Genomic DNA, 57671 nt, shown 5'->3' with positions numbered 1-57671 from the left:
CGGGGGCTACGGGTACGGATGGGACAAGCTGCCGCAAAAGCGTCGAAAGCGTACGCGCCTGAATTAGTGATGCCTTTGTGGGAGAACCTATTCCGAACGTTGCAGGCGGGCGGGCAGGTGACCCGCACCCCCTGGCCCCCTCACTGACGGATCCGGAAAAGATTTACCTGCAGATTTCCCCGGCGCTACCGGGGTTTCCCCACACCCTGTCATCAAAATTCGGTTATTTCGGGAAAAGCAGCCCAAAAGGGACGGCAACCTTGGGGCATGCGTATACCCAAAGCTCGCCTTACCGCCGTGGCAGGTGCCCTCGCCCTGGCCACGGGGCTTGCCGCGCCCGCGTACGCCCAGGCGTCCACCTCCACCGCCATCCCCGCCCCCGCCTCCGTCCGCTACGACACCCCCGCCGTGCACGCCACCGCGGCGTACCTGATGGACGCATCGACCGGGAAGGTGCTGTTCACCAAGGACGCCGACAACCGCCTGCCCATCGCCAGCATCACCAAGACGATGACCGCGTACGTCGTGCTGAAGACCGCCAAGCCCACGGACCTGGTGGAGATCCGGCGTGAGGACGTCCAGTACGCCGAGGACGGTGGCGGCACCACCGCCGACCTGCGGCCCGGCGACCGCATCCCCGTCGGGGAACTCCTGTACGGCCTGATGCTGCCCTCCGGCGCCGACGCCGCCCACGCGCTGGCCCGCACGTACGGACCGGGCGTCAAGGGCTTCGTCGCGAAGATGAACGCGACGGCGCGCGAGCTCGGCATGAACGACACCAAGTACGTCAACGCCGACGGCCTGCCCATGCCGGGCGGCGACGGCTACTCCACCGCCCACGACCAGACCGTACTGGCGGCCAAGGCGCTGCAGGTGCCGCTGATCAAGCAGGTCGCCGGGACGCGCTTCCACACGCTGGACGCCGACGACGAGCACCGCTCGTACAGCTGGCGCAACACCAACCGGCTGCTCGGCTCGCCGGGCGTGATCGGCCTCAAGACCGGCTTCACCCGGGCGGCGGGATACACGCTGGCGTTCGCGGGCGAGCGCGACGGGCGCACGCTGGTGGGCGTGCTGCTCGGCGAGTCCAACTCGGCCCGCCGCTTCGACACGGCCGACGCCCTCCTCTCCTGGGGCGCCGCCCGCGCCGCCGCCTGACCCGCGCCCGCCCCCGCGTGCAACCCTCCGCGGCGCCTGCCTGCGACTGGTGGCGATCTCGGCTTTGGACTGCTGCCTCCGGAGCGCCCTCCTCCCCGCTCCATCTCGATCTTGGTGGGCGGGAGCCGCTGTTCGGAGGTCGCGGTGACGACGACCACATGGCCGGCGTAAGTCACCCGGTCGGTGGCGGGGATGCTGGGCACGCCACGTCATCGAGAGCCACGAGCGATCCTCGCTCGTTCATGGCCGAGAAGATGCGCAAGTTGTTCCGTCGTGGAGAAGGTCCCGGCGGCGACCACCGGAGCGTCGTAACTGACGCCCCGTAGCCGGTCCGGGATGATGGCGGCGGCGTAGGAAAGGCAGCGATCGGCGATGCCGTTGGGGGCGTCGCTCGGCTGACCTGTCGCGACGGCAAGGTCCCAACCGTGCACGATCGTCTCGACGGTGAAACCGCGCGCCGCCTCCAACGCCGTGCACGGTCCCCAGGGCGGGATGACCGCGTCGTCACCCGCCAGCGGTGCACCAGGCCTCTCGAATCGAGGTCGACAACGTTGCGTACGTGGGGGCGAGTTCCGCATCGGGAACGCTGCTGATCACGTGAGGGATGTCCCGTGTCGGGACACGCCGGGCGGTGGCGAGTCCACGGTGCGCGGTGCCGATGAGATGACCCATCAGGCTCCGAACATCGAAGTCCTCGCAGGGAGTGCGAGTGTCGAGGTGCCTCGTAGGCACCGCCGCCATCAACCGCGTTACCCAGCCCAGGGCATCGAAGTAGTCCTGCCGTTGCCGCGCCATAGTCACGCGATCATGGTAGCCGTTGGACGCCGATGGCCCGAGGCGTCTGGCCCTCAGCGGACGTCGCGGGGGCGGAACTGGATGCTGATGCGCGGCCCCGCCGACCGGGCCGTCTTCGGGATGGCGTGCTCCCACGTGCGCTGGCAGCTCCCGCCCATCACGATGAGATCCCCGTGCCCGAGGTCGCGCCGGATGGACGGCCCGCCGCCGCGCGGCCGGAGCAGGAGCGGGCGGGGGCTGCCCACCGAGACGATCGCCACCATGGTGTCCTCGGTGCTGCCCCGCCCGATCGTGTCGCCGTGCCAGGCCACGCTGTCGCGGCCGTCGCGGTAGAAGCAGAGCCCGGCGGTGCGGAACGGCTCTCCCAGCTCCCGCTCGTAGTGCTCGTTGAGCGCCCGGCGGCAGTCGTCGAGCACCGGATCGGGCAGGGGCTCGCCCTCGTCGTAGAACTTGAGCAGCCGCGGCACGTCGACCACCCGGTCGTACATGCGACGCCGCTCCGCGTGCCACGGCACCGCGTCGACCAGCCGCTCGAACAGCGTGTCGGCGCCCGAGAGCCAGCCCGGCAGCAGGTCGATCCAGGCGCCGCGGCCGAGCTGGGTGCGACGGACCGCGGCGCCCAGCGGACCGACCCCGAGCTCCTCGTCGAGCCCGAGCAGAGATGCTTGGAACGAGGATGTCATGGTGTCGATCCTACGCCATGCTTCAAACACGTATTCGACTGCGTGGGGTGGAAGGGTGTCAGCCGCCGCAGGCGGCGAAGACGAACGTGTCCTTCAGCATCGTGTACCGATCCCTGACGCGCACGGCGCCCGTCTCGGTGTCGATCTGGACGATCGTCATCGTGTCGCCGCCGGAACGATGGCGCGTCAGGTGCAGGGTGACCTGCGTGTCACCGGTCCAGTCGATCATGTGGAGCTCCCCGGCCGGGAGCTTGATCCTCCTGCGGGCGGTGACCTGGTCGGTCTGCAGGTCGTACACGACGAGCTGCGGCTTGGCGCCCATCACGGCGCTCGCGACGGTGCGGCCGTCGGCGGACAGCGCCTGCGGCCCGTTCGCCACCACGACCTGCGGCGGCGTGCCGCGCAGGATCCGCTCGCCGGTGTCGGCGTAGACGGCGAGATCGACGACGGACTCGCCGGCGTCGACGCTGGTGAGGATCTCGTGGCCGTCGAAGCTGAACCCCAGCACCGACAGGTCGGCGGGCACGGTGCCGAGCCGTGCGCCGGTGGCCGTGTCGAACACGCGCGTCCCGCCGTCGGTCGTCGCGGCCAGCCGGCCGCCGTCGTCGGACAGCAGCAGGGTCACCCCGTCCTGCCGCACGCGGGGCAGCGCGTTCGCCGCGAACAGCGTGACGCCACCGCCGAGCGTGCGCACCGCCAGCCTGCCCTTCTTGGTGAAGTACGCGACGCGCAGGCCGTTCCCGCTGACGGCGACGGGCGCCGGGGCGTACCGCACCGACCTGCCCTTCGTGTCGAGGGCGACGCCCTGCGCGTCGGGCAGGACGCCGCGCTCGCCGCTGTGCATGACGAGCCGCCAGTCGCCGCACGGCCGCTCCTCGCCCTTGACCGTGCACTTCTTGATGGAGGCGTAGCGGATGGCGTCGTGCCCGGAGTGCGGGACCGCCCGCCGGTCCGTGCTCGGGCTCGCGAGTCGGTCGGCGGTCGCACCCGCGAGCCGGTCGGCGGTCGAGCCCGCGTGCGCGACACCGGGTGCCGCGACCAGGGCGGCGGCCACGACGACGGTGAGAATCCTTGCTCGCATGTCGTTCACTCCCCTGCCGTGACGGACGCGTACGCGGACTTGCTGACGCTGTATCGGTCGTTCTGCGTGACCCGGCCGGACTCGGGATCGACGGTGAGCACCCGTACCACCGTCGTCTCCCCTCCGCCGCCGCGCCGCACGCTCGCGTGGAGCCGCCCGCCGGCGTCCCACCACGCGGCGTGAACCTCCGTGTCCGACTCGAGCGGCAGGCCGGCGCTCGCGGACAGCTCGCCGGTCCGCAGGTCGTACGTCCGCACCCGCGGCGGCCGCTTCCTGTCGGCGTCGCCCCAGCTGAAGGCGGCCACCGTGTGCCCGTCGGCGGCCAGGGCGAAGGCGACGGCCCCCGCGACCACCTGGGGCGGCGTGCGCTTGACCGAGCCACCGGCGAGCGCGTGGGCGGCCAGCCGGGTCGTGTTGTCGCTCAGGACGCGCTGGGTCAGCACCTCGTCGCCGTCGCCGCTGAAGCCGAGCACGATGTCACCGCGCGGCAGCGTCGCGACGTGGCCGGTCGCGACCGTGACGACCTTGGCGGGCCCGCCCCGCGACGAGTAGGCGCGGTCGATCGAGACCTTGTCGCCGGTGGGTGACAGCATCAGGCTGACCGAGCCGCCGCCGACCGCCTTCGGCAGCGGCCTGGCCGGGCCGCCCGCGACCGGCTGGACGACCAGGCGGTGGTCGCCGGCGCGTTCGTACGCCATCACGCGGCCGTCCGCGCTGATCGCGAACGCGCTGTCCTCGGTGCCGGCGGCGCCGCGCACGACGACCTGCCGGCCGTCCCGCATGATCAGTCTCCAGCCGCCGCACGGATGGTCGATGGGGCTCTTCTTGCTGCTGCAGGTCTTGACCCAGGCCGCGCGGGCCGCCGGGGCGCCCGTCCGGGCGTGGGCGGCGCCGGCGCCGAGTCCCAGCCCGGCGATGACCGCCGGCGCCAGCAGCGCGGCGGCCATTGAGGGGTGTTTCATGACGTGTGATCCTCTCGCTCACCCCCTTAGACCCGGGCCTGGCGCGTGCGGTTGGTCACAGGTCGGCCACGGAGGGACGGGAGCCGGGCCGCCGCGCGGGCTAGAGGTAGGACCTGGTCGCGGTCACAAGCTCGGGCGTGGCGCCGGGAAGGTCGATGGCGAGGGCCGACTCGGGGGTGCGCTCGCGCACGTCCTGATCGCGGATCGCGAACACGGCCGGGGCGACCCCGACGTCGCCGTAGCGGCCGGCCACGGCCTCGCCGACGGCCCGCCGCACGTCGCGGACCACCTCGTCGGTGGTGTGGCCGGGGCCGGAGGCGGCAAGATAGCCCAGCATCCCGGCGAAGCGCAGCTCCTCCTCCGCGGCGGGGCGCTGCGCGGGCTGCACGGGGCGGTCGAGCCAGAAGACCTTGCCCGCCAGGAACGCCTCATAGCCGGCGCCCTCGCGGCCCAGCACCCGGGCCGTGCCGGCGAGCAACTCCCCGAACTCGGCCAGCTCCGCCCCGGGCGGCAGGTCCGTGGTGACGAACAGGGGCACGATCAGCGCGTCGAGCATAGGACTATCCCTCCGTGAGGTGCCTCATGGTAGAGGCGCGCACCGACAATCGGCGGTCACGCCACTCCCGGGGCCCGGCGGCTACCGGTTTCTCACCTGGGGGATCCACCCGCCGGCCAGGACCATGGCGCGCTGGCGGGCGGACAGGCGGTGGCGCAGGAGCATGTCGCCGCAGCGGATCTCGTCCCCCTTCTCCACCGCCTCGCGCAGCCCCTCCAGCCGTAGCTCGTCGCCCTGCCGAAGCCGGTCGTAGTCGGCCTCGTCGGTGAACTCCAGGGCCAGCACGCCGAAGTTGGCGAGATTCTGCCAGTGGATGCGGGCGAACGACTTCGCGACCACTACCCGGAGCCCCAGGTGGCGGGGGACGATGGCGGCGTGCTCGCGGGAGGAGCCCTGGCCGTAGTTGCGCCCGCCGACGACGGCGTGCGGCCCGGCGGCGCGGGCCCGCTCGGGGTAGCCGTCGTCGATCTGGCCGAAGGCGAAGTCCGACAGGGCCGCGATGTTGCTGCGGTACGGCAGCGCGCGGGCCCCGGCCGGCAGGATCTCGTCGGTGGAGATGTCGTCGCCCACCTTGAGCAGGACCGGCAGGGTGAGCGCGTCGGGCAGCGGGTCGAGCTCGGGCAGCGCGCCGATGCTCGCCGCCTTGACGAGCTCCACCTCGCGGGCCTCCTCGGCGGGCGGCGGGCGCTGGATCAGCGCGGCGGTGGCGCTCGCGGTCCGCGGCGGCCGTACCTCCGGGTGGTCCTGACCGAGGTCGCGCGGGTCGGTGATGGCGCCAGTGAGCGCCGCCGCGGCGGCGGTCTCCGGCGAGCAGAGCCAGACGGAGTCGTCGTGAGTGCCGGAGCGGCCGGGGAAGTTCCTGGGCACGGTGCGCAGGCTGTTGCGGCCCACCGCCGGGGCCTGGCCCATGCCGATGCAGCCGAGGCAGCCGGTCTGGTGGACGCGGGCGCCGGCCTCGACCAGCGTGGTGATGGCGCCGCTCTTGGACAGGTCGGCGAGGATCTGCCGCGAGGTCGGGTTGACCTCCATCGAGACCTGCGGGTGCACCTGCCGGCCGCGTACGGTCTCGGCCACGACCGCGAAGTCGCGAAGCCCCGGGTTGGCCGACGAGCCCACCACGACCTGGTGGACCGGCTCGCCCGCCGCCTCCCGCACCGGGATCACGTCGCCCGGCGAGCCGGGGCGGGCGATCAGCGGCTCCAGCCGGGACAGGTCGATCTCGTCCTCCAGGTCGTAGCCGGCGTCCGGGTCGGCGGCCAGCTCGGTGAAGTCGCCGGCGCGGCCCTGCCCGTCGAGGAACTCGCGGACCCGCTCGTCGGCGGGGAAGACCGAGGTGGTGGCGCCCAGCTCGGCGCCCATGTTGGCGATCACGTGCCGGTCCATCGCGCTCAGCGTGCGCAGCGCCGGCCCGTGATATTCGATGACCTTGTTGACGCCGCCCGCCACGCCGTGGCGGCGCAGCATCTCGAGGATGACGTCCTTGGCGCTCACCCACGCCGGCAGCTCGCCCGTCAGCCGGATCCCCCAGACCCGCGGCATGGTCACGAACAGCGGCTGCCCGGCCATGGCCATCGCCACCTCCAGGCCGCCCACGCCGATCGCCAGCATGCCCAGCGAGCCGGCGGCGCAGGTGTGGGAGTCGGCGCCGGCCAGCGTTCTGCCCGGGACGCCGAAGTGCTGCATGTGGGTGGGGTGGGAGACGCCGTTGCCGGGCGGCGAGTACCAGATGCCGAAGCGGCGGCAGGCCGAGCGCAGGAACAGGTGGTCGGCCATGTTGCGCTCGTCGGCCTGCAGGAGGTTGTGGTCGACGTACTGGACGGCCACCTCGGTGCGGACGCGGTCCAGGTCCAGCGCCTCCAGCTCCAGCATCACCATCGTGCCCGTGGCGTCCTGGATCAGCGCCTGGTCGACGCGCAGGCCGATCTCCTCGCCCGGCCGCGGCTCGCCGCAGACCAGGTGGGAGCCGATCAACTTCTGGGTCAGGTTCACTGCCGTCCACCCCCCGACGCGGGCTGGATCGCCTACCCGGCCCGGCCGGGCCGAAACCGGCGGCCGGTAAGATCGCGGGCATGGCGGCGGCTCTCCTGATCACCGGCACCGTGGGCGTGGGCAAGACGTCCGTGGCCGACGCCGCGGGCGATGTGCTGGCCGACGAGGGCGTCCCCAACGCGGTGATCGACCTCGACTGGCTGCGGCGCTCCTGGCCCTCGCCGCCGGGCGACCCGTTCAACGGCGGCCTGGCCCTGCGCAACCTGCGCGCCGTGGCGGCGAACTTCCTCGCTTCGGGGGCGGAGCGGCTGGTGCTGGCCGGTGTCATCGAGGACCGGGGCGAGCGCGCACGGTACGAGGAGGCGCTCGGCGTCCCGCTCACCGTGTGCCGTGTACGACTACCGCTCGCGGAGACGCGGCGGCGGCTGCGGGGCCGGCACGTGCTCGACCCGGAGGGGCTTGACTGGCACCTCGCCAGGGCCGGGGAATTGGCGGCCATCCTTGACACGGCGAAGGTCGAGGACTTCTCTGTGGACGGCACCAGCGCCCCGAGGCGGGTCGCGGAAGAGGCGATCGGCAGGTGGCGGCCCTAGCGGTCGGTCGATCCACCGGCCCTAGCGGTCGATCCACTCGTCCTCGAGGGCCGAGTGCACGATCGAGTCGCGCCAGCCGTGCGGCGTGTGGACGTGGTGCCGGATCCGCCCCTCCTCCACCATCCCGGCGGTCAGCATGGCGAGCTGGGCGGGGAGGTTGGCCGGGGCGCGGGCGCCCCAGATGCGGTGCAGGCCGAGCTCCTTGAAGCCGAACGACAGCAGTAATCGGACGAGGTCGGTGCCGATCCCCCTGCCCCACTGGTGGGGGTGGAGGCCGAAGCCGATCTCAGCGCTGTGCGGGTGGTCGGTCTCGACGTGCAGGCGGGCCACGCCGATGACGTCGTGGTGGGTCCGGTCGACGACGGCCAGCACGTAGAGCAGGCGCGGCTGCGCCGAGGCGGCCTCCATGGCCTGCTCGACGAGCCTGGCCACGTCGTCCTGGGTGCGCGGCGCGAACGGCATGTGCTGGGTGGCGGTGGCGTCGCCGTAGACGGCGTGCAGGCAGGGCACGTCGGCCTCCGTGACGTCACGCAGGCCGAGCCGATCGCCGTCATATGAGACCCGCCGCATTCGCCGACGGTAACGCGAGTCCCGCGATCTCTACAAGCCCATGTCAAGTGGCGAGTTGACTACCGTAGGCGCGCGCGACGAGTTCGGCGACGGCGCCGTGGGAGCCGAGGGGCTCGGCGTGCCCGGCCTCGATCGTGGCGGCGGCCCGCTCGACGATGCCGGCGGGGGCCTCGTGGCCGATCATGCAGGGCGCGATGGCCAGCCGCTCCGCGCCCGCCGCACGGAGCCGCTGGGCGGCCACGCCCACGCCCGGCTCGCTGTCGAGCGAGGCCGCGACCACGGGCAGGGTGAGCCTGGAGGCCAGGAGCACCGCCGTGGCCTGCACGGCGTGCACGGCGTGCTCGCCGCCCACGGTGCCGAGGATGACGGCGTCGACGGGGCTGGAGACGTTCAGCAGGCGTACGCGGTCGACCCTCGCCAGGCCGCGCTCGGCGAGCCTGATGTGCAGGGCCTCGGCCAGCAGCGGGTGCGGGCCGAGCGCCTCGGTGACGACGGCGCTGCTGCCGGTGGCCGCCACGGCCTTGCCGATCTCGGCCATGACGACGGGATCGTCCCAGGTGAGCAGGGGCACGATGACGGCGTCGCGGCCGGTGGGCAGGGAGTCCGCCAGATCGGTGACGCTCGTCAGCAGGACCTCGATCTGCGGGTTGTCGACGCGTACGACGGCCGCGATCTCCTCGGCCACACCGGCCGTGGCGCCTGGGGTGGCGAGCACGAGCACGGGGGCGTCCGGCGGCAGGGACGTGGGCACGGGACGGCGGTGGCGACCGCCGCCCGGCCGGGGGGAACGTTCACGTACAGGCAGGCTCACAGGCGGGCAGTTTATGCCCATCCGGAGGCCGTTGTTCTGTGAATAGGTGGCGATTCCGTCACAACGCGAACCGTGCGCACGAGATCACATCGTGATCCCACTATACGTTGACATATCCATACAAAGCGGGAAATCTGAAGCAACTAGAAACGCGTTCTAGAGCGACCCTCACAGACCCGTCCCCTCGGAGGATGGCGATGAAGCCGTTCTACGTCCGCGAGCTCAGTGTCTATCCCGTCGGCCGCCGCAGGGTGCTCCTGCTGGCCACAGCAGTCCTGGCGAGCCTGGTGGCCAATTTCGAGACCACCCTCGCCACCATCCTGCCCCTCCTCATGGACGACCTTCGCATGTCGCTCACCGAGTACGGGCAGATCGCGGCACTGTCGGTCCTGGTGGGAGGGATCTCGGCCGGGTTCGGCGGCATCCTGTCCGACCGCTGGGGGCGGGTCACGATCCTGGTGCCCACCCTGACCGTCACCGCCGCCTGCAACTTCCTGCTGGCCACCGTGGACAGCGTGGCCGAGCTGTTCTGGATCCGGTGCCTGATGCTCTTCATCGAGGGCGCCGGGATCACCATCACCGCCTCGCTGGTGCGCGACTTCTCGCCGCGCATGGGCCGGGCGCAGGCGTTCGGGTTCTGGACGTGGGGGCCGGTCGGGGCCTCGTTCCTGGCCTCGTTCATCGCGGGGTTCACGCTGCCGCTGTTCGGCAACGCCTGGCAGTCGCAGGCGATCATCATGGGCGTCGTGTCGCTGACGATGTGCGCGATCATCATCTGGAAGATCGCCGAGCCGTCGGCGGCGCTGCGCGCCCAGGTGGTGGAGGCCGAGCAGGCCATCCAGGCCGAGGAGGGCGCCGCGCACGGCCGGCTGCGGGAGCTGTTCAAGCATCCGCACCTGTGGGCGCACGTCCTCGGCAACACCGGCTGGCAGGTGCTCTACTGGACGTTCGCGATCTTCGGCCAGACCATCCTGACCGGCGCGTTCGGCATGGACCCGGCCGCGGCCAACCGCGTCGTGGCGCTGGGCATCGTGCTCAACGCCCTGACCGTGGTGGCCGTCGGCCGGATGTCCGACAGGACGCGGCTGCGCAAGCCGTTCGTCGCCGTGGGCACGGTGCTGACCGCGCTCCTGCTGGTCTACCTGATCTCGCTCGTCGGCCCCGGCGTGCCCGCCGCCCAGGTGACGGTGGTGTACGCGCTGCTCTACCTGTTCATGGGCATCGCGTACGTGCCCTGGATGGCGAACTTCTCCGAGAACGCCGAGGACGTCGATCCCCGGCTGCAGGGCTCCGCGCTGGGCATCTGGGGCATGGTCGTCCGCGTCATGATCGTGGTCATGCTGGTGGTCTCCCCCATGGTGGTCGAGGCCTCCGGCTGGCGGACGTGGCTGATCGTGGGACTCGCGGGGCAGGTCGTGTTCCTGGCGTCGATGGCCGCCTTCAAGGGCCGCTGGTCTAACGCGACGGCACCACGACCGACTGCGGATTCCCCGGGGCGTACACCGTGATGCCCTGCGGCAGCGACTTGAGCTTCTCGATCTCGGCGCACGCGGGGCACTTGTCGTAGCCGTCCTGCCTGGCCCGGTTCGCGTCCGCCTCCGCCCTGGCCTGGGCGACCTTCGCCTGGGCCTCGGAGACGGCCGCCGCGGCGGCCAGCGAGCGGTCCACGGCCTGCTGCACCTCGCCCGGCAGCGTCACCTTGACCAGGGTGAAGCGCAGCCCGGTCAGGAAGTCGCCGCCCAGCGTGACCGGCAGGTCGCGGGCCAGCGAGGCGTTGACCGCGTTCTGGACCTTGGCGATGTTGGCGTTGCTGTCCTGCGGCCTGAGCGCGGAGCTCTCCAGCAGCGAGCAGGACGGCACCAGCTCGGCGCAGCGCATGGCGCCGATCTGGCCGCGCAGCGCGTTGTCGATCACCGGGCGGACCGCCTGGCCGAAGAACGCGGACCAGCCGTCGTCGCCGTCCCAGGCGTAGAGCGAGCGCTCGTCCTGGGCGCGGAAGGTCCGCGTGCCGTACTTGTCGTCGAACCGCTTCAGCGTCTCGTGGTCCAGGTTGAGCGTGAAGTAGAGCGTGCCCTCGATGCCGAGGTTCACGCCGTCGCTGCTCGGCACCGTCACCACGTCCACCCCGAGCGTGGTGGCCCGCTTGGCGTCGGCGGTGATCGTGTAGAAGCGCTGCTGCGCCGGGTAGACGTGCGCGGAGGACCACATGCCGGTCCAGGTCACGCCGGAGCCGGGGTCGATCACCTGGCGCACCCGGTTGTCGTCGAGCGGGCCGCCGTCGCGGATGACGGCCACCTCTCCTCCGCCGGTGGTCTCCAGGCCCCCCACGCCCCCGATGAGGAGGGGGATGCCGACCAGCGCGGCGAGGACGATCAGAGCGATTCTCATCCGTACCCCTTCCCGCGGGCGGCGTCGGCAGCCGCCGCCCGCGGCTTTCGCGGCGATGGGAGGGACGGTCCGGCGGAGCGGCCGGAGGGGTCACGCGAACGGGCCGACCTGGCCGGGCAGCGGGGCCTTGGCCGGCGGCGCGGCGGCGGCGTCGAGGTCGCCGGTGTCCGGGGCGATGGCCAGGCCCAGTGCCGTGATCGCCAGGGCGCCGACCACGTAGATCGACACCGCGAGGGTGGAGCCGTACGCGTCGAACAGCTTGAGCGCGATGACCGGGGCCAGCGAGCCGCCGACGATGCCGGCCACCTGGTAGCCCATGGAGGCGCCGCTGTAGCGCAGCCGGGTGCTGAACAGCTCGGCGATGAACGCCGCCTGCGGGCCGTACATGATGGCGTGGGTGACCAGCGCCATCACGGCGGCCAGCGCGATCAGCGGGAACGACTTGCTGTCCAGCAGCGGGAAGAACGCGAACACCCACACCGCCGCGCTGATCGCGCCCGCGAGGTAGACCGTGCGCCGGCCGAACCGGTCGGACAGCGCGCCGGCCAGCGGGATGAGCACGAGTTGCAGCGCCGAGCCGATGAGCACCGCGTTCAGCGCGTACGAGCGGGGCAGCTCCAGCACGGTGGTGAGGTAGACGATGATGAACGCGGTGAAGGTGTAGAAGGCCACGTCCACCCCGATCCGGGCGGTGAAGGCGGACAGCAGGGCGCGCGGGTGCGTGCGCAGCACCTCGACCAGCGGCATCCGCGCCTTGGCGCCCCGCTCCTCGACCTCGGCGAACATCGGCGACTCGGTGACCTTCAGCCGCACCCACAGGCCGACGAAGACCAGCAGGCCCGACAGCAGGAACGGCACCCGCCAGCCCCACGACTGGAAGGCCGCGTCGGACATCGTGAACGACATGACGGTGAGCAGCCCGGTGGCCAGCACGTAACCGGCGGGCACGCCGACCTGCGGCCAGCTCGCGTTGAAGCCGCGCCGCCGCCCGTCGCCGTGCTCCAGCGACATGATGACCGCGCCGCCCCACTCGCCGCCGAGCCCGAGGCCCTGCACGAACCTGAGCAGCGCGAGCAGGACCGGCGCCAGGACGCCGACGCTCGCGTAGCCGGGCAGCACGCCGATGAGGAAGGTCGAGGCGCCCATCACCAGGAGCGTCACCACCAGGACCGTCTTGCGGCCCGCCCGGTCGCCGAAGTGGCCGAAGACGATGCCGCCGAGCGGCCGGGCGACGAACGCCACGGCGTTGGTGGTCAGCGACGCCAGCGTGGCGTTGAGCGGGTCGAGCGACGGGAAGAACAGCTGGGGGAAGACCAGGGTCGCGGCGGTGGTGTAGAGGAAGAAGTCGTACCACTCCAGCGACGTGCCGATCAGGCTGGCGAGGATCACCCGCCGGGTCTGTTGCGCGGAGCCTGACATCGATCGCTCCTCGATTCATCTAGGGGGTTGCTTATCAACATAGGAATCGTTGAACAATTCGACAAGAGGTTTGCTCCATGATTTCCTGTCGATGTGGATAACGTGGTTGCCGACCTCTCCCAGGACCGCTCCCGCCTGGGCCGCAGCAGCACCGCGGAGCTGGTCGCCGACATCCTGCGCGACCGCATCAGCGAGGGCTTCTTCCGTCCGGGCCAGCGCCTGTCGGAGGAGTCGATCTCGGAAGGGCTCGGCGTGTCGCGCAACACGCTGCGGGAGGCGTTCCGGCTGCTTGGCCACGAGCGGCTGCTCGACCACAAGCTCAACCGGGGCGTGTTCGTCCGGCTCCCGTCCGCCGAGGACGTCTCCGACCTCTACCACGTGCGCCGCGTGCTCGAAGGGGCCGCCGTACGCCTCGCCCCTCCCCCTGAAGCGCTGGCCGTGATCAAGGAGGCCGTGCTCGACGCCGAGCGGGCCGCCGCCGAGGACGACTGGCAGCGCGTCGGCACCGCCAACATCCGCTTCCACCAGGCGCTCGTCTCGCTCAACGGCAGCCCGAGGATCGACGAGGCCATGCGCCAGCTGCTGGCCGAGCTGCGGCTGGTCTTCCACGTGATGGAGAACCCGCGGGCCTTCCACGAGCCGTTCGTCGACCGCAACCGCACGCTGCTCGGCCTCATCGAGTCCGGGCCGCCCGAGCGGGCCGCCGCGTACCTCGACGACTACCTCGACGACGCCGAACGGCTGCTGATCGACGCCTACGCGCCGTAACGTGGGCGCATGGACCGGATCTTCACCGTCGACGAGGCCCGCGCGCTGCTCCCCCAGGTCATCGAGGACGCCCGCGTCGTGATCGCCGCCCGCGCCGACCTGACCGAGATCGAGCACGACCGGCGCGCCGGGCGCGCGTCCCCGCTCGGCGGCCTGCCGGAGGTCAAGGGGCTGCAGGCCCGCGTCGAGGAGATCGTCAGCGCGTGGATCGAGCAGGGCATCGAGGTCAAGGGCATCGCGCCGGTGCTGGTCGACTTCCCCGCCGTGCTGGACGGCGTGTCGGTGCGGCTGTGCTGGATCGAGGGAGAGACGGAGCTCGGCTGGTATCACCGTACGGAACTGGGCTTCGCGGGACGGCGACCTCTGAGCCATGTCCCACCTACCGGTTGATGAACCGGAAGGTTGAACACCAGGCTCCTCCCTGACAAGGTCGCCGTGGTCCACGGCGCGGGCGGCTCGATCGGCGTCGCGGGCCTTCGCCCGCGAGGGCGCCAGGGTCTTCCTGGCGCTGGTGCCGCGCTGGTGGGGCCGCACTCCCTCAGACCTCATGGAGGTCCGTACGGGCGGGCGCTGGAGACCGTCACGCTCTCACAGGACGGTCCGCGGCGACGGGCCGCGGGGCGGCAGGGAGTCGATGGACCGCCTGGCCGCGCTGCTCGCCTAACGATCGGGCAGGCCGATCAGGGCGTACGGGGCCCACAGGTCGGGCTCGGCGGGGCCGTACAGGTCGCGCAGTTCCAGCACGGCCTCGCGCAGCGCCCTCGCCGGGCCGGCGCCGGCGCGGAGCCGGGTGTGGAAGTCCCGCGTCAGGGCGGTGGTGACCTCGGGAGAGACGGGCCAGAGCGGGAGGAGCACGGCTCGGGCGCCGGCGTGGAGCAGCGCGTACGCCAGGGCGCCCACGCCGTCCTCCTGGCGCGCGCTCTCGGACGCGCTCCGGTCGGCGCTCTCGTGCGCGCTCCGGTGGCCGCTCCCGGGCACGCTCCGGTGGGCGGCGAGGACGACGAGCCGGGCGTCCATGTCCACGGCCCCGCCCATCAGCCGGCGGGCCGTCAGCGGACCGTCGGCCAGCCCGATGCCCGAGCCGAACGGGTCGAGCGGGTCGAAGATCCCGGGGCACGACAGGTGGACCACGTCCCAGGCGCCGTTCAGGAGGTCCGCGGTGGCGTCCGGGCCGGTGCGGGGCGTGGTGCCGAGCACGGCGGCGGCCTCGTGCGCGGCCCCGCCCCGGGGCTCGGCGTCGTACCCGAGGACCAGGGACCGGGTCGCGGCCGAGGGTTCCCTGCGGGCGAGGCGGGTCAGGGCGGCGACGGACGGGGCGTAGGTGACGGGGAACCGTTCGAGGAGCGTGCGGCCGTCCGGGGCGAGCGCGTGGAGCGGGATCCGGTGGAGGCCGGCGTACGGGACGAGGCAGAGATGGTCCAGGCCGTCGCCGAGCGCTTCGAGCACGTCCGCGAGGAGGAGGTCGGCCAGGCGGCGCCAGAGCGCGGCACGGTGGCGGCGCGCCTCGATGTCCAGCAGGCCCGGCCGTCGGCCGCCGACGGTGGCGGCGAAGCCGGCCAGCAGGTCGCGGTCCACCGTGGTGGGGAAGGCCCTGGGCGCCGGCCACCCCGTGCGGTGCGCGAGCACGGTCACGCTCTCCTCGCCGACGTGGAACCCCAGCAGCGCCACCGTTTCGGGGGCGGTCCGCTCCCCCTGCTCTGGGGAGGCGACGAGCGCGCCGAACTCGGCCCGGCCCGGCGCGCTGCCCGTGCGCAGCGCCACGTACTCGGGGGCGTGGGGCTCCATCCGCCGCCACAGCTCCTCCACGTCGGCCCGGACGGCACGTGCCCGCCGCAGGAACATCGCTGCTCGCGCCGGGTCGCGCGTGTTGCGGGCGGCCGAGACGAGGGTTCGCGCGACGCCGAGCCCGTGCCGCTCGCCCTCCAGCACCTCACGGGCCACACCTGGCGGCTCGAACAGCCGGCCCTCGTCCCCCTCGCCGCCGAGGCGGGGGTGACCGGTGAGGTGGAGGCCCAGCTGGGCGGCCCGGGTGCGTGACGTCGCCTGCTCCACGTGCCTCCACGCGGTCATGCCGCGCCCCAGCCGGACGGCGAGCCCGATGGCCCGGCCCGAGACGTGGCCCAGCTCACCGGCCCGTTCCGCGTCGGCGAGGGCGGCCGGCAGATCCCCCAGCTCCTCGGCCGCGACGGACCGCTGGTGCAGGGCGGCCGCCAGCTCCAGGTCGTGCCCGAGGCGCTCCAGCAGCCCGACGGCCTCGGACAGCTGCCGGTGGGCGCGGGCGTACGATCCGGCCGCCACGCCGAGCGCGCCGAGGCGGCTCAGGGCCTGCGCCTCCCCCGCCTCGAACCCGATCTCCCGCGCCAGCGCCACGGCCTCCACCAGATCGGACTCGGCCCGGAGGGCGGGCCCGACCTGGGAGCGCATGATGAGCGCCAGAACCAGGTGGCGCTTCCGCCCGCCGGCGCGTTCGAGGTCCACGGCCCGCCCGGCGAAGAGCTCGGCCTGGTCCGTCGAGCCGCGCAGCAGGCAGATCAGGCCGAGGTCGGCGAGACACTCCGCGAGACTCCCCCGGCCCTCCCCCGAGGCTTCCCGCCCTCTCTGGTGGCCGCGCCGATCCGCCGCCGGATCCCGCCCGGCCTCCGGGTGACGTCCGCGGTCCTCCGCCCGATGCGCAGGGCCGCCGGATTCCTCCCAGATCGAGATGGCCTCCCGGTACAGCCCTTCTGCCTGCGGCAGCTCGTCCAGCTTCAGGTGGAGTGCCGCCTTCCCGGCGAGCAGGGGGGCTCGGAGCGCGCGCCAGACCGGCGACGTCAGCGGCGCCAGGCCCTCGTCGAAGGCGCGGGCGGCCTCCTCCCAGCGGGCCTGGTCCGTACGGACGCGGCCGAGCAGGTCGAGCGCCCGCGCGAGAGCGGCCGGGAAGGCGGCGCCGGAACCGAGCGCCACGGTGGCCGCCTCGGTGAGGTGTTCGGCGGCCTCCTCCAGGCGACCGAGGTCCCGCGCCGCCGCGCCGAGGTTGCGGAGGTGGTCGGTCATGAGGTCGTCGCGGAGGGCGCGGCCGCGGGTGGCGTACGCGTGTGCGGCTAGCGGGTCCTCCAGCGCGCGGCAGTAGGCGGAGAGCTTGGCCAGCAGGAACGACAGGTCCCCCGGGACGGGCGGGTGGCTGCCGGCGGCACTCTCGGCGAGGGCTCGCTCGGCCAGGGCTCGGGCGGTCTCCAGGTCGCCGGCGGCCTCCGCCTCCTCGATGCGGAGCCGGCTCTCCAGCCGGCCCGTCCGGTCGCCGCCCGCCCTGATCGCCTCCGTCAGGGTCGCCTGGCCGCGCGCCGCGTCCCCGAGGGCCAGCTGGATCGCCGCCAGCCGTGACAGCAGCTCCGCGTCCGGTCCCCCGCCCATGGCGGCGATGAGCTCGAACACGCCCACACGCTCCGGCGCGCCGGCACGCGATCCCGGCTCGCCATCCCCTCCTGATCCGCCGTGACGCCCCACCTCCTGGCCTTGAGCTTCGCTGCTGTGCTGGGCTTCCCTGGTGTGCTGGGCTTCTCTGTCGTGCAGCGGGCCTTCCTGGTGCTGTGCCGATCCTCTCGGGGCGGCCGGGCCGCCGGGCCGTGCCGTGCGGCCACCCCCCGATTCCCTGGGGCGAGAATCCGGAAGCTCCGCGCCCCCGTCGGGGAGCGCTGGGTCACGGTCCACGAGTGTCGGGGCGGCGTCCGCGGCTGCCGGGCCTGGGTCGGCGTGGGGTGGCCGGGTGCCGGGGAGCGGTGGGGCCAGGTGCGTGAGGGCGGTTTCGAGGGCCGTCCGGGCACGGCCGGGGTCTCCGCGTTCCTCCAGGGCGAGGGCGAGCCTGAACGAGGTGAGCGCCGCCTGCCGGGCCCGGCCGGCCAGGCCGAAGCCGGTCGCCGCCAGCTCCAGCGCCTCCACCTGGGCCTCCACGTCACCCGTACGGGCCGCCAGCGTGGCCACCCGGTCGTGCACGACCGCCTCCTTGAGAGGGTCGCCGGCCGCCGGCCCGAGCGCCGCGCGCAGCCGTTCCCAGGCGTCCTGCGACGAGCCCAGCCGCACCCCCAGCTCGGCCCACCACAGCGTGGCGACGAGCAGCGTCTCCCTGTCGCCCTCCGCCGCCGCCAGCCGCAGGGCGCGTTCCAGGTCGGCGGGCACGTCGTCGAGCCGGTCGAGCGCGATCAGGCAGGCGGCCCGCATGGTCAGCGCCGCCGCCTCCTTGGCGGGTGAGCGCAGCGTGGCGAACAGGGTGGCCGCCGCCCTGAACTCCTCCAGCGCCCGCTCCGTCTCCCCTTCTGCGTACGCGAGCACGCCCAGGTGGTAGCGCACGGAGGCGGCGCCGTCGTGGTGGCCGAAGGCCCGGTAGTCGCGTTCGGCCAGCTCGAAGGCCGCCCTGGCGCCGTCGGCGTGGCCGCGCTCGCGGCGGCGGCGCGCGATGCGGTACCACTCGTCGGCGGGCTCGCGCCACTCCCCCTTCCGCCGGACGATCTCCACGAGCCGGGTCTCGCAGGCCGCGGCGTGCCCGGGGTGGCCGCGCCGGGCCAGGAGCACGGCGTGCGCGTCGAGAGTCCGGCGCGCCTCCTCCCAGGCCCCGGCGGCCTCCAGCTCGATGGCGCAGGCGGCGATGCGCTCGCCCGCCGCCCTGAGGTCGTCCTGGTCGAGGGCCGCCCTGGCGGCGGGCACGAGCACCATGGCGGCCGGTCGCGGCTCGCCGAGCTCCAGATACAGCTCGCGGGCCCGGGCCGCGCAGGCCACCGTGCGCTCGGGGTCGCCGGAGGCCAGGGCGGCCTCGGCCGCGTACAGGTGCTGGGCGGCCTCCTCCTCGGCCTGCCCGGCGCTCTCGCACAGGGCGGCGGCGCGCAGGTGGTGCGCGAGGGCTCGGGCCGGGTCGCCCGCCTGGAGGAGGACCATGCCCATGTGCCCGAGTTGCCGCGCTTCGGAGCCGGCCGCGCCGAGGGCGCGGTAGATCGCGGCCGACCGCCCGAACGACTCCAGCGCCAGGTCCGGCTCTCCCAGCTCGTGGTGGACGAACCCCTGCGCGGTCAGCGCGTACGCCATCCGCGGCCCTTCCCCGAACGCCAGCGCGGCCCGGCCGAGCACGGCGCAGGCGGTGCGCCGCCGCCCGAGGCCGGCCAGCCGTTGCCCGGCCTCCAGCAGGAACTCGCCGGGCGAGTCGGCCAGCCGTTCCGCATGCGCCAGGAGCTTGATCGCCGCCCCGCCGTCCGGATGGTCCGGCAGGGCCAGCGCCAGCTCGGTGGCGGCCTGGGCGAGGCCCGGGTCGGGCGGCAGCGGACCGTCGAGCACCGCGCCGAGCCCGGCCGGCAGCTCCTGGTCGCCGTCCTGCGCGAGCGCGAACACCTCCTCCAGATCGCGCGCGTCGCCCCGGGCGGAGAATCGGGCCAGCAGCGCCTCGCACAGGACCCGCCGCGCGCTCCCCCGGTCGCGGGCGCTCGTCCCCGGTGGCTCCAGGCCATGGTGGGCGCTCTCCTGGTCACCGGTGGCCAGTTCCAGGCCGCGCCGGGCGTACGCCACCGCCTCGTCCAGGTCCTCCGCCCGTCCCGCGCGGGTGGCGCGCCGGCGCAGCACGTCGGAGACCAGCTCGTACGCCTCCGCCCGGACATCCGCGCCCCGCTCGGAAGGCCCGTCGCCGGAACCCAGGGCCTCGCGTAACGCGGCGACGGCCTCGTCGGCGTTCTCGACGGTGAGGTCGAGCCGGAGCGCCCGCCCGAGCAGCAGCAGGACCCTGGCCCTGGCCTCGTCCCGCTCCCCGTGGGCGGCCAGCGCGGCGCGGGCGGCGGCGATCGGCTCGGCCGGGTCCCCGCCGGTCACGACGGCCCGTCTGAGCAGCGCGTCCGCCAGGTCTGCGAGGAGCCCGGCGCGGCGTGGGTGCCCGTTCGGCGCGGCGGCGGCCGCCTCGCGCAGGGCTTCGACGGCGGTGTCCAGGTCGGCGGGCTCGCCGGTGACGGCGTACCGGTTCCAGCGGCGCTCGCCGAGCAGGGCGAGCCGGACGACGGGGTCGCTCCCGAGTCCGGGCTCCGCCTCGCCGGGCGGCACGTGGAGGGCCTCCAGCATCTCCGTCCCCGCTTCGAGCGAGCGATCGTCGCCGGTGACGATGTACCAGTCGACCAGCCCGGCCGCGTACGGGCCGAGCACGCCGGGGTTGGCCCACCGCTCGTGCCAGAAGTCCAGCGCGCACTGGCACACCCTGACGAAGGCCAGCAGGTCGCGGTCGGCGAACGACCCGGCCGCGCGCGCGTGGGCCAGCTCGACCAGCGCCAGCAGGGCCCGCGACCGGTCCTGGCCGCCCGGCGGGGTCTCCACGGCCGCGAGGTGGGCCCTGGCCAGCTCCTCGTCGCCGAACGCCGCCATGCCGAGCGCCGTGACCAGATCCCCCTCGTGGGACGGCTCCGCCAGCGCCGCCCTGAACAGCACGTGCACGGCGTCGTCGACGACCTCCCGCTCCCCCGTCTCGCCGAACAGCCGCATCAGCCCGTCGCCCAGCGCCGCCAGCGCGCCGGGCGCCCAGGCGGGGGCGGGCGAGCGGGCCGATTCGGGTAACAGCAGGTCTTCGAGCCGGTCGGCGACCTCGGGCTCGGGACGCGCCATGGCGCGCCGGACGAGGGCGTGGACGAGCAGCCCCACGTGCGGGTACGCGGCCGGGTCGACGTGCTGGAGCACCTCGTCCAGCAGCCCCGCCCACGTGCCGGCCGCGTCGGCGGGCGGCGCCTTCGGGCCGCGCAGCCGGGCGGGCATGCGCGCGGGGTCGGCAACGGCCACGGCGGCGAAGAACGCGCCCGCCACCGCGGCGTCCTGCGTGGCGTCGGGGTCGAGCCGGTGGCGGGCCAGGTGGAGCATCCCGATGAGCCGCCAGGTGGCCGCGTCGGACCGGTCGCCGGCGCACGCGCGCATCGCCTGCTCCGCCTCGGCCAGCGCCCGCGGGTCACGGATGAGCTCGGGATCCGCGGCCTGCTCGAACCGCTCGATGCGGGCGGAAAGCGCCTCGGCCGGTCCGGTCATGGGCACGGGCTCTCACCGGTGTGCGCATCCGTACCGGACCGTGTCTTCGACCACCCCATCGCCCCCGTACGGTATCGCCCTTCGCGGTGCCTGCCGGACGAAGGACACGCCTGGCCGTCAACTTCCTGCACGGACCCCGGCGAGGGACGGTGAGGGCGTGCCTGTGGTGGGTAGCTCTGGAATCATGCTCTATGGCAAGGAACATGTACGGCGTTATCAGGAAACCAACGGCGAGGAGGGACATGACTGGAACAACACCACGGTCCTCCTCCTCACCACCAAGGGCCGCAAGTCGGGCAAGCCATACACGACGCCGCTGATCTACCAGCGGCACGGCGACGACCACGTGGTCGTGGCGTCCAAGGGCGGTGATCCCGACCACCCGCAGTGGTACAAGAACCTCCAGGCCAGCCCGGAGGTGGAGGTGCAGGTGAAGGGCGACCGGTTCAGGGCCCGGGCGCACACCGCCACGCCGGAGGAGAAGCCCGAGCTGTGGCGGCTGATGGCCCGCACCTGGCCGGACTACGACGAGTACCAGAAGAAGACCGACCGCGACATCCCGGTCGTGGTGCTCGAACGCGAGAACTGACCGGGGATCTCAGGGCCGGCGCAGGGACTCGTACAGGTCCGTCGTGCGGTGGGCGATGCGCTCCCAGGAGAAGTGCTCCACGGCCCTCGCCCGGCCCGCCACCCCGAGCGCCGTCGCCCGCGCGGGCTCGCGCAGCAGGGTGTTGACCCGCTCGGCCAGGTCGGCCGCGAACCGGCCGGGATCGTCGGGCGTGCCGTCGGCGCCCTGCGAGATCGGCACCAGCAGGCCCGTGTCGCCGTCGGCCACCACCTCGGGGATGCCGCCGGTGGCCGTGGCGACCACGGCCGTCTCGCAGGCCATGGCCTCCAGGTTGACGATCCCCATGGGCTCGTACACCGACGGGCACACGAACACCGTCGCGTGCGTCAGCAGCTGGATCACCTCGGGCTTGGGCAGCATCTCCTGGATCCAGAACACCCCGTCGCGGTCGAGGCCGCGCACCAGCTCAGTCACCTCGGCCGCGATCTCCGGCGTGTCCGGCGCGCCGGCGCACAGCACCAGCTGCGCTTCGCTGTCGAACGAGCGCGCCGCGCGCAGCAGGTGGACCAGGCCCTTCTGCCGGGTGATGCGGCCCACGAAGATGACGTACGGCCTGCGCGGGTCGACGCCGTGCCGCTCCAGCACGTCGGTGCCGAAGTCGGGGGCGTATTCGGCCGTGTCGATGCCGTTGTGGATGACGGTGACCTTCTCCGGCGCGATCTCCGGGTAGGCCGACAGCACGTCGCGGCGCATGCCCTCCGACACCGCGACGACCGCGTCAGCGGCGGCCAGCGCGGTGCGCTCGGCCCACGACGAGATCGCGTAGCCGCCGCCGAGCTGCTCGGCCTTCCACGGCCGCAGCGGCTCCAGGCTGTGCGTGGTGACCACGTGGGGCACGCCGTACAGCAGCTTCGCGACATGCCCGGCGAAGTTGGCGTACCAGGTGTGCGAGTGAACGACGTCGGCGCCCTCGCAGGCGGCGGCCATCGCCAGGTCGACGCCGAGCACCTGGAGCGCGGAGTTGGCGCCGTCCAGCTCGTACGGCACGCGGTACGCCGAGACGCCCGGCTCGACGCGATCGGCCCCGAAGCAGCGCACGCGTACGTCGGCCAGCTTCCGCAGCTCCCTGGCGAGGTATTCCATGTGCACCCCGGCCCCGCCGTAGACCTCCGGCGGATATTCCCGGCTGAGCAGATCAACGCGCATGACACGACCCTATGGCGTGCCGCGTCCGCCCGGCCATCACAAGCGGGCGGGTGTCGCGCCGGCGATCGACCCGGGCATGGGGTGTCCGTCGACAAGCCGAAGCCCGCGGATTCGCTTTTGTGCGGTATCCGCTCCGGGCCCGACAAATCTGCACACGAAGGAAGCTCGCCGTGCCGGGTTTCGTCGATAGATCGGCCATTTGGGGGTAGCGTCCTGGACATGAGGTCCCGGAGGGTGCTTGCGGTCGTGCTGGCAGGTGGAGAGGGAAAGAGGCTCATGCCGCTCACGGCGGATCGGGCGAAACCGGCGGTGCCGTTCGGGGGGATATATCGGCTCATCGATTTCGTCCTGTCCAACCTGGCGAACGGCGGCTTCCTGAAGATCGTCGTACTGACCCAGTACAAGAACCACAGCCTGGACCGGCACGTCTCGCGGACCTGGCGCCTGTCGACGATGCTGGGCAACTACGTGACCCCGGTGCCCGCGCAGCAGCGGCTCGGCCCGCGCTGGTTCTCGGGCTCGGCCGACGCCCTGTTCCAGAACCTCAACCTCATCTACGACGAGATGCCCGAGCACGTGATCGTGTTCGGGGCCGACCACATCTACCGGATGGATCCGCGGCAGATGGTCGAGCAGCACGAAGACTCCGGCGCCGACGTGACCGTGGCGGCCATCCGGCAGCCGCTGTCGCTGGCCGACCAGTTCGGCGTGATCGAGACCGACCCCGAGGGGCGCAGGATCGTGGCCTTCAGGGAGAAGCCGAAGGACGCGGTGGGGCTGGCGGACTCGCCCGACGAGGTGTACGCGTCGATGGGCAACTACGTGTTCAAGACCCAGGCGATGATCGACGCGCTGCGGGAGGACGCGCTCGACCCGACCAGCAAGCACGATCTCGGCGGAAACATCATCCCCATGCTGGTCAAGTCGGGCGGGGCCGACGTCTACGACTTCAAGCACAACATCGTGCCCGGCTCCAGCGAGCGCGACCGCGGCTACTGGCGCGACGTGGGGACGCTGGACGCGTACTACGAGGCCCACATGGACCTCATCTCGGCGCATCCCGTCTTCAACCTCTACAACGACAAGTGGCCCATCTTCACCGGGCACGACCCGCTGCCGCCGGCCAAGTTCGTGCACAACGACGGCGACCGGGTCGGGCGGGCCATCGACTCGCTGGTCTCCCCCGGCGTGATCGTCTCCGGCGGCACGGCGATCAGGTCGATCCTGTCCCCCCGGGTCGTGCTGCACTCGCACGCCCGCGTCGAGGACTCCGTGCTGATGGAGAACGTCAAGATCGGCCGGGGCGCCGTCGTCCGCAAGGCGATCATCGACAAGAACGTCGTGATCCCCGACGGGGCGCGGATCGGCTTCGACCTGGAGTACGACCGCACCCGGTTCGCGCTGACCAGGGGCGGCGTGCTCGTGATCGGCAAGAACGAGATCGTCGACCGCTAGCCGGGCGGCGGCGCGTGCGCGGCCGCCGAGGCGGGTGAGCGTTGCGGGGGGATCTCGCCGTGGCAGGGCGGGCGGGGGGTGACGGGGTTCGAGGAGGGGCGCACATCACGCATCGGGCGTGATCATGAGACGCCGGATGCTGACTTCGATACAGGGGTCGTGACGTGCGGCCGGGCGTGGTCCCGGGGCACCCCGTGATGGGCCCCGGGACCGGATCGATCTAGCCGTCAGTAGCGTACGAGCCAGGGATTCGGCCCGCCGTAGCCGCGGTCGTTCCAGAGGTTGCGGGTGCCCCAGCCCCCGTCGTTCCAGCCGACACCCCAGCCGTACGGCCAGCCCCAGTGGTGGTGGTGACCGTGGTGACCGTGGCCGTTCCAGTGGTGGCTCCGGTCGGGACCCCAGGTGCCCCAGCCCTGGTCGCGGCCGTCCCAGTCGTTGTCCCGGCCGTTGTCCCAGTCGTTGTTCCAGACAGGGGCGGCGTTGTTCCAGCCGCGGTCCCAGTCGTTGTCCCACGCCTGGCGGTGCTGGTCGTCCTCGAAGCGCTCCCTGGCGAGGGCGTCCTGGTCGAATTGGTCGTAGGCGTCCTTGTTGTCGTACGCGTCCTCGGCGCCGTAAGCGTCCTCGTTGTCGTAAGCGTCCTCGTTGTCGTACGCGTCCTCGTTGTCGTACGCGTCCTCAGCGTCCTCGGCGTCGTACGCGTCCTCGTTGTCATACGCGTCCTCAGCGTCCTCGGCGTCGTACGCGTCCTCGTTGTCGTACGCGTCCTCAGCGTCCTCGGCGTCGTACGCGTCCTCGTTGTCGTACGCGTCCTCAGCGTCTTCAGCGTCGTACGCGTCCTCGGCGGCCTCGTCGGCGTGCACGTTCTTCTCGTGCTCGCGCTTGGCGCCGTTGTTCTGGTCGCAGGCGTCGGCGTCGCGCCGGTTCGCGTAAACGCCGAAGCTGTCGATCTTCAGTGTGTGCCTGATGTCGCTCAGGTTGATGTCACAGCGGTCGGCCTCGGCGGCGCTGGCCGGTGTGGCCAGTCCGACGAGGGCGGCAGCGGTGACGAGCGCACCACCAGCCGCGATGAGGTTGGCATTCATGATCTCCCCCTGTAATCACGAAGTGACGAGAGCACTACTCTACGTAGCCGAGTCCCGTATCTGGGTGTAACGGCACGCCAGTAACCTCCTGTCGCTTTGCCGGTGACCTCTGCCGTGATCTTGCTTTTGTCGGCTCTGTTGGCATTCCGGATGCAGTATGGCGATTTGGGCCTTGAAGCCGTCGCGGTTGAGGATCACGCTGGCGGCAGGAGGCAGTGACATGTCGCACCCACTCGGAGTCAGCCGACCGGATCTCGAAGTCACCGACCTGCCCACGCCGGAAGAGGTCTTCAAGGTCTCCAGGATCGGCTTCAAGGAACTGTTCAAGTACGCCGTAGGCCCGAGCCTGATCGCGCTGGGCATCTCGATCGGCAGCGGCGAGTGGCTGCTCGGCCCCCTGAATGTGGGGCAGTACGGATTCGTCGGCGTCGGCTGGGTGATCGTCGTCTCAGCGCTGCTGCAGACCTTCTACAACGTCGAGTGCTCCCGGTACGTCATCGCGACCGGGGAGACGCCGGTCGTCGGCTGGGGCCGGGTGCCGCCGGGGTGGCCCCTCTGGATCCCGCTGTCGGTGCTCATCGTGATCTTCTCGTTCATCGCGGGCGGGTGGGCCGCGTCAGCGGGCCAGGGCCTGTACGCGGTGGTCCACGGCGTCCCGCCGGCCGCCGACGACCTCGAGCCGCGCTGGTGGGCGGTCGGCCTGCTGGTGCTGGTGTTCCTCATCACCGCGGCCGCGAAGCGGGTCAGCCGCGCCCTGGAGCTCGCGAACTGGGTGCTGGTGGGCACCATCCTGGTGGCCCTGCTGGCCGTCGACCTGCTCGTGGTGCCGATCAGCCAGTGGTGGGAGGGCATCCGCGGGTTCATCACCCCGGCCGCGCCGCCCGCCGGGATCACGGCGACCCAGCTCGGCGGGCTGGCCGGGTTCACCGCGCTGGCCTCGGGCCTGAACTGGTACGTCATGGGCCACTACCGCGACAAGGGCTACGGCATGGGCCACCGCGTCGGCTACATCTCCGGCCTGCGCGGCGGGCGGAACGAGATCCGTTTCAGCGGCGTGACGTTCCCCGACGACGAGCGCAACCGGAGCCTGTGGCGGCGGTGGTACCGGCTGCTCATGGTCGACATGTGGGGCGTGTTCTTCGTCGGCGCCATCCTCGGCATGCTGCTGCCCACGATCCTCATGGCGCAGGCCGTCACGATGTCCGGCGAGAAGCCCACGCGGGCGAACGTGCCGACGTTCGTCGCGAGCGCGCTCGGCGACGAGTACGGGCGGGTCAGCTTCTACATCGCGCTGGTGGTCGGCGTGCTGGTCCTCTTCTCCACGCAGCTCGGCATCTTCGAGGCGATGGTGCGCGTGACGACGGACGCGGTCAACGCCAGCAGCCCCCGCCTGCGGGCCCTGATCGAGGGGGACCCGCGGCGGTTCTACTACCCGTTCATGATCGTGCTGCTGGTCGTCATCTCGATCATCATCTTCCAGTCGCTGCCGGTCGGCCTGGTGGAGTGGTCGGCCAACATGTCGAACCTGGGCGCGCTGATCTATCCGTTCCTGCTCATGTACCTGAACAGCAAACTGCCGCGCCCGGCCCGCCCGCGCCCGTGGCACTACGTCATCCTCGTCCTCAACTTCCTGTTCTTCGGCTTCTTCTTCGTCAACTTCATCGCCGACTTCGTCGGGGATCCGCTGGTGACGTTCTGACCGATCGGGGCGGCGCGCCCCTGGCGGATCACCAGTCGTCGCCCCCTTCGTCCTCGAAGAACTCCTCGACCACTTCCTCGACGACCTCTCCCGCCACGAGGCCGCCCACGACGCCCGCGGCGCCGGCGGCGGCCACCGTCCCCCACCCGGGGCCGCCGTGGTGCCCGCCATGGTGGCCGCCGTGGTGACCCTCGTGGTGCTCGTCGTAGTGCCCGCCGTGGTGACCGCCGTGGTGACCCTCGTAGTGGCCGCCGTGGTGGGCGGGCCCGTGCTGGGCCAGGCCGTCCAGCCAGCGGCCCAGCTCCGCCTGCCAGTCGGTGACCAGCGCGTCCTGGTGGCTGACGTGGAAGCGGCCGATGGCGTCGCTCGACGAGTAGCGCCCGGTCCGCTTGTCGGCCTCCAGCACCACCTGCAGCCCGGCGGGATCGGCGACGAAGGTCACCTCGACCTCGCCCACGAGCCCCGCGTACCGGCCGGACGGGTAGAACTCGATCTCCTGGTAGAACGGCAGCTCCTGGTGCACGCCGTACAGGTGGCCCGCCTCCAGGTCGGCCGACCTGAAGGCGAACCCGAGTCCCAGGAACGCCTCCAGGATGCGCAGCTGCGAGGGCAGCGGCTCGATCGCCAGCATGTCGAGGTCGCCCTTGTCGACGGCCTTGGCGATGGCGAGCTCGGTGCGCACCCCCACCGCCATCCCGGTCAGCGGCTGCCCGCCGATCTGGCTGACGGGTGCCTCCCACGGCACCGGCAGCTCGAAGGCGGTGACGCGCTCCTCCCCCTGGCGGAGCGTGAACGGCCCGGACACCCGGGCGCGGGCGAACTCGCCGAGCCCGTCGTGCTCGCCGTCGCCGTGCTCGATCTCCACCCTGGCCACCAGGCCGAGCGTGATGTGCTCGATCTCGGCGTCGAAGTCGCCGCCCTTGAGCCGTACCTCGCCCCGGATCGTCCCGCCCGGCTGGGTCACCGGCGTGGACAGGACGGTGTCCACCGAGGGCGCGCCGACGCCGAAAGCACCCAGCATGCGTTTGAAGACCACGGCTCTGTTCTCCCTGTCGAAGATCGGTTGTGTGCCGGTGGCCTAACGATCAGCTCCCCGGCCCGAGTTCCGGACGCCCGACAAGGAGAGCGGATCGTCCGGATTCGTCCGGGAATCACGTGGGGGCGCCGCCGGACATGACGCGTTCGAGGAAGCTGCAGATGTGGTCGCGCAGCAGGCCGGCGGCCTCGTCGTGCGAGCCCGCCTGCGCGGCGCGCAGGATGTCGCGGTGCTCGTCGGCCTCCCGCTCCCAGGTGGCCGCGCGGCTCCACGCCGCCGCCGAGATGAGCGCGGTCTGGTCGCGCAGCGAGTCGAGGCTGGAGACCAGCAGCGGGTTGCCGCAGCCGGCGTAGAGGGCACGGTGGAAGTCGCGGTTGGCCAGGCTGCGATCGGCCCGGTCGGCGGAGGCGTCGGCGCGGCGCAGCGCCTCGGCGGCCGGCGTCAGGTCCGCGCCGCGCCGCACCGTACGCGAGACGGCCTCGGGCTCCAGCAGCAGGCGCAGGTCGTAGACGGACTCCACGAGCGCGGTGTCGACCGTGCGCACCGACGCGCCCTTGTACTCGCTCATGGTGACCAGCCCGGCGCCCGCGAGCGTCTTCAGCGCCTCGCGTACGGGCGTCTTCGACACGCCGAGCTGCTGGGCCAGATCGGTCTCGACCAGGGGCTGGCCCGGCTGGAGTGCCCCGGTGAGTATCGCGTGCTTGATCGCCTCCAGGACGACCGTGCCCCGCGAGGACATGGTCGCGGGCTGCGCGCCGAAGATGCTTGTCGCCACGGAAGATATCTTACATCGCATCTCGTATATGACCGGAATTTCGGTTACAGTCGCGTCAATTACGGTTCACGAAGGGAGATTCGCACCAGAGAGCCGTCCGGTGTGACCCGCGGACACGGGCCACACCGTTGATGACGGCTCACCACGCACCGGACCGGGCGGAACACCGGACGGCGCCGTTGCCGCGGCGCCTCCCGGGAACGCGATCCGGCGGTCCCGCGTGGCCACTGCACTGACCTGCAGCATGGAGCTCGAATGCAGTCTAACTCCGCCATACCCGCCCCGGCCGTGCCCGCGACAGCGCGACCCGCACGGTCCCGATTCCGCTGGATGATCATCACGCTCTCGGGCCTCGGGCTCGCGATCGCCTACCTCGACCGGTCCAGCCTCAGCGTCGCCAGCACCTACATGCAGCAGGAGCTGGGGTTCGACCAGACCATGAAAGGGGTCCTGCTCTCCTCGTTCTTCTGGACCTACGCCATCTTCCAGCTGCCGTCCGGCTGGCTGCTCGACAAGTTCGGTCCGCGTGTCGTCTACCCGATCGCCGTCGTGTGGTGGTCGCTCTGGACCGCGGCCACCGCGCTGGCCCGCGGCTTCGGCACGCTGATGGTGTGCCGGCTCGGTCTCGGCATCGGCGAGGCGCCCGTACAGCCGGCGAACATCAAGGTGGTCGCCGCCTGGTTCCCGCGCAGGGAACGCGCGCTCGCCTCCAGTCTGTTCGACACCGGCCAGCAGATCGGCGTCGCCCTGTCCGTACCCGTGGTGTCGGCCCTGATCGCGGCCTTCGGCTGGCGGGCGGCGTTCGTCGTGATCGGCGTGATCGGCCTGTTCTGGGTGATCGGCTGGCTGATGATCTACCGCTCGCCGCAGGAGCATGCCCGCGTCTCCCAGGCCGAGCTCGACTACATCGAGGGCGGCGACGCGGCCGTGCCCGAGAGCGGGCCGAAGGTGGGCTGGCCGGCGCTGCTCCGCCATCCCACCGTGTGGTGGCTGGTGATCGGCTACATCTGCCGCTCGGCCACCGGCGCGTTCTTCCTGACCTGGTATCCGAGCTATCTCGTGGAGGCGCGCGGGTTCACCATCCTGGAGCTCGGCGTGTTCGGCTCGATCCCGGCCGTGCTGGGAGTGTTCGCCACGATCGCGGGCGGCGCGTTCTCCGACTGGCTCGTGCGCCGCGGCGTCCCCATCGCCCGCGCCCGCAAGATCCCCATCATCACCGGCATGCTGCTGGCCTCCACGATCGCGCTCACCACGTTCGTGCCCGGCGACGTGGCCGTGATGGTGCTGCTGTCGGTGAGCAACTGCGCCCACTCCTTCGCCGGCGCAGCGATTCTGAGCCTGCCGGCCGAGGTGGCGCCGGCGCCGTCGGTGGTCGGCTCGGTCGCGGGCTTCCAGAACTTCGGCTCGCAGATCGGCAGCATCATCAGCCCGATCCTCATCGGGTTCTTCCTGACCCTGAGCGGCAACTCCTACACGGGGCCGATGCTCTTCGCCGGGGCCATGGCCATCCTCGGCACGCTGATCTACGGATTCCTGGTGAAGATCCGTCCGCTGAACGAAAGCAGAGGTTGATCCTTGCGTACTGTGCTGAATGACGTCGTGGCCGTCACGGTGACGCCCTTCGACGCCGGCGGCGCCGTAGATCTCGACGCCAACGCCAAGCTCGTGCGCAGGCTGGTCGCGGCGGGCGTGAACGTGATCACGCCCAATGGCAACACCGGAGAGTTCTACGCGCTCAGCCCCGCCGAGCGGCGGCAGGTGCTGGAGTCCACCGTGGCGGCCGCCGGTGACGGCGTCACCGTGGTGGCGGGCGTCGGGCTGGACGCGGTCTCGGCCGTGGAGTCCGCCCGGCACGCCCGCGACGTGGGCGCGCGCATGGTGATGGTGCACCAGCCCGTGCACCCGTACGTGTCGGGCGAGGGCTGGGTGGCCTACCACCGCGAGATCGCCGACGCCGTGCCCGAGCTGGGCGTGGTCCCCTACATCCGCAGCGCGCGGGTCACCGGGGCCGAGGTGCGGCGGCTGGGTGAGCAGTGCCCGAACGTGCTCGGGGTCAAGTACGCCGTGCCCGACCCGGTGCGTTTCGCCTCGGTCGCCAGGGACGCCGGGCTCGACCGGTTCGCCTGGTTGTGCGGGCTGGCGGAGCCGTACACGCCGTCGTACTGGGCGGTCGGGGCGCGCGGGTTCACCTCGGGCCTGGTCACCGCGGCGCCCTCGCTGACGCTGCGGATGCGTGACGCGCTGCGCGCGGGCGACTATCCCGCGGCGATGCGGGTGTGGGAGGCGATCAGGCGGTTCGAGGAACTGCGCGGCGCGGACGCCTCGGCCGACAACGTGTCGGTCGTCAAGGAGGCGCTGGCCCAGCTCGGGCTCTGCCGCCGCGACGTCCGGCCGCCGAGCCGGGCGCTGCCCGAGACCGTACGCGAGGAGGTGGCCGCGATCCTGGCCGCCTGGCAGGGAGAAGAAGCATGAAGATCACCGCGTTGCGGACGTACATGCAGCGGGTCGGGAACCGGCCTCGGCTGCTGGTGAAGATCGAGACCGACGAGGGCGTGTCCGGCTGGGGCGAGGCCTACAACCACGGGCCTGACCACGCGCTGCCGCCGGTGCTCGAGTACATGTTCCGGCAGATCGAGGGGGTGGATCCGCGGCGGGTCGAGTACGTGGTGCGCCGGCTGATCCAGGAGGCCCGCTTCCCGCCGGGCGCGCTCGGGCTGGCGGCCATCGCGGCCATCGACCAGGCATTGTGGGACATCTCGGGCAAGGCCGCCGGGCTGCCGGTCTACATGCTGCTCGGCGGCAACGTGCGTGACCGCGTCCCCGTCTACTGCGGCGTCTACACCGCGCCCGACCCGTCCGTCTGCCGCGACCTCACGCAAGAGATGAACGACCGGTACGGCTTCACCGCCTTCAAGCTCAGCCCGTACCGGCGCGATCTGTACGCGGGCCGGTGGGGCAACGTGTGCGCGGAGGCGGCCGAGTACTTCGCCGAGATCCGCTCGATCAGCCCGCCGGAGTGGCAGTTCGCCTTCGAGGCGCACGCCCGCATCTTCGAGCCGCGCCAGGCCATCCAGCTGGGCAACGCGCTGGCGCCGTACGACCCGCTGTGGTTCGAGGAGCCGATCAGGCCCGAGTACATCCCGGCGTGGGGGCACCTGCGCTCCCAGCTCGACGTGCCGCTGGCCACCGGGGAGTCGCTGTTCCTGCCGCAGGACTTCCTGGCGCTGCTGACGGCCGGCGGCGCGGACATCGTCCAGCCGGACGTGTGCGTGGTCGGCGGGCTGGCGCAGATGCGCAGGATCGCCGCCATCGCCGAGGCGCACTACGCGAGCGTGGCCCCGCACAACCCGATGGGGCCGCTCGCGACCGCGGTCAACGTGCACTTCGCCGCCACGCATCACGGTCTGAAGCTGCTGGAGTACAAGCCGGACGAGACGACCTGGTGCCCGGACCCGTACCTGCCGGTGGACGGCCACCTGGAGCTGCGGCCGGACCGGCCGGGCTGGGGCGTGGAGATCGACGAGTCGGCCCTGCGCACCGACGACTACGTGCATTGGGAGCGGGTCCTGCCCATCCGCCCCGACGGCTCCACCGGCTACGTCTGAGACGTCGCGCCCGCGCCACCTCGTAAACATAACGATTGGCTGTGAACTCGCTGTGAACCCCGCTTCCGATATGCCCCTTGAGCGCGACCCATGGAACGCTCAAGGCGGCATCAGGACGTCGAGGATCGGGTGAGATACGGGTGGCAACGACAGACGGGGGATCGATCCGGCGGCGGTTCGGCAGGGCCGCCGCCATGGCGGCGGCCGTTGCGCTGGTCGTGACGGGCTGTTCCTTCGCCGATCCGGCGGAGCAGGGGACGACCGGGGCTCAGCAGGTCGAGCCGCCGAGCTCACCGGCGGCGTCGCAGCAGGCCGGCGAGAAGCCGGAGCAGCCGCCGAAGGTGGACGCGGGCTGGCCGCGGTGGGGCTTCACCCACACGGGCGTCAGCGCCAACAACGTCACCAGGGAGTTCGAGCTCGACGTCGCCAGGTCGCTGGCGCAGACGCCGATGGTGCAGAACCAGCACATCATGGGCTTCGGCGCGCTCAACCCCGAGCCGTACCCGGGGCAGTACTACTGGGAGGACCTCGACAGCCGGCTGAACCTCATGAAGGAGTCCGGCGCCGTCCCCGTCATCACGCTGTGCTGCGCCCCCGACTGGATGAAGGGCGGCCCCGAGGGCCCCACCGAGGAGTCGGCCTGGGACGAGCACCTGGAGGACGCCCCGTACCCCGACCACTTCGACGACTTCGCCAAGCTCGCGGCGGCCGTCGCGACGCGCTACAGCGACGTCAAGTACTTCATGGTGTGGAACGAGTTCAAGGGCTTCTGGCGCGACCACTCCAAGCCCGCCGACTACAAGGGCTACACCGAGCTGTACAACAAGGTGTACGACGCGGTGAAGAAGGCCCGTCCCGACGCGAAGATCGGCGGCCCGTACATCGGCTTCGACAGCAACCGCGACGGTGACTCCGAGCTGCGCGGCCCGTGGGGCGTCGTCAACCAGAACGTCCTGGACGCCTTCACCTACTGGTTCGAGCACAAGAAGGGCGCCGACTTCGTGGTCGTCGACGGCGCCTCCCCCACCGACGCGCACGAGCTGCTGCCCGACGAGTTCGGGGCGCTGGAGAAGTTCGGCGCGGTCACCAAGTGGCTGCGCGACAAGGTCGGCGACCTGCCGGTCTGGTGGTCGGAGTGGTACTTCGTGCCGGAGGACGGCTCCACCACGTGGCCCGAGCCGAAGCGGCTGGCCGTACAGGCCGCCTCCATGATCGAGTTCGCGCGCAGCGGCGCCGCGACGGCGCTGTACTGGAACCCGCAGACCAAGGACGGCGACTGCCAGGGCTGCCTGTGGGACCCGCGCAGCGGCGCCCCGATGGCGACCGGGCAGCTGGTGGCCAACTTCGTCAAGTGGTTCCCCGCGGGCGCCCAGCTGGAGCAGGTCACCTCGTCGGACGCCAAGGTGAAGGTGCTGGCGCAGCCGGAGCAGCTGCTGCTGGTCAACACGGCGGACGCCGCGGTCACCACGACCGTGGACGGCAAGGAGTACGCGCTCCAGCCGTACGAGATCAAGTGGACGGGCCGCTGACGCCGGCCGGTGGGTGAGGGGCTCCACGCGCTCCTCACCCCGTGACAGTTTTACCGATGCTTGTCAATCATGTGATGGGCTGCGCGGCGTTCCCGATCTAAGGTCGCGTGCATGGGGGTTCCAGGAGGCGGCGAGCGCGAGGCGATCCTGCGGTCGGCGATGAGACTGTTCGCCGCGCTCGGGTACGACGGGACGTCCCTCGACCAGATCGCCGACACCGCCGGCGTGGAGACAACGGCGATCGGTGGGCACTTCGGCACCAAGCGGGAGCTCTACCTGGCGGTCATGGACGAGGCGAACCGCGTCATCGGGACCGTCATGGACAGCCGGGCGGCCGAGCTGCGGGACGCGCCGCCCGAGCGGCGGCCGGAGGCCCTGCGGCGCTACATCGACGACCACATCGACGTGTGCGCCAAGTATCCGCAGATCCCGGCGCTGTGGATGCATCGCTGGCTGGCGGACGCCACCGACATCGACCTGGACCCGGTGAGCACCCGTGTCATGATCCAGCACTCGGTCGACAGCGTCGACCTGCTGGCCCGGCCGGCGGGCGCCGATGCTCGGCTCGTCATGTACATGCTGTTCTGGTGCATCAACGGGTTCTCGCTCGGCGGCGTGCTCGACGACGCGGGGCGGCGACGGCACGCCGACGACCCCGAGATGCTGGACCGCTTCCGCGCGCACATGCACCAGGTGCTCGGCCGGGTCCTGCGCCTGCCCGACGACGGCCCCGGCCCGCTCCCCTAACCCCGGAGGGTCGTGGTCGTCAGCCGCGGATCGGCCTTGATCTCGGCCTCGGTGAACCGCTCGGTCACCCACTGCCCGCGGGAGAACAGCACGGTCTGGTCGGCGTGATGCGGCGAGGCCGGGTTGGCCGACAGCGAATAGGTGAGCACGGTCCGCCCGCGCGGGCCCCGCGGCGTGAGCTCGACGGCCATCATGAAGCTGGAGCCGGTGTCGACCTCCGGGTAGCGGCCGTCGGCGCCGAGCGGGCCCCGCATGCGGACGCGGTCGAAGCAGCCCTCGCCTTCCGTGCAGCCCGGCAGCGGCACCGAACCGTAGCGCTGGGCCTGCGCCGGTGTCAGCGTGTACGGGATGCGGTTGTCCTGGAAGAACTGCACGGCGTCGGCCAGCGCGAGCGACACCACCGGCTGGTTCCTGTCGAGCCCGCGCGGCGTGGTCAGGGGCCGCTCCGGGTCGAACTTCACCCGCCACCAGATGTTCGGCTGGGGCTCGCCCTCCGGGGACGGCCGGTCGAGCCCCGTGAAGAACTCGCGCCACAGCACGGCGCCCTCGCTGTCGAGCCGCGCGTGCGCGTCCCAGCGCGCCAGCACCTTACAGGCGGGGCGCACCTTGACGCGCCTGCCGTCGGAGGCGGTCAGCACGGGCTCGGCCCGGCAGAGCGCCATGAGGTCCGCGCGGGCGATCTCGGCGCTCAGGTTGCGCTTGCCGGTCGCCGTGGACTGCAGCTTCTCCAGCGTGAACGGCCGGTTGGCGTCGATCATGTCGAGGCCGACCCGGGTGCGCAGGTCCAGCTGCTTGCGGACGTTGCCGTAGATGCGCGGGTAGTCGCTGAGCGGGGCCTCCGGGTTGGTCAGCCAGGGGCTGGCGTTGGCGTTGGCCACGTAGTCGGCGCGGATCATCCGGGGCTGGCGGGCGGGGCCGAAGATGCCGGGCTCGACGGCGTCAGGGTCGCTGCCCCACAGGCACGCCGACGTGGAGCCGTCCAGCACGTACGCCTCCCCCATCGTCTGCTTGACGCAGCGCTCGGCCTGGGCGTCGGTGACGTGCGGCACGGCCGAGGCGTCGGCGAAGTACGCCGTGCCGGCCACGTCGGTGGCCAGCGTGTAGACGAACGGCATGCCCTGGTAGGTCTCCTGCGCCTCGCGCAGCCCCGCGACGTCGCGGGCCGCCGCCATGGCCAGCCATTCGTCGGCGAAGCGCAGGTTCGCGGCGTTGACGTCGGCCAGCGCGAACGCCGACTCGTCCGACCAGCCCTCGGCCAGCACCGGGCCGTAGCGCGAGGTGTAGAGCGTGCGGGTGACCACGGAGTCCCGCGTGGTGACCGTCACCTCCTGCCGGCCCATCGGCTCGGCCCGGCCGTCGACCAGGTAGCTGGTGCGGTCGCCCTTCACCAGGTCGAGCTTGAAGAGGGTGAAGCGCTGGGCGTGGGAGACCGTGTGGGTCCAGGCCAGGCTCGCGTTGTGGCCGATCTGGACGAGCGGGGTGCCGTACAGGCTGCCGCCGGACACGTCGAGCACCCCGGGGATGGTCAGCTGCACCTGGTAGAAGCGGCGGATGCCGTTCCACGGGAAGTGCGGGTCGGCCAGCAGCATGCCGTGGCCGCTCCGGGTGGCCTCGCGGCCCAGCGCCCAGCCGTTGCTGCCGGGGGCGGGCCCGCGCTCCTGCTCGTCGCCCTCCTCCGCCCCGACGATGGCCTCCTTGAACTGGGAGCTGCCGGCCAGCTGGCCGAGATCGAGCAGGTTCATCCAGACGTCGGTGGCGGTGATGGGGCCGACCCAGTCCTTGCCCCGGCAGGTCGGGTCGGGCAGCCTGTCCACGCCCGTGTCGCCGAGGTAGCGGTTGTAGCCGGCGACGTAGCCGTCCACCAGCGCGCGCAGCTCCTTGGACGGGCCGTGCGGGGCGGTGCCGGCGAGCACGCGCCGCAGGACGCCCGAGGCGTGGATGCTCTTGTAGTAGACGTCGCTGACGAGGTTCGGGGCGGGTCTGGCGGGGTCGTCGGACATCGCCTCCGGGCCGAAGTAGCGCGAGCGCTCGCCGCGCAGGGTGATCGCCCACGAGGCCATGACGCACAGGTTGTCCTGGGCGAAGGCGTACCCGTAGCCGTAACCGAGGCTTCCGTGGTCCTTGGCCAGGATGTGCGGGATGCCGTACTCGGTGCGCCGGATGTCGGCGGCGTAGCGCCCGTCCGGCGCGGCCACGGCGCCGTGGTGCTGGACGTGCGCGGGCACGTACGTGGAGGCCGCCATTAAGAGGGCGGCCAGGATTTTCGTGATCATCCCAGTCCTATTCGAATCGCACGTTCTCTGGCGTGGTCATGCGCTTGAGCAGCGGCAGCGCGGCCGCGATGACGAGCAGGGCGGCGACCAGGCCGCCCCCGACGGTCAGGAAGTAGGCCGGGCCAGGCACGGCGACCGGCGCGCTCGCGATGGCGAGCTGGTCGACCAGCGGCCCGGCGACGCCCAGCCCGGCGCCGGCGGCGAGCACGGCGGCCACGCTCATGGGCACCGCCGTCTCCAGCAGCACCACCGCGGAGAGCGTGCGCGCCGGCGTGCCGCTCAGCCGCAGCAGCGTGAACGGCTGCCGGCGCTCCACCAGCCCGCCGGCGACCGCGACCAGCAGGCCGCAGCCCGCCACGAGCAGGGTCAGCACGACGATGGCCAGCGCGACGCGCTCCACCGCGTCCAGCAGGACCTCCCTGACCTGGGCGACCTCGGCGAACGTCATCGGCGTCTCCCGGCTGCCCGACGCCGCCAGGTATGTGGTCAGCAGGGTGCGGACCCGTTCCCGTGCCGCCGGATCGGGCGCGCTGACCAGCACGCCCGTCAGGCCCAGGTCGGTGACGGCATAGGAGACGGCCGGGTTCCTCCCGTCGATGATCGGCAGGGACCGGCCGACCGTCAGCATGTTGTCGCTGGTCAGCAACCGCATGAAGTAGCCCGCCACCGCGCCGCCCGCCGGGCATCTCCCGAGCACCGGGAAGGCCGCCAGGCGGTCGCACTCGACGACGGCGCGCAGCGTGAAGGGCGGCTTGCACCCGACTCCGAAGTCGCAGTCCGGCAGGCGCTCCGGCATGGCGGGAATGTCGCGCTCCGGCCTGGCGTACACCGGCAGCACGGTCCCCGGTGCCACGCCGTCCAGCCGGTCGAGCAGCTCCGCGCTCTTCGCGGGGGACAAGGTCTGCCCGAACGAGGCGCGTACGACCTCGTTCAGCGCGCCGCCGCCGGCCGACCGCTGCCCTGTGACCACGGCGGGCACGATCCCCGCGACCGCCGTGCCGATGAAGACGGCCAGCACGATCCCGTTCACCGAGCGGAAGGCCGCCTTCGGATGGGCGGCCAGGCGCTGGGCGGCCAGCAGCGTCGCCGCCCCGCGCGCTCGGCGGGCGGCCAGCCGGGCCGCCAGCATCGTCAGCCAGGGCCCTGCCACGACCAGCCCGACCATGATGAGCACCAGGGCGACGTCGCCGAGCACGGCGTCGGGACCGCGGCCTTCTCCCCAGAACACCGGCCCGGCGTACATGCCGAGGCCGATCGCCAGCGGGAGCACCCGCCACCACCCCGGCGCGGACGCCCGCACCTTGCGTGCCACGCCCAGCGGGGTGACGCGCACCCGCCGCAGCGACCACAGCCCGGCGCCGACCGCGGCCAGCGGCACGCCCACCAGCACGGCCGCGTACTGGAGCCCGTCGGGGGCGACGGTCTCGGGGAAGAACCGGGAGCCGATGATCGCGACGTCCGCGACGGCCGGGCGTACCCACTGGAAGAGCGCCACGCCGGCCAGCGCGCCGAGCAGGGCGCCGAGCGCGGCGTCCACGGACGCGATCACGTTGATCTGCCGGGACGTGGCTCCCACCAGCCGGATGGCGGCGAACCGCTCCTCGCGGCGGGTGGCGGCCAGCCGGGTGGCCGTCCCGATGAAGATCAGCAGCGGGACGAGCAGGCCGACCGCGGCGATGCCGAACCCGTGCTGGTAGAGCGCCGTGGTGTCGTCGGCGACCGGCCCGGTGGCGACGGTGTCGACCGCGACTGTTCCGCCCATGGCGGCGACCTCGTCCGGCGTCCGGCCGATGACGATCACCAGGTCGTCGGGGCCGGACAGCGCGGCGGGGCCGACGAGCCCGGCCTCCGTCCCGGGGAACCGGTCGGCCAGCTGGTCGCGCGGCACCGTGTCCAGCAGGCCGGCCAGGGCGGGCGAGGCGTAGTAGCGGCCGGCGGCGGGCAGGGCAGGGACGCCGGGCAGGGCAGGGGTCTTGGGGCCGAGCACCGCCACGTCCAGGCGCTTGATGGCGCGGCCCGCGTACGAGTCCTTGTGGTAGTTCCACAGCGCCGTGTTCGGGGTGGCGCCCAGCACCCAGCCGCCCGGCGCCGAACCGGTCGTGCACTCCCAGCACGGGCGCTCCCCTGCGGCCCGGAAGGCGTTGAACAGCGACAGCGTGGCCAGAAGCACCACGACACCGGCCGCGACAGCGGTCATGACCAGCGCCAGCCGGGCGATGGCGGCCCTGCCGCCGCGCAGCGACAGGCGCGCCCCGAGCCAGATCGTCATCGAGAGACCCCGATGGCGTACGGATCGGTGACCCGGCCGTCGCGCACGACCACCTCCCGGTCGGCGCTGGCGGCCACCCGGGCGTCGTGGGTCACCACGATCACCGTGGCGCCCTCCTGGCGGGCCTGGCCGACCAGCAGGTCCATGACCTTCTCGCCGGTGAGCGAGTCGAGCGCGCCGGTCGGCTCGTCAGCGAAGATGATCTTGGGTTCCATCACCAGTGCCCTGGCGATCGCCACCCGCTGCGCCTGGCCGCCGGACAGCTCCCCTGTGCGCCGGTCGCGCAGCTCCCCCAGCTCCAGCCGCTCCAGCCAGGACAGCGCCCGCCGGTAGGCCTGCCGCCGCCTGACCCGGCCGAGCAGCAGCGGCAGGGCGACGTTGTCGGCCGCGGTCAGCTCGGGCACCAGCTGGCCGAACTGGAAGACGAAGCCGAAGGCGGTGCGCCGCAGCTCCGAGCGCTCGGCGTCCTTCAGCGTGTCGAGCCGCCGGCCGTCGAACCACACTTCGCCCGCGTCGGGGGTGAAGATGCCGGCCAGGCAGTGCAGCAGCGTGGACTTCCCCGATCCGCTCGGCCCCATGATCGCCAGGATCTCCTTGGGCCGCACCGACACGGACGCCTCGCGCAGCGCGGGCGTGCGGCCGTAGGAGCGGCTGATCGCCCGCGCCTCGATCAGGGGGCCCGGCGCGGGCTCGATCAGCGATGCCGGCACCGGCGCGTCGTTGAGGGTCATGCCGGGCGCACCGTTTCCGCCAGCGCGGTCAGGCGGGCCGAGGTCGCGTCGATCCACCGCAGGTCGGCCTCCAGGTGGAACATCCCGTGGTCGGCCAGCAACATGTCGACCAGCTCGCCACCGCGCCTGATCTCCGCCAGCTCGCGCATGCGCCGCATGTGGGTGGCGCGCTGGGCGTCGAGATAGCCGGCCGCGTCGTGGCCCAGCATCAGCGCCAGCACGACCTTGGTGAACAGCACCGTCTGCAGGTACGGCTCCGCCGCGACCGGCTCGGCCAGCCACGCCTCGACCTCCTGCCTGCCGCGGGGGGTGATGGCGTAGCGCTTGCGGTCGGGACCGGCGCCCGGCTCGCTCTGCCCCGCGCTCACCTTGCCGTCCCTGGCGAGGCGGCCGAGCGTGGCGTAGACCTGGCCGAACGGCAGGGGCTTGCCCCGGCCGAAGTAGGTGTCGTAGTCGCGCTTCAGGTCATAGCCGTAGCTCGGTTCGCGGTCGAGCAGGCCCAGGAGGGCCAGGGGAACGCTCATGCCCGCGACTATACATCAGCGGTATATACGCGATGTATAGATGCAGGGAATATCCAATGGACACGCTGAGTAGCGAGTCGTTTACCATTTGTTGGGACGCCTTTGGTGTGCGAGCAGAAGGGTGACGGATGCGCGCAGGCGAGGAAGACAACGGCCGGGCGGCGACGGCGGCGTGGGGAGGGCGGGCCGTGGCGGTCGTGGGCGCGGCCTGCCGACTCCCCGGCGGCATCAGGGATCTGGAGGGGCTCTGGCGGGCCCTGATGCGCGGCGACGACCTGGTCGGCACGCTGCCGCCCGACCGGTTCGAGGCCGAGCGGTACGTCGACGAGAGCATCCCGAGGCCCAATCGGAGCTACACCCGGGCCGGTGGCTTCCTCGACGACATCGCCGGCTTCGACGCCGCCTACTTCGGGATCTCGCCGAAGGAGGCCGCCTCGATGGACCCTCAGCAGCGGCTGATGCTGGAGATGGCGGCCGACGCGTTCGACGACGCCGGCATCGACGCGGCACGCCTGGCGGGCGGCGGCACCGGCGTGTTCGTCGGGGTGTCCGATCCCTCCTACGGCGTCCTCCAGGGCATGGAGCCCGGCTCCGTCGGCCCGTACACGATGTCGGGGTCGGCGCTGTCGATCGTGGCCAACCGGCTCTCGCACGCCTTCGACCTGCGCGGGCCGAGCATGGCGATCGACACCGCGTGCTCGTCCGCGCTGCAGGCGGTCGAGCGGGCCTGCCGGGCGCTGGCCGAGGGCTCCTGCCGGGTGGCGCTCGCGGGCGGGGTCAACGTGCTGCTCAACCCCATGTCCTTCGTCGGGTTCAGCCAGGCGTCGATGCTGTCGCCGACGGGGCGGTGCCGCGCCTTCTCCGCCGACGCCGACGGGTTCGTGCGCGCCGAGGGCGGCGGCGTGGTCGTGCTCAAGAGGCTGGCCGACGCGCTCGCCGACGGCGACCGGGTGCACGGCGTCATCGTGGGCGCCGCCGCCAACAACGACGGCCGCACCAGCGGGCTGGCGCTGCCCAACGCCGAGGCGCAGGAGGCGCTGCTGCGGCAGGTGTACGCCGAAGCCGGCATAGACCCGGACGAGGTGGCGTACGTCGAGGCGCACGGCACCGGCACCCAGGCGGGCGACCCGGCCGAATGCCAGGCGCTGGGGCGCGCGCTCGGCACGCGCCGGGCGGGCGGCGCGCTGCCGATCGGGTCGGTCAAGTCCAACCTCGGGCACCTGGAGCCGGCCTCCGGCATGCCGGGGCTGTTCAAGGCGCTGCTGGTGCTCCGGCACCGGACGATCCCCGCCACGCTGCACGCCGCCACGCTCAACCCGGCCATCGACTTCGACGGGCTCGGCCTCAGCGTCGTGACCCGGCCCCGGGCACTGCCCGAGATGGGCGGGCGGGTTGTGGCGGGGGTCAACTCGTTCGGGTTCGGCGGCGCGAACGTGCACGTGGCCCTGACCGCTCCGCCCGTCGCCACGTCACCTCCATCGTCCGGGCGAGGCTCCAAGCCCGTCGCCGCCGCCCAGCCGACTGAGCCAGCTGAGCCACCGGGGTCGAGGGGGTCCGCCGGGTCGTCGGGGTCCGCGGGGGTGGCGGGGTCGGCGGAGACGGCGGCAACGGGATCGGCGGGGAAGCTGCCGTTCGTGGTGTCGGCACGCAGCCCGGCCGCGCTCGCCGAGGCCGTCGCACGGGCGGTCGCGCACCTGGAGTCGGTGGACGAAGGGGACTTCTACGACGTGGCGTACACGGCGAGCCGGCGACGCGCCCTTCACCGGCACCGCGCCGTGGTGCTGGCCGGGTCCGCGGCTGAGGCGGCCCTCAGCCTGGCGAGCCTGCGCACCGCTCCGGACCAGGCGACCACCGCCTCCAACAACCAGACCACCCTGCACCAGGCCACCGCCACTTCCAACAACCAGACCGCCCTGCACCAGGCCACCGCTACCTCCAACGGCCAGACCGCCCTGCACCAGGCCACCGCTACCTCCAACGGCCAGACCGCCCTGCACCAGGCCACCGCTACCTCCAACGGCCAGACCGCCTCCCACCAGGGCACCACCGCCTCCGATGCCCGGATCGTCCCGAACCCGCAGCAGCCCGACGCCTCCGGCAGCCGAACGACGCTGGACCGGGCCGTTGCGGGCGCCCATCCCCCTCAGACAGCCGACGTCCCCACCGGACGGGCGGACCCCTGCACGGCACCACCGGACACGGCAACCGACGGGCTTGTCACGAAGATCCCCGAAGCCGGAGCCGCGGGAACATCCTCCCGAGGCGGCACACATCCCGCTCCCTACCGCGCCGGCGTGTCCGAAGCAGTGACCGGGGAGGCGGTGGAGCGGGGCCGGGTGGCGCTGGTGTTCTGCGGCAACGGGTCGCAGTGGGCCGGGATGGGCGCCGACCTGCTCACCGACCGGACGTTCCGGACGGTCGTCGAGACGCTGGACGCCGAGCTGAAGCCCAGGCTGGGCTGGTCGGTGCTGGAGGAGTTGGCACTGCCGGCGGACCGATGGCGGCTGTCGGCGACCGAGATCGCCCAGCCCCTGCTGTTCGCCGTACAGGCCGGCCTGGTGGACATGCTCGCCGCGGCGGGCGTGCGGCCAGGCGCGGTGCTGGGCCACAGCGTGGGCGAGGTGGCCGCCGCGTACGCCGCCGGCGCGCTGTCACTGCGCCAGGCGGCCCAGGTGATCGCCGAACGCGGCCGGGCGCAGTCGGTGACACGCGGTCAGGGCCGGATGGCCGCGATCGGGTTGCCGGAGACGGCTGCCAGGGAGGCCCTTGCCGCCCACCCGCAGCTGGAGATCGCGGCCGTGAACTCCGGCCGGGACGTCACCGTCGCGGGGCCGCGCGAGTCCCTGAAGCTGCTGGGCGAGGACCTGGTCGCGCGCAAGGTGTTCTTCCGCGAGCTGGACGTGGACCACCCCTTCCACAGCGCCGCCATGGACCCCATACGCGAGCCGCTGTGCGAGGCGCTGGCCGACCTGCGGCCGTCGCGGGCACGGATCCCGATGGTGTCCACGGTGACGGGCGACGCCCTGGGCGGGGAGGAGCTGGACGCGACGTACTGGTGGCACAACGTACGCCGTCCTGTGCGGTTCGCGGCGGCGGTGGAGCGGGTGCTCGCCGACGGGTTCGACGTTCTGGTGGAGGTGGGCCCGCACCCGGTGCTGCAGTCCTACCTGCGCCGGGTCTCGGGCGCGGCCCGCGTACGCACGGCCGTTGTCCCCACGCTGCGACGCCCGAAGCGAAGCGGCGAGCCGGCAGCGGCGCCGACCACGGCGAAGAGCACGAGACCGGCAGCCGCCGCGGCGACGAGCGCTGGGCCTCTCGAAACCGCCACAGCGACGAACACCAAACGTCCCACAACCACCACAGCAACGAACGCGGAAGGTCCCGCAACCACCACAGCGACAAACACGGAAGGTCCCGCAACCACCACGGTCACGAACGCCGAGCCCGGAATCACCGCCGTCCGGCGGGCGGTCACCCAGATCATCGCCGCCGGCGGGGAGATCGGCTGGGACCGCTACTTCCCCCGCCGCGGCGAGGTGCGCACGCTGCCGCCGTATCCCTGGCAGCGGCAGCGGCACTGGACCGGCGACCCGCTGGCCTGGGCGCACACGCTCAGCGACCCGGCGATCCAGCATCCGCTGCTCGGCCAGCGGCTGCCGACGCTCGCCCCTGCCTGGTACGGAGAGATCGACCACGTACGCCTGCCCTGGGTCTACGACCACCGGGCGGGAGGGGCGGCGGTGATGCCCGCGACCGGCTACGTGGAGATGGCCCTGGCCGCCGGCCGGCTGGCGATGCCGGAGGCCGCCGAGGCGGTCGAAGTCGACCAGGTCGCCATCAGCCGCGCCCTGGTGGTGCCGCCGCCGAGCGCGGAGCCGGTGTGCGTGCAGACATCCCTGTCCCCGGGGACGGGCATGATCACGGTGGCCAGCACCACGCTGCGGGGGCAGCATCCCCGCGAGCACTTCCGGGCCCGGGTACGCCCGCTGCTGCGCCAGGCCCCGCCACCACTTGACGTGGCGGGCCTGCGTGCCCGCATCGGCACGCCCGTGGACGTGCAGGCGCACTACGCCAGGGCCGCCGAGGGCCGCATGGTGTGGGGGCCGGCGTTCCAGCGGTTGACCGATCTGCGGGCGGGCGAGGGCGAGATCCTGGCGGCGTACACCTGCCCCGACCAGCGCGACGAGCGCTACCAGTCGCATCCGGTGGTGCTGGACTGCGCGCTGCAGGCGGGGGTGGTGTGGCTGGTGGAGGCGCTGCGGTCGGGCACCGGCTACATGCCCGCGGCGATCGGGTCAGTGCGGCTGTGGGCGAGGCCTGATGCGGAGGGTCTCGTCCACGTACGGGAACGGTCCAGCAGCGTCGAGGAGGTCTGCTGGGACATCACGGTGGCTCGCCCTGACGGCCGGGTGGTCGCCGAGATGGAGGGGGTCCGCCTGCGCCGCATGCCCGGCGTGCACGCCACGCCGGTCAGCCGCTACCACGTCGAACTGCGCGCGGCGCCCCGGCCGGGCGAGCCGGTAGGCCCGTGGCCGGTGTCCGACCCTGCGCATCTTCTCGCCGCGGCGGCCGACCGGCTCGCCGCCGTACGCGCGGCCTGGCGGGAGCTCGGCTACCCGGCGTACGCGGCGCAGCTGGAGAAGACGTACGCCCAGGCGCTGGCCACCGCACTCACCGAACTGACCAGGCCAATCGACACCACCACGCTCGCCGAGCCGGCGGATTCGGAAGGGCCTGTCCCGGGCGCGTCCGCCACGGGCGGGCCCATCGCAGGCGCGTCGGCCACAGGTGGGTCCACCCTGAGCGGGTCCGCCACAGGTGGGCCTGTCGCAGGCGCGTCCGGCACGGGTGGGGCCGCCCTGAGCGGGTCCGCCGCCGGTCCCGCGCGCCGCCTCACCGCCGATGCGCTGTTCGCCGCGTGCGCGCAACCGCATCACCGTCGCATGCTGCGGGCGGCGCTGCCCTTGCTGGAGCGGCACGGGCTGCTGGAACATCCGGGCGAGCGGGAGATCCGCCTCGTGCCGCCCGCGGCCGACCCGGCCGAGTCACTGCGCGAGCTCGTCGTCGCGGGCACCTCGTTCACCGCGCAGACCGCTCTGGCGGTGCGGGCCTGCATGCGCCTGCCCGAGCTGTTGCGCGGCGAGCTCACGGCGGCCGACGTGCTGACGTCCGGCGGCGCCGGGGAGCTGCTCGACCAGGTGCGCGACATCGGGCCGGTCAGCCTGTTCGGCAACCGGATCGCCCGGGCCCTCGTGGAGCAGGTCGTCCGCGAGTGGCCGGCCGACCGGCCGCTGCGCATCCTGGAGGCGGGCGCCGGGACGGGCGGCACCACGGCGTCGCTGCTGCCGGTCCTGCCGCCCGACCGCACCCGTTACACGATCACCGACGCCACGGAACCGGCGCTGGCCCGGCTGCGGCAGCGCTTCTCCGAGGCGGATTTCGTCGAGTACGCGCTGCTCGACCTCAACGGCGACCTGGCCGGGCAGGGGCATTCCCCGGGCGGCCATGACCTGGTGGTGGCGGCCGGCTGCCTGCACCTGGCACGAGACCTGACCGCCGCGCTGCGCGGGCTGGCCACGCTGCTCGCACCCGGCGGCAAGCTGCTGGTCGTCGAGCCGCACCGGATGGAGCCCCTGCTGCCGTTCCTCGGCCCTCCGCCGGAGTTCTGGGATTTCGGCGACCTCGACGTGCGGCCGCACTCGCCGCTGCTGTCACGGCAGAGATGGCCGCAACTGCTGGCCCAGACCGGCTATACCGACATCGTCCAGGCCAAGGCTGAGGAGGAGCCGGACGCGGGTGACTTCTCGGTGATGCTCGCCACCGCCCCCGCCACGGTCCCCGCCCCCGCTCCCGCCCTCACAACGGTCACGAGCACCACCACCGCAATCGACCCCAGCCCCAGCACCGCCACTGCCACGGCTCTGGACGCTGGCCCCACCACCATCACCGCCGTCGGCGTCGGCCCCGGTGCCGGCGGCACTTCCAGTGCCCTCAGCATCGGCCGCCGCCCCGTCGACGTGGTCACCGAGGAGGCGCCACTGGGTGTCGCGGCCGGTGGCGCGTGGATCGTCGCGGGTGAGGACGCCAGCGATCCGCTTCCCTCCGCACTTGCCTCGCTGCTTGAGGGACAGGGTGCCCACGTGAGCCTGTCACCGCTCGGCGACGATCCGGGTCGCTGGACCGCCTGGATGTCTCCCGAGACCGAGACCGTGACGCTCGTCATCGTCCTCGGCGACACCTCCGACACGGAACCATCCGACGCAGGGGCGGAGGCGGTCGTCGAGCAGATCACTCGGCGGGCCGCTGCGTTGCGCGCGATCGCGCTGGCCTGCGAGCAGCTGCCCCCGGACCGACGGATCGTCCTGTGGCTGGTGAGCCGTCCCTGTGGTGCGCTCCCCGAGCCCGGTCTCGCGGAGGGCGGTCCCGTCCATCCGCAGGACGCGGCCACCTGGGGGACGGTGCGGTCTCTGGGCAACGAGCAGCCCCGGATCGAGGCGCGGCGGCTGTGCCTGCACCGCAGTGACGACCACGGGCACGACGCGGCGCGGGTGGCGGCCGAGTTGCTGACCCCCGGTGCCGAGGACGAGATCCTGCTCACCCGGCGGGGCCGTTTCACGCCGCGCCTGGTCGCGACGGAGGAGAACGCCGTTCCGGTGCCCGAGGAACCGGGCGCCTTCCGCCTCGCCGTGTCCGATCCCGGCCTGTCGTACGGCCTGGCCTGGGAGCGGGTGGACATGCCCGTGCCGGGTCCGGGCCAGGCTTTGGTGGAGGTACGGGCGATCGGGCTGAACTACCGCGACGTGATGTTCGCGGTGGACCTGCTGCCGTCCGAAGCGGTCGAGGCGGTGTTCGGCGGCCATGCGCTGGGCCTGGAGTGCGCCGGGACCGTGGTGGCCGTCGGGCCGGGCGTCACCCGGCTCGGACCCGGCGACCGGGTGATGGCGGCGGGGCCGGTCGGGTTCGGGAGCCATGCCGTGGTCGAGGAGTGGGCGGCCGCCCGCATCCCCGAGGGGCGTACCTTCGCGGAGGCCGCCACCCTGCCCATGGCCCTGGTGACCGTCCACCACTCGCTGCACCACTGCGCGCGCGTCAAGGCGGGCGAGACCGTGCTGGTGCACGGCGGCGCGGGCGGGGTGGGGCTGGCGGCGCTCGAATACGCGCGGTTCGCCGGCGCACGGGTGATCGCCACGGCCGGCAGTCCCGCCAAGCGCGATCTGCTGCGCTCGCTCGGCGCCGATCACGTGCTGGACTCGCGCAGCCTGCACTTCGCCGACCAGGTCAGGGAGCTGACGGCGGGCCGTGGCGTGGACGTCGTGCTCAACTCGCTGGCGGGCGAGGCCATCAGCCGCGGCCTGGAGTGCCTGCGGCACGGCGGCCGGTTCGTGGAGCTGGGCAAGCGCGACATCTTCGAGAGCGGGCAGCTGCCGATGCGTCCGTTCGGCGACAACATCTCGTTCTTCGGCGTGGACGTCGGCACGCTGATGTGGAAGGACCCGGCGCTGGCGGCCGAGCACGTGGAGGCCCTTCCCCGCATGGGGGATTTCCGCCCGCTGCCGCACACGGTCTATCCCGCCGAGCGGGTCGCCGACGCCTTCGCCCTGATGCGGCATTCCCGGCATATCGGGAAAGTGGTCGTCTCTCTCGATCCTCGTGAAGAGCCGGTCATGGTACGGCGGCGACCGGCACGCCACCGCCCGAGTTCCGACGGGACCTATCTGGTCACCGGCGGCCTGACCGGGTTCGGCGCGGCGACCGCGCGCCATCTGGCCCGGGCCGGGGTCCGCCGGTTGGCGCTCGTCGGCCGCCGCGGCGCCGCCACCCCCGAGGCGCCCGCGCTGCTGGAGGAGCTGAAGTGCCTCGGGGCGGAGGCCCGCGTGTACGCCGCCGACGCCGCCGACCGCGACGCCATGCGCGCGATCCTGCGCGAGCTGGACGCGGACGGCCACCCGGTACGCGGCGTCGTCCACGCCGCCATGCACCTCGACGACGCCGCGCTCGTCGACCTGTCCGACGACCGGATCCGGGCGGTGCTGCGCCCCAAGGTCGCCGGCGCCCTGGTCCTGGACGAGCTCACCGCCGGCCTGCCCCTGGAGGCGTTCGTCCTCTACTCGTCCCTGACCACGATCGGCAACATCGGCCAGTCCCCGTACGTGTCGGCGAACCTGTTCCTGGAGGCGCTGGCCCGCCGGCGGAGGGCGCGGGGCCGGCCGGCACTGGCGGTCTGCCTCGGCGCGCTCGCCGGAACCGGCGTCCTGGCGCACGGCACGCAGGCGGAGGCGCTGGCCAGGCTCGGCATCGAGTCCATCACCACGGACCGCGCGCTGGCGGCCGTGGACGACATGCTCGGCGAGGGAGCCGACGTGGCGATGGTGGGCCGCTGCGACTGGGCCCGGATGCGGCAGATGCTGCCCGGCCTGCGGCGGCCGTGGCTGTCGGCGGTGCTGCCGCCCGGCGCGGACCACGACCTCGACGTCGGCGACCTGCTGGCGACGCTGGCGGCGATGAGCGACGAGGAGGCGCACCGGCACGTGGCCGAGCAGCTCACCGCGCTGCTGTCCACCGTGCTGCTCACCCCCGCCGCGGAGATCGACCCCGATCGGCGGCTCGACGAGTACGGCCTCGACTCGCTCATGGCCACCGAACTGCTGCTGTCCGTACGGCACCAGTTCGGCGTGGACATCCCGCCCATGGAGCTGATCCGCGGCGCCGGCACGGTCACCGACATCGCCCGTACGGTGCTCGTCCACCTCGGGCTGCAGACCTCGCGCCCGGTAGCAGGAAAGGACGTCCGATGAGCGCCGTCCACACCCGGCTGGCCGGCGTCGCCGCCCACCTGCCGGAGACCACGATGACCACGGCGGAGCTGGAGGACCGGCTCGCCGAGCGCAACCCCGGGCTGGAGCTGCCCCGCGGGGTCATCCACGGAGGCAGCGGGGTGCGGCGCCGGCACATCGCCCCGCCGCACGAGAAGCCGTCCGACCTGGCCGTCCACGCCGCCCGCCGCCTGCTGTCCAATTCCGGCATGCAGGCGCGTGATCTCGACCTGATCGTCTACGCCGGCGTGACGCCCGACCTGATCGAGCCCGCCACCGCGCACGTCGTCGCCGCCAAGCTCGGCGCCGCCTGCCCGGTGTTCGACGTACGCAACGCCTGCAACAGCGTGCTGAACGCCATCCAGGTGGCCGACGCGCTCATCACCTCCGGACAGCACCGACGGGTCCTGGTCTGCTGCGGCGAGGTGGGCACCGCGTTCATGCCGTGGACGCTGTCGGGAGCCGACGAGTTCTTCGCGATCGCCGCCGCCTACACCGTCTCCGACGCCGGGGCCGCCCTGCTGCTGGAGCCCGCGCCGACCCAGGGGGTGCTCGGCCACCGGTTCACCGCCCACTCGGCCGGGTGGGACGCGGCCACCGTACAGATCTCCGACATGACCACCGATCCCGCGGCCGCCTGGCCGGTCATCCGGCCGCTCACCGTCGACGCCGTCAAGCTCGCGCGCAGCATCGAGCAGGCCGGCTTCGCCGTGTTCCGCGAGCCGCTCGCCGAGCTCGGCCTGACCTGGGACGACTTCGCGGCCGTCTGCGTGCACCAGGCGTCGCTGCCGGCGCTGTGGAAGTTCTGCGAGCACACCGGGATCCCGCCGGGCAAGGTCGTGGTCACCATCGCCCAGCACGGCAACCTCATCACGGCCACGCTGCCCGTCCAGCTCGCCCAGGCGGTCGCGGCCGGACGGGTACGGCGGGGCGACCTGATCGCCCTGGTGGGACTGGCCAGCGGCTTCAGCGCCGGCATCGTCGTGGTGCGGTGGTGACGGCGATGACACCCGACACACCTGCGGAGACCGTCCCTCCGGCCAGCGAGCTGATCACCCGCGTCCGGCGCCGGCGCCTCGACCTGCCCGGCGCCGTCGCCTGCCAGGTCGGCGGCCGGACACCGCGGGCGGTCAGCTACGAGGAGATGGCACTGGCGGTGCAGCGGACCACCGCCGCCCTGGCCCTGGCGGGAGTGGGTCACGGCATGCGAACCGTGCTGCTCGTGTACCCGGGCGTGGAGCTCGGCGTGCTGGCGCTGTCGCTGCTGCGGCTGGGGGCGGTGCCGGTGATGGTCGATCCGGGGCTGCCCTACGCCGACATCCGGCGCTGCCTGGAGCGGGCCGCTCCTGAGGCGTTCATCGGCGTCCCGCTCGCCCACGCGGCCCGGCTCGCGCTGGGCTGGGCCCGGCGCAGCAGCCGCATCGCCATCACGGTCGGGCCGCGCCGGCTCTGGCCCGGCCCGACGATCGCCGGCCTTCGGGCCGCCGCCCAAGGCCGCTGCTTTTCAGGTCACCCACCGACCGGCTCGGCGGGTGGATCGGCGGCTGACCTGGCAAACCACCGAGCGAATGACCTGGTGGACCACCCGGCGCCCGACCCGGCGGCCCTCCTGGTGGACGGCCCGGCGGTTGACCTGGCGAACGACCCGACGCACGACATGGTGGCTGGCCTGGCGAGCGCCCCGGCGGCCGGACTGGTGGACGACTCTGTCACTGAGCTGGTGAACGACCCGCCCACCAGCTCAGCGACCGACCTGGTGACCGGCTTGGCGGCCGGCTCGCTGAAGGACTTGACCGCCGGCTCAGCGGGCACGCCTGTGGCTCGGGAGCCGGGGCCGGATGATGTGGCGCTGATCGCCTACACCTCGGGCTCCACGGGTCCGCCCAAGGGTGTGCCGCTGCGGCACCGGCACCTGACCGCGCAGCTCGACCTGCTCGACGAGCTCGGCATCATCCGGCCGGGAACCGCCATGCTGTCGACGTTCATCCCTTTCGCGCTGGGTGCGGCGGCTCTGGGGGCGACCGCCGTGATCCCCGACATGGACCCGCGGCATCCGATGCGTGCAGACCCGGCCGTCCTGGTGTCCGGCATCCGGCGCTACGGGGTGGCGACCGTGTTCGCCGCCCCGGCGCTGCTGGATCGGCTGGCCCGGCACTGCGCTGCCCGGGGCGTGGTGCTGGACACGTTGGAATGCGTCGCCGTGGCGGGAGCCCCGCTGCCGCTGCCCACGCTGGAGCGCGTGCGCGCGTGCCTGCCGGCCGCCGCGCGGGTGGTGTCGGTGTACGGCGCCACCGAGTGCCTGCCGGTGGCCGCCATCGAGGGCCGCGAGCTGGCCGCCGCCCGGACGGCGCACCCGGGGGCCGGGACGTGCCTGGGCCGGCCGCTGGCCGGTGCCGAGGTACGCGTCATCGGCGTCACCGACGATCCGGTCGGCGTCTGGAGCGATGACCTGCGGGTGCCGACCGGAACGGTGGGGGAGATCGTGGTCGCCTCCCCCGCGGTCAGCGACCCGTACCTCGACGATCCTCGCGCCACGGCCATGGCCAGGATCGCCGACGGTGACCGGGTCTGGCATCGCATGGGCGATCTGGGCCACCTGGACGACCAGGGCCGGCTCTGGTTCGCCGGCCGCAGGTCCGAACGCGTGCGTACCCGCGGCGGAGACCTGTGCACCGACCACGTCGAGACCCTGCTCGCCGGCGTGCCGGGGGTGCGCCGGACCGCCCTGGTCGGCGTCGGCCCGGCGGGCGAGCAGCGGCCGGTCCTCGTGGTGGAGCGCGAGCCGGGCGCCCGGCGGGCCCGCGTCCGGGCCGCCGTCCTCGAGGAGGCCGCACGGCATCCCCGTACGGCCGCCCTGCGCGAGGTGCTGTTCCATCCGGGCTTTCCCGTGGACGCCCGGCACAACAGCAAGATCCGCCGGAACGTGCTCGCCACCTGGGCCGCCCGGCGCCTGCGCGGAGGCCACGGATGAGCGTCCTGGTGACCAGCACATTTCGTTCCCCGGCCCCGCCAGGTGTCGGCAGCTACGCGGAGGTCGCAGATGAAGATCCCGGTAACCAGCACAACCCCCAGACCCACCAGATGTCGGCTGCCACTCGGAAGTGACAGATGAAGATCCTCGTAACCGGCAGCACCCGCTCCCCCAGCCCCACCGGGCGTCGGCGGACACGCGGAGGTCTCAGATGAAGGTCCTCGTCACCGGCGCGAGCGGGTTCCTCGGTCTGGCCGTGTGCCGGCGGCTGGCCGCTCGCGGCGACACCGTACACACGCTGCACCGCCGGTCGCATCCCGAGCTGGACGCGCTGGGCCTCACGCAGCACCTGGCCGACATCCGCCACCCGGCGGCCGTCCGCGCCGCCGTCGGCGCCTGCGAGGCCGTGGTGCACTGTGCCGCCAAGGCGGGGGCGTACGGCCCCGCTCGCGACTACCGCGAGATCAACGTGGACGGTACGCGCAACGTGCTGGACGCCTGCGCGCGCAGCGGTGCGCGGCTGGTGCACCTCTCCTCCCCCAGCGTCGTGCACGACGGGCGCGACCTGGAGGGGGTCGATGAGTCGGTCCCGTACGCGCGCCGCTACCCGGCGGCCTACCCTCGTTCCAAGGCCCTGGCGGAACAGCTGGTCCTGGCCGCCACCGGCACCGTCCCCGTCGTGGCGCTGCGCCCGCACCTCATCTGGGGCCCCGGCGACCCGCACTTCCTGCCCCGGCTGGCCGCCAACCGGCACCGGCTCTGGCTGCTGGGGCCGACAGACAAGATCATTGACACCGTTTACGTCGACAACGCCGCCGATGCCTGCCTGCTGGCCCTCGACCGGCTACGCCCCGGCTCGCCGCTGTGCGGCCGGACGTACTTCATCGCTCAAGGGGAGCCCTGCGGATTCGGCACGTGGGTGAACGCCCTGCTCGGGGCCGCCGGACTGCCCCCGGTGCGGCGCCGGCTTCCGGTCGTGCCGGCGAAGCTGGCGGCCGCGCTCATGGAGCGGGGCTGCGGGCCGGCGCGGGCTCTGGGGCTGCGCGTCGAGCCGCCTCTGACGAGGTTCCTGGTGGAGCAGGCGTCCACCGCGCACTGGTTCGACCTGTCCGCGGCCCGTCGTGACCTCGGCTACCGGCCGCGGGTGAGCATGGCCGAGGGCCTGACCCGCCTGACCGCCCACCTGACGGAGGCCGATCCATGATCCCGGCCACCCTTCCACCGCGCGGAGCCATCCGATGCCCCGGGCCACCCATCCACCTCGCGAAGCCATCCGATGCCCCCGGCCACCCATCCACCTCGCGGAAGCCACCTCATGACCAGGTTCCCCGGATACCCGTTCGCCTCCCGCTGGTTCGCCCATCCCGCTCGTGCGGGGCTGCGCCAGCACTACGTGGACGAGGGGGCGGGAGAGCCGCTGCTGTTCCTGCACGGCAACCCCTCGTGGAGCTACCTGTGGCGGAGGCCGATCCTCGCGCTGCGCGACCGCTTCCGGTGCGTCGCCCCCGACCACATCGGCATGGGCCTGTCGGACAAGCCCGCCGCCGGCGACTACCTCCACACGCTCGCCTCCCGCGTCGACGACCTCGACGCCCTGACCTCCCACCTCATCGCCGACCGGGGCGCCCCCGACAAGGGCTGGACGCTGGTCATGCACGACTGGGGCGGGCCGATCGGCATGGCCTGGGCCTGCCGCCATCCCGGCCGCGTCGCCAGGCTGGTCGTCCTCAACACGGCGGCCTTCCCCAACCCGCACGGCGAGCGTGCGCGACTCCCCCTGCGGCTCCCGCTCTGGCTGCTGGGCGACACCGCGCTCGGGGCCCGGCTGATCCTGCGGCACAACCTCTTCGCCCGAGGGGCCACCTGGCGGCCGCTCGGCGTGCGCCGTCGCATGCCCGCCCTCGTGCGGGAGGCGTTCCTCGCCCCGTACGACCGGCCGGAACACCGCGTGGCCATCCAGCACTTCATCCAGGACATCCCGCTGCGTCCCCGCGATCCCGCGTGGCCGATCCTCGACGGCATGGGCCGGGAGCTGCACCGCTTCGCCGACCGGCCGGCCCTCATCGGGTGGGGACTGCGCGACCCGGTCTTCGATCCCGCCATGCTCGCTTGCTGGCGCCGTCACCTGCCCCGGGCGCGGACCCATGTCTATCCCCGCGCCGGCCACTACGTGCTGGAGGACGCGCACGAGCAGCTCGTCCCCGCGATCGGTGACTTTCTCGAAGGGAACGGCTGAGCCGGCGTGGCGGCGGCGCACCGGGCTCCGGAGGTCGGGTCGCCGGAGCGGAGCGGTCGGGCGGACCGGTCGGGCGGGGCGGTCGGGCGGGGCGGTCGGGCGGGGCGGTCGGGCGGGGCGGTCGGGCGGGGCGGTCGGGCGGGGCGGTCATCGTCTGCCGAGGGAGACCACGCCGTTCGGCGTCCAGCCGGACGCCACCAGCTGAACACGCAGAGTCATGTACTTCGAGCAAGTAGGAGAAGGGTGGTGCGGGGTCGGGTGCGGTGGCGGCGGTTCCTCGTGATGCTGGTCCCTTCGCTGCTCGCCCTGGGCGTGCTGGCGACAGGGATGGCGCAGGGCGCCCTGCCGGCGTCGTTCGCGGTGTCCGGGCGGCAGATGAAGGTGTCGGCGGACAGGCTGACAGGGCGCGGCCTGGGGCTGTTCCCCGGAGTGGTGCGGTCGGTGGACGGCCGCAGGCACGTGGTGCTGAATCTGTCGTTACGCACCGCGCAGGTGTACGGGCTGTGCCAGTCGGCCCTGGTGGACACCCCGCTGGGACGGTTCACGGTACGGCTGAGCGCGCGCGATCGCGGCCGGCCCTCGCGCATCAGCCAGCTGGCGATCGCGGCCACCTCCCTGTCCGCCGACGTGGACTTCAGCTCGGTCGTGATCAACCAGGACGCCGGGCTGCTGAGCCTCGGGGATGCCCTGGAGGGCAGGCGGGGCGACTTCGGGCTCGGTGCGCCGGCGTTCACGGTGCGGGACGTGACGGTGGACACCTGGATGGTGACGGGAGGAACGTTCCGGGTGGACGACCTGCAGGTGGCCGTGGGCCGGGGGGTCCGGCCGTGCTTCTGATGTTCGCGGGCGCGCTGGCCAGAGGGCTGGGCTCGGTGGCGGCCTGGACGCGGCGGCGGCCGTTCTGGGCGGGATGCCTGCTCGTGGCCGCCGGGATCGAGATCCTGCTGGTGCCGGTCGCCGGTACCTGGGTGATCGTCCACACGGGGGTGGGGGGTTACGCGGGGTTCCTGCTGGGGCTGTTCCTGGTCGCCATGGGGCTGGGGCTGTGGTTCGCCTCCGAGCAGCGTTTCGTCATCGCGGTGCTGGCGATCCTGGCGGCGCTGGCGGCGTTCGTGCTGTCGAACCTGGGCGGGCTGCTGGTGGGTTCGCTGGTCGCGATCGTGGGCGCGTCCATGGGATCCGCCTGGACGCCCCGCCGGCCCAGCCCGCCGCAGCAGCCCCAGAAGCCGCGGCCCCGTCAGCCGCTGCGGTCCCGCCCGCCCCGGTAAGGACGAGGGCGGGCGGTTTGTCGCCTCATTTAGGGATTCGTACCGGCTCGATGACGGCCGGGGTCGCCTGCTCACCACCACCTCCCCGCGGTGCACGACCGTCTGCCGGACCCCGAACCGCTCACCGAGGTTCCCCTGGACCCGGCCACCGTGCTCTCGGCACGGGCGGCCGCCTCGGCGTCGCCGAACACCGTGATCGTCATGACGGTCCCCTCGCCGGTGTCGACGGCGGCGTAGAGGAGCGCGCCCACCTGCTCGGGGATCCGGTCGGCGAACTCCTCGTCGACCCGCTGGACCATCTCCGCTACCGCGTCAGGGCTCGCGGCGTACTGCCTGATCATCGCGTACATGCGCATCACGTTATATCCCCATGGGAAGACTTTCGAGTCTCTACATGAGGACTTAATTCGAGATCCCCAGGTTGACCGGCAGGGACAGCGGGCCGATCGTGAAGAACGACGGGGAGTACGGGATCTCAGCGGGGTCGACGGCGAGGCTGAGCCCCGGCAGCCGCCCGTACAGCGAGGCGAGCGCCAGCCGGCTCTCCAGCCGGGCCAGCGGCGCCCCGATGCAGTAGCGCGGGCCGTGGCCGAAGCCGAGGTGTCCCGTCTGCCCGCGCGCCAGGTCGAACCGGTCCGCGCCGTCCCCGTACTCCGCCGGGTCGACGCCGCTCGCCTGGTACATCACGCCCACCGCGCGGCCCTTGGGGATGGGCACCCCGGCGACCGTCACGTCCTGGGCCGTGAACCGGAAGCTGGTCATCATCACCGAGTGGCGGTGGCGCAGGGTCTCCTCCACCACGTCGGCCCACCGGTCCCCGGCCTTGGCCAGCCGCAGCTGGCCGGGGTCGCGGGCCAGGGCCACGATGGCGTGGCCCAGCAGGTGGACGGTGGTCTCGTGGCCGGCGACGAGCATGAGCCACAGCACGCCGACCAGTTCCTCGGTGGTGAGCTTGTCGCCCTCGTCGCGGGCCTGGACCAGCCCGGAGGTGAGGTCGTCGCCCGGTTCGCGCTGCTTGCGCACCACCAGGTCGTGCAGGAAGGCCTGGAGGTCGTTCTGCGTCGCGAACGCCACGTCCGGCGGCGTGGTGTGCGCCAGCAGCGTGGCGGTCCAGTTGCGCAGCCGGAGCCGCTCCTCGGCCGCCACGCCGAACAGCTCGCAGATCACCCACATGGGCAGCGCCTCGGTGAAGGCGGGGACCAGGTCGACGCCGTCACCGGCGGCCACCACGTCGTCCAGCAGGCCGTCGATGATCTGCTGGATCCGGGGTTTCAGGCCCTCGACCCGGGCCGGGGTGAACGCCCTGCCCACCAGGCCGCGCAGCCGCCTGTGGTCCGCGCCGTCCCTGGTGGACAGGTGACCGCCCTGGACGATGGCGCGGAGCGGCCAGTCCTCGGGGATCGACCCGTCGTGGAGGGCCGGCCAGTGCCGGGGATCCCGGAGGAAGGTCCTGTTGTCCCCGGCGAGGATCTCCCGCACGGCCTTGTGGGTCAGCGCCAGGTAGGCGGGCACGCCGCCCGGGAACTCCACCTCGACCACGGGACCGAGCTCCCGGAGGCGGATGCAGGTGTCGAGCGGGTGCTCGCCCGCGGCTGGGAAGGAGGGGAGGTTTGTCGCCATGTGACTCCTTTGAGGGGTCCCGATGAGTGGCCGGCGATCTCATCCTTTCCCGCTGATCTCGCAGGAACCCCGCATCCGGTACGAATCGCGCCCACGAGCGCATCCCCCGGTGCCGGTACGGCGGTTGTCCTCGCCTGGCCTGGAGGCGATCATTGGAGGGCCGAGGGCGGGAGGGGCGATGTCCGGTCTGTCGTACGAGCCGTTGACTCCGACGAGCTTCCTCGAACGGTCGGCGGCCGTGTTCGCGCAGCGGCTCGCGGTCGTGGACGGCGCGATGGCGCTCACGTACGCCGAGCTCTGGGAGCGGGCGCGGCGGCTGGCCGGCGGGCTGGCCGGGAGCGGGGTGCGGCCAGGCGACCGGGTGGCCGTGCTGGCGGCCAACGGGCACCTGCTGCTGGAGGCGGGCGCGATCATGGTGCCGATGAACATCCGGCTCTCCTCGGGCGAGCTGGCGTACATCATCGATCACGCCGAGGTGTC

At 72.7% G+C, this 57671-nt stretch carries 44 protein-coding genes (2 of these 44 cut by a window edge); 22 read left to right on the top strand and 22 right to left on the bottom strand.

Translation table 11 applies throughout. From position 1 onward, the window contains the following. On the top strand, positions 1–147 hold the 3' portion of the coding sequence (locus FH608_RS22685; protein ID WP_139632582.1) for a glycosyltransferase family 4 protein. 1032 nt of this gene lie to the left of the window's left edge; the window shows 147 of its 1179 coding nt (coding positions 1033–1179); its start codon lies beyond the left edge, outside the window; it ends in the stop codon at positions 145–147. Between the two features lie 150 nt (positions 148–297). Continuing rightward, a complete protein-coding gene (locus FH608_RS22680; protein ID WP_226899786.1) occupies positions 298–1158 on the top strand; it encodes a D-alanyl-D-alanine carboxypeptidase family protein in 861 nt (286 codons plus the stop codon). Between the two features lie 209 nt (positions 1159–1367). On the opposite strand, the gene FH608_RS52895 is transcribed toward FH608_RS22680, so the two are convergent. From FH608_RS52895 to FH608_RS22650, 7 genes are all read right to left on the bottom strand, one after another. Further along, the gene (locus FH608_RS52895) at positions 1368–1625 is read right to left on the bottom strand and encodes a DinB family protein (protein ID WP_226899785.1); all 258 of its coding nucleotides are present in this window, start codon (positions 1623–1625) and stop codon (positions 1368–1370) included. A gap of 37 nt (positions 1626–1662) precedes the next feature. Next, positions 1663–1899: a maleylpyruvate isomerase N-terminal domain-containing protein gene (locus FH608_RS54430; RefSeq protein WP_394367698.1), complete on the bottom strand. Its 237-nt coding sequence runs from the start codon at positions 1897–1899 to the stop codon at positions 1663–1665. A gap of 107 nt (positions 1900–2006) precedes the next feature. Next, a complete protein-coding gene (locus FH608_RS22670) occupies positions 2007–2636 on the bottom strand; it encodes an alpha-ketoglutarate-dependent dioxygenase AlkB (RefSeq protein WP_139632580.1) in 630 nt (209 codons plus the stop codon). 58 nt (positions 2637–2694) lie between these two features. Continuing rightward, entirely contained in the window at positions 2695–3717 is a 1023-nt protein-coding gene (locus FH608_RS22665; RefSeq protein WP_139632579.1) for a WD40 repeat domain-containing protein, read from the bottom strand. Positions 3718–3722: 5 nt separating this feature from the next. Further along, positions 3723–4679, bottom strand: a complete 957-nt coding sequence (locus tag FH608_RS22660) for a TolB-like translocation protein (RefSeq protein ID WP_139632578.1) — start codon at positions 4677–4679, stop codon at positions 3723–3725. Between the two features lie 100 nt (positions 4680–4779). Then, positions 4780–5235 carry a hypothetical protein gene (locus tag FH608_RS22655; protein ID WP_139632577.1) on the bottom strand — a complete coding sequence of 152 codons (456 nt, stop codon included), beginning with the start codon at positions 5233–5235 and terminating at the stop codon, positions 4780–4782. An 81-nt stretch (positions 5236–5316) separates the two neighbouring features. After that, positions 5317–7224: an aconitate hydratase gene (locus FH608_RS22650; RefSeq protein WP_139632576.1), complete on the bottom strand. Its 1908-nt coding sequence runs from the start codon at positions 7222–7224 to the stop codon at positions 5317–5319. Between the two features lie 80 nt (positions 7225–7304). Here FH608_RS22650 and FH608_RS22645 point away from each other — a divergent pair, with 80 nt between their 5' ends. Next, on the top strand, positions 7305–7817 hold the full coding sequence (locus FH608_RS22645) for an AAA family ATPase (RefSeq protein ID WP_226899784.1): 513 nt from the start codon (positions 7305–7307) through the stop codon (positions 7815–7817). Positions 7818–7838: 21 nt separating this feature from the next. Here the strand turns inward: FH608_RS22645 and FH608_RS22640 are convergent, their stop codons facing one another. Beyond that, positions 7839–8387, bottom strand: coding sequence for a GNAT family N-acetyltransferase (locus FH608_RS22640; RefSeq protein WP_139632574.1), 549 nt, complete (start codon positions 8385–8387; stop codon positions 7839–7841). Positions 8388–8430: 43 nt separating this feature from the next. Further along, positions 8431–9138 (bottom strand): sirohydrochlorin chelatase, encoded by a 708-nt coding sequence (locus FH608_RS22635; protein ID WP_226899783.1) that lies wholly within the window; start codon positions 9136–9138, stop codon positions 8431–8433. 257 nt (positions 9139–9395) lie between these two features. Between FH608_RS22635 and FH608_RS22630 the strand changes: the two genes are divergently transcribed. After that, entirely contained in the window at positions 9396–10706 is a 1311-nt protein-coding gene (locus tag FH608_RS22630) for an MFS transporter (RefSeq protein ID WP_193318563.1), read from the top strand. Here the strand turns inward: FH608_RS22630 and FH608_RS22625 are convergent. Then, positions 10654–11586, bottom strand: a complete 933-nt coding sequence (locus FH608_RS22625; protein WP_139632572.1) for an SPFH domain-containing protein — start codon at positions 11584–11586, stop codon at positions 10654–10656. The two genes, FH608_RS22630 and FH608_RS22625, sit on opposite strands and share 53 nt — an antisense overlap. A 90-nt stretch (positions 11587–11676) precedes the next feature. Further along, a complete protein-coding gene (locus FH608_RS22620; RefSeq protein WP_193318562.1) occupies positions 11677–13005 on the bottom strand; it encodes an MFS transporter in 1329 nt (442 codons plus the stop codon). Between the two features lie 93 nt (positions 13006–13098). Between FH608_RS22620 and FH608_RS22615 the strand changes: the two genes are divergently transcribed. Both FH608_RS22615 and FH608_RS22610 read left to right on the top strand, forming a co-directional pair. Beyond that, the gene (locus FH608_RS22615; RefSeq protein WP_139632571.1) at positions 13099–13773 is read left to right on the top strand and encodes a GntR family transcriptional regulator; all 675 of its coding nucleotides are present in this window, start codon (positions 13099–13101) and stop codon (positions 13771–13773) included. A 9-nt stretch (positions 13774–13782) separates the two neighbouring features. After that, a complete protein-coding gene (locus tag FH608_RS22610; RefSeq protein WP_139632570.1) occupies positions 13783–14163 on the top strand; it encodes a DUF2203 domain-containing protein in 381 nt (126 codons plus the stop codon). A 270-nt stretch (positions 14164–14433) separates the two neighbouring features. Here FH608_RS22610 and FH608_RS22605 read toward each other — a convergent pair whose 3' ends face one another. Further along, positions 14434–20784: a CHAT domain-containing protein gene (locus FH608_RS22605; RefSeq protein WP_226899819.1), complete on the bottom strand. Its 6351-nt coding sequence runs from the start codon at positions 20782–20784 to the stop codon at positions 14434–14436. 184 nt (positions 20785–20968) lie between these two features. Between FH608_RS22605 and FH608_RS22600 the strand changes: the two genes are divergently transcribed. Beyond that, the gene (locus tag FH608_RS22600) at positions 20969–21373 is read left to right on the top strand and encodes a nitroreductase family deazaflavin-dependent oxidoreductase (protein ID WP_139632568.1); all 405 of its coding nucleotides are present in this window, start codon (positions 20969–20971) and stop codon (positions 21371–21373) included. 9 nt (positions 21374–21382) lie between these two features. On the opposite strand, the gene glgA is transcribed toward FH608_RS22600, so the two are convergent. Next, positions 21383–22558, bottom strand: a complete 1176-nt coding sequence (gene glgA, locus FH608_RS22595; protein WP_139632567.1) for a glycogen synthase — start codon at positions 22556–22558, stop codon at positions 21383–21385. Positions 22559–22777: 219 nt separating this feature from the next. Between glgA and glgC the strand changes: the two genes are divergently transcribed. Further along, a complete protein-coding gene (glgC, locus tag FH608_RS22590; RefSeq protein ID WP_139632566.1) occupies positions 22778–24013 on the top strand; it encodes a glucose-1-phosphate adenylyltransferase in 1236 nt (411 codons plus the stop codon). 227 nt (positions 24014–24240) lie between these two features. On the opposite strand, the gene FH608_RS51590 is transcribed toward glgC, so the two are convergent. Next, positions 24241–25095, bottom strand: a complete 855-nt coding sequence (locus FH608_RS51590; RefSeq protein WP_193318561.1) for an ICP22 family protein — start codon at positions 25093–25095, stop codon at positions 24241–24243. A gap of 220 nt (positions 25096–25315) precedes the next feature. On the opposite strand from FH608_RS51590, the gene FH608_RS22580 reads away from it, so the two are divergent. After that, positions 25316–26794, top strand: coding sequence for an Nramp family divalent metal transporter (locus FH608_RS22580; protein WP_139632565.1), 1479 nt, complete (start codon positions 25316–25318; stop codon positions 26792–26794). 28 nt (positions 26795–26822) lie between these two features. On the opposite strand, the gene FH608_RS22575 is transcribed toward FH608_RS22580, so the two are convergent. Together FH608_RS22575 and FH608_RS22570 are read right to left on the bottom strand one after the other, a co-directional pair. Continuing rightward, positions 26823–27830: a sporulation protein gene (locus FH608_RS22575; protein WP_139632564.1), complete on the bottom strand. Its 1008-nt coding sequence runs from the start codon at positions 27828–27830 to the stop codon at positions 26823–26825. A 115-nt stretch (positions 27831–27945) separates the two neighbouring features. Further along, the gene (locus tag FH608_RS22570; RefSeq protein ID WP_226899782.1) at positions 27946–28605 is read right to left on the bottom strand and encodes a GntR family transcriptional regulator; all 660 of its coding nucleotides are present in this window, start codon (positions 28603–28605) and stop codon (positions 27946–27948) included. 330 nt (positions 28606–28935) lie between these two features. Here FH608_RS22570 and FH608_RS22565 point away from each other — a divergent pair, with 330 nt between their 5' ends. From FH608_RS22565 to FH608_RS22545, 5 genes are all read left to right on the top strand, one after another. Next, positions 28936–30177 (top strand): MFS transporter, encoded by a 1242-nt coding sequence (locus tag FH608_RS22565; RefSeq protein ID WP_193318560.1) that lies wholly within the window; start codon positions 28936–28938, stop codon positions 30175–30177. A gap of 12 nt (positions 30178–30189) precedes the next feature. Then, complete coding sequence (locus FH608_RS22560; RefSeq protein WP_226899818.1) at positions 30190–31077, top strand: dihydrodipicolinate synthase family protein; 888 nt, start codon at positions 30190–30192, stop codon at positions 31075–31077. Continuing rightward, entirely contained in the window at positions 31074–32210 is a 1137-nt protein-coding gene (locus FH608_RS22555) for a mandelate racemase/muconate lactonizing enzyme family protein (RefSeq protein ID WP_139632560.1), read from the top strand. Before FH608_RS22560 ends, FH608_RS22555 begins: the two co-directional genes overlap by 4 nt. A gap of 140 nt (positions 32211–32350) precedes the next feature. Beyond that, positions 32351–33739 carry a GH39 family glycosyl hydrolase gene (locus FH608_RS22550; protein WP_226899781.1) on the top strand — a complete coding sequence of 463 codons (1389 nt, stop codon included), beginning with the start codon at positions 32351–32353 and terminating at the stop codon, positions 33737–33739. A 111-nt stretch (positions 33740–33850) separates the two neighbouring features. Next, positions 33851–34486, top strand: coding sequence for a TetR/AcrR family transcriptional regulator (locus FH608_RS22545; protein WP_139632559.1), 636 nt, complete (start codon positions 33851–33853; stop codon positions 34484–34486). Here the strand turns inward: FH608_RS22545 and FH608_RS22540 are convergent. From FH608_RS22540 to FH608_RS22525, 4 genes are read right to left on the bottom strand one after another with little or no spacing between them, the layout of a single operon-like run. Then, entirely contained in the window at positions 34483–36759 is a 2277-nt protein-coding gene (locus tag FH608_RS22540; protein ID WP_226899780.1) for a penicillin acylase family protein, read from the bottom strand. The two genes, FH608_RS22545 and FH608_RS22540, sit on opposite strands and share 4 nt — an antisense overlap. A 7-nt stretch (positions 36760–36766) precedes the next feature. Beyond that, complete coding sequence (locus FH608_RS22535) at positions 36767–39028, bottom strand: FtsX-like permease family protein (protein WP_139632558.1); 2262 nt, start codon at positions 39026–39028, stop codon at positions 36767–36769. After that, positions 39025–39759: an ABC transporter ATP-binding protein gene (locus tag FH608_RS22530; protein WP_139632557.1), complete on the bottom strand. Its 735-nt coding sequence runs from the start codon at positions 39757–39759 to the stop codon at positions 39025–39027. Before FH608_RS22530 ends, FH608_RS22535 begins: the two co-directional genes overlap by 4 nt. Then, the gene (locus tag FH608_RS22525; RefSeq protein ID WP_139632556.1) at positions 39756–40283 is read right to left on the bottom strand and encodes a PadR family transcriptional regulator; all 528 of its coding nucleotides are present in this window, start codon (positions 40281–40283) and stop codon (positions 39756–39758) included. The genes FH608_RS22530 and FH608_RS22525 overlap by 4 nt, the downstream gene beginning before the upstream one ends. 128 nt (positions 40284–40411) lie before the next feature. On the opposite strand from FH608_RS22525, the gene FH608_RS52890 reads away from it, so the two are divergent. The 7 genes from FH608_RS52890 to FH608_RS22460 all read left to right on the top strand — a co-directional run bounded on the left by FH608_RS52890 (position 40412) and on the right by FH608_RS22460 (position 55571). Further along, the gene (locus FH608_RS52890) at positions 40412–49078 is read left to right on the top strand and encodes a type I polyketide synthase (protein ID WP_226899779.1); all 8667 of its coding nucleotides are present in this window, start codon (positions 40412–40414) and stop codon (positions 49076–49078) included. After that, on the top strand, positions 49075–50094 hold the full coding sequence (locus FH608_RS22490) for a 3-oxoacyl-ACP synthase III family protein (protein WP_139632555.1): 1020 nt from the start codon (positions 49075–49077) through the stop codon (positions 50092–50094). The genes FH608_RS52890 and FH608_RS22490 overlap by 4 nt, the downstream gene beginning before the upstream one ends. 5 nt (positions 50095–50099) lie before the next feature. Further along, positions 50100–52067, top strand: a complete 1968-nt coding sequence (locus FH608_RS22485; RefSeq protein ID WP_139632554.1) for an AMP-binding protein — start codon at positions 50100–50102, stop codon at positions 52065–52067. Positions 52068–52278: 211 nt separating this feature from the next. Continuing rightward, positions 52279–53271 (top strand): NAD-dependent epimerase/dehydratase family protein, encoded by a 993-nt coding sequence (locus tag FH608_RS22480; protein WP_139632553.1) that lies wholly within the window; start codon positions 52279–52281, stop codon positions 53269–53271. Positions 53272–53382: 111 nt separating this feature from the next. Beyond that, the gene (locus FH608_RS22475; RefSeq protein WP_139632552.1) at positions 53383–54303 is read left to right on the top strand and encodes an alpha/beta fold hydrolase; all 921 of its coding nucleotides are present in this window, start codon (positions 53383–53385) and stop codon (positions 54301–54303) included. Positions 54304–54549: 246 nt separating this feature from the next. Continuing rightward, a complete protein-coding gene (locus FH608_RS22465) occupies positions 54550–55140 on the top strand; it encodes a DUF6230 family protein (RefSeq protein WP_139632550.1) in 591 nt (196 codons plus the stop codon). Further along, the gene (locus tag FH608_RS22460; RefSeq protein WP_226899816.1) at positions 55140–55571 is read left to right on the top strand and encodes a DUF6114 domain-containing protein; all 432 of its coding nucleotides are present in this window, start codon (positions 55140–55142) and stop codon (positions 55569–55571) included. The genes FH608_RS22465 and FH608_RS22460 overlap by 1 nt, the downstream gene beginning before the upstream one ends. Before the next feature lie 71 nt (positions 55572–55642). On the opposite strand, the gene FH608_RS22455 is transcribed toward FH608_RS22460, so the two are convergent. Then, the gene (locus tag FH608_RS22455) at positions 55643–55921 is read right to left on the bottom strand and encodes a hypothetical protein (RefSeq protein WP_139632548.1); all 279 of its coding nucleotides are present in this window, start codon (positions 55919–55921) and stop codon (positions 55643–55645) included. A gap of 52 nt (positions 55922–55973) precedes the next feature. Then, on the bottom strand, positions 55974–57191 hold the full coding sequence (locus FH608_RS22450) for a cytochrome P450 family protein (RefSeq protein ID WP_139632547.1): 1218 nt from the start codon (positions 57189–57191) through the stop codon (positions 55974–55976). Positions 57192–57369: 178 nt separating this feature from the next. On the opposite strand from FH608_RS22450, the gene FH608_RS22445 reads away from it, so the two are divergent. Continuing rightward, positions 57370–57671, top strand: the beginning of a protein-coding gene (locus tag FH608_RS22445) for an AMP-binding protein (RefSeq protein ID WP_139632546.1). The gene runs 1246 nt beyond the window's last position; the window shows 302 of its 1548 coding nt (coding positions 1–302); the start codon lies at positions 57370–57372; its stop codon lies beyond the right edge, outside the window.

Source organism: Nonomuraea phyllanthi (assembly GCF_006334985.2).
Classification (GTDB): Bacteria; Actinomycetota; Actinomycetes; order Streptosporangiales; family Streptosporangiaceae; genus Nonomuraea; species Nonomuraea phyllanthi.
The sequence above is the reverse complement of the archived record's forward strand: the minus strand, read 5'-3'. Positions and strand labels throughout refer to the sequence as shown.

What these genes read in the sequence shown, in the direction of transcription:
- FH608_RS22640 (WP_139632574.1), bottom strand. Translation starts at nt 8,387, where the DNA reads ATGCGGCGGGTCTCATATGACGGCGATCGGCTCGGCCTGCGTGACGTC.
- FH608_RS22450 (WP_139632547.1), bottom strand. Translation starts at nt 57,191, where the DNA reads ATGGCGACAAACCTCCCCTCCTTCCCAGCCGCGGGCGAGCACCCGCTC.
- FH608_RS22610 (WP_139632570.1), top strand. Translation starts at nt 13,783, where the DNA reads ATGGACCGGATCTTCACCGTCGACGAGGCCCGCGCGCTGCTCCCCCAG.
- glgA (WP_139632567.1), bottom strand. Translation starts at nt 22,558, where the DNA reads ATGCGCGTTGATCTGCTCAGCCGGGAATATCCGCCGGAGGTCTACGGC.
- FH608_RS22480 (WP_139632553.1), top strand. Translation starts at nt 52,279, where the DNA reads ATGAAGGTCCTCGTCACCGGCGCGAGCGGGTTCCTCGGTCTGGCCGTG.
- FH608_RS22630 (WP_193318563.1), top strand. Translation starts at nt 9,396, where the DNA reads ATGAAGCCGTTCTACGTCCGCGAGCTCAGTGTCTATCCCGTCGGCCGC.
- FH608_RS22605 (WP_226899819.1), bottom strand. Translation starts at nt 20,784, where the DNA reads ATGACCGGACCGGCCGAGGCGCTTTCCGCCCGCATCGAGCGGTTCGAG.
- FH608_RS22525 (WP_139632556.1), bottom strand. Translation starts at nt 40,283, where the DNA reads ATGAGCGTTCCCCTGGCCCTCCTGGGCCTGCTCGACCGCGAACCGAGC.
- FH608_RS22460 (WP_226899816.1), top strand. Translation starts at nt 55,140, where the DNA reads ATGTTCGCGGGCGCGCTGGCCAGAGGGCTGGGCTCGGTGGCGGCCTGG.
- FH608_RS22645 (WP_226899784.1), top strand. Translation starts at nt 7,305, where the DNA reads ATGGCGGCGGCTCTCCTGATCACCGGCACCGTGGGCGTGGGCAAGACG.
- FH608_RS22655 (WP_139632577.1), bottom strand. Translation starts at nt 5,235, where the DNA reads ATGCTCGACGCGCTGATCGTGCCCCTGTTCGTCACCACGGACCTGCCG.
- FH608_RS22540 (WP_226899780.1), bottom strand. Translation starts at nt 36,759, where the DNA reads ATGATCACGAAAATCCTGGCCGCCCTCTTAATGGCGGCCTCCACGTAC.
- FH608_RS22620 (WP_193318562.1), bottom strand. Translation starts at nt 13,005, where the DNA reads ATGTCAGGCTCCGCGCAACAGACCCGGCGGGTGATCCTCGCCAGCCTG.
- glgC (WP_139632566.1), top strand. Translation starts at nt 22,778, where the DNA reads ATGAGGTCCCGGAGGGTGCTTGCGGTCGTGCTGGCAGGTGGAGAGGGA.
- FH608_RS54430 (WP_394367698.1), bottom strand. Translation starts at nt 1,899, where the DNA reads ATGGCGGCGGTGCCTACGAGGCACCTCGACACTCGCACTCCCTGCGAG.
- FH608_RS22625 (WP_139632572.1), bottom strand. Translation starts at nt 11,586, where the DNA reads ATGAGAATCGCTCTGATCGTCCTCGCCGCGCTGGTCGGCATCCCCCTC.
- FH608_RS22665 (WP_139632579.1), bottom strand. Translation starts at nt 3,717, where the DNA reads ATGCGAGCAAGGATTCTCACCGTCGTCGTGGCCGCCGCCCTGGTCGCG.
- FH608_RS22485 (WP_139632554.1), top strand. Translation starts at nt 50,100, where the DNA reads ATGACACCCGACACACCTGCGGAGACCGTCCCTCCGGCCAGCGAGCTG.
- FH608_RS22555 (WP_139632560.1), top strand. Translation starts at nt 31,074, where the DNA reads ATGAAGATCACCGCGTTGCGGACGTACATGCAGCGGGTCGGGAACCGG.
- FH608_RS22565 (WP_193318560.1), top strand. Translation starts at nt 28,936, where the DNA reads ATGATCATCACGCTCTCGGGCCTCGGGCTCGCGATCGCCTACCTCGAC.
- FH608_RS22660 (WP_139632578.1), bottom strand. Translation starts at nt 4,679, where the DNA reads ATGAAACACCCCTCAATGGCCGCCGCGCTGCTGGCGCCGGCGGTCATC.
- FH608_RS22535 (WP_139632558.1), bottom strand. Translation starts at nt 39,028, where the DNA reads ATGACGATCTGGCTCGGGGCGCGCCTGTCGCTGCGCGGCGGCAGGGCC.
- FH608_RS22475 (WP_139632552.1), top strand. Translation starts at nt 53,383, where the DNA reads ATGACCAGGTTCCCCGGATACCCGTTCGCCTCCCGCTGGTTCGCCCAT.
- FH608_RS22455 (WP_139632548.1), bottom strand. Translation starts at nt 55,921, where the DNA reads ATGTACGCGATGATCAGGCAGTACGCCGCGAGCCCTGACGCGGTAGCG.
- FH608_RS22545 (WP_139632559.1), top strand. Translation starts at nt 33,851, where the DNA reads ATGGGGGTTCCAGGAGGCGGCGAGCGCGAGGCGATCCTGCGGTCGGCG.
- FH608_RS51590 (WP_193318561.1), bottom strand. Translation starts at nt 25,095, where the DNA reads ATGAATGCCAACCTCATCGCGGCTGGTGGTGCGCTCGTCACCGCTGCC.
- FH608_RS22600 (WP_139632568.1), top strand. Translation starts at nt 20,969, where the DNA reads ATGCTCTATGGCAAGGAACATGTACGGCGTTATCAGGAAACCAACGGC.
- FH608_RS22580 (WP_139632565.1), top strand. Translation starts at nt 25,316, where the DNA reads ATGTCGCACCCACTCGGAGTCAGCCGACCGGATCTCGAAGTCACCGAC.
- FH608_RS52890 (WP_226899779.1), top strand. Translation starts at nt 40,412, where the DNA reads ATGCGCGCAGGCGAGGAAGACAACGGCCGGGCGGCGACGGCGGCGTGG.
- FH608_RS22670 (WP_139632580.1), bottom strand. Translation starts at nt 2,636, where the DNA reads ATGACATCCTCGTTCCAAGCATCTCTGCTCGGGCTCGACGAGGAGCTC.
- FH608_RS22530 (WP_139632557.1), bottom strand. Translation starts at nt 39,759, where the DNA reads ATGACCCTCAACGACGCGCCGGTGCCGGCATCGCTGATCGAGCCCGCG.
- FH608_RS22490 (WP_139632555.1), top strand. Translation starts at nt 49,075, where the DNA reads ATGAGCGCCGTCCACACCCGGCTGGCCGGCGTCGCCGCCCACCTGCCG.